At 51.2% G+C, this 46,568-nt stretch carries 51 protein-coding genes, 4 tRNA genes and 1 pseudogene; 20 read left to right on the plus strand and 36 right to left on the minus strand.

The window, feature by feature from the left end; genetic code table 11:
* The 5 genes and pseudogenes from P304_RS15350 to P304_RS0111125 form a co-directional block, all read right to left on the minus strand.
* Window positions 1–296, minus strand: a pseudogene (locus P304_RS15350) (hypothetical protein); the annotation flags it as partial.
* Window positions 274–615, minus strand: coding sequence for a LapA family protein (locus P304_RS0111110; RefSeq protein ID WP_027390584.1), 342 nt, complete (start codon window positions 613–615; stop codon window positions 274–276). The gene P304_RS0111110 and the pseudogene P304_RS15350, both read right to left, overlap by 23 nt.
* Window positions 615–2,327 (minus strand): proline--tRNA ligase, encoded by a 1,713-nt coding sequence (locus P304_RS0111115; RefSeq protein WP_027390585.1) that lies wholly within the window; start codon window positions 2,325–2,327, stop codon window positions 615–617. Before P304_RS0111115 ends, P304_RS0111110 begins: the two co-directional genes overlap by 1 nt.
* 7 nt (window positions 2,328–2,334) lie before the next feature.
* Window positions 2,335–3,354 (minus strand): uroporphyrinogen decarboxylase, encoded by a 1,020-nt coding sequence (hemE, locus tag P304_RS0111120; protein ID WP_027390586.1) that lies wholly within the window; start codon window positions 3,352–3,354, stop codon window positions 2,335–2,337.
* 24 nt (window positions 3,355–3,378) lie between these two features.
* Window positions 3,379–4,446 carry a radical SAM/SPASM domain-containing protein gene (locus P304_RS0111125; RefSeq protein ID WP_027390587.1) on the minus strand — a complete coding sequence of 356 codons (1,068 nt, stop codon included), beginning with the start codon at window positions 4,444–4,446 and terminating at the stop codon, window positions 3,379–3,381.
* A gap of 244 nt (window positions 4,447–4,690) precedes the next feature.
* On the opposite strand from P304_RS0111125, the gene panB reads away from it, so the two are divergent.
* The 5 genes from panB to P304_RS16340 all read left to right on the plus strand — a co-directional run bounded on the left by panB (window position 4,691) and on the right by P304_RS16340 (window position 8,613).
* Entirely contained in the window at window positions 4,691–5,512 is an 822-nt protein-coding gene (gene panB, locus P304_RS0111130; protein ID WP_027390588.1) for a 3-methyl-2-oxobutanoate hydroxymethyltransferase, read from the plus strand.
* Between the two features lie 6 nt (window positions 5,513–5,518).
* Entirely contained in the window at window positions 5,519–6,388 is an 870-nt protein-coding gene (gene panC / locus P304_RS0111135) for a pantoate--beta-alanine ligase (RefSeq protein ID WP_027390589.1), read from the plus strand.
* Between the two features lie 3 nt (window positions 6,389–6,391).
* Window positions 6,392–6,790 (plus strand): aspartate 1-decarboxylase, encoded by a 399-nt coding sequence (gene panD / locus P304_RS0111140; protein ID WP_027390590.1) that lies wholly within the window; start codon window positions 6,392–6,394, stop codon window positions 6,788–6,790.
* A gap of 208 nt (window positions 6,791–6,998) precedes the next feature.
* Window positions 6,999–7,925 carry a quinolinate synthase NadA gene (nadA, locus tag P304_RS0111145; RefSeq protein ID WP_027390591.1) on the plus strand — a complete coding sequence of 309 codons (927 nt, stop codon included), beginning with the start codon at window positions 6,999–7,001 and terminating at the stop codon, window positions 7,923–7,925.
* A gap of 1 nt (window position 7,926) precedes the next feature.
* Complete coding sequence (locus P304_RS16340) at window positions 7,927–8,613, plus strand: M48 family metallopeptidase (RefSeq protein WP_051321633.1); 687 nt, start codon at window positions 7,927–7,929, stop codon at window positions 8,611–8,613.
* A gap of 186 nt (window positions 8,614–8,799) precedes the next feature.
* Here P304_RS16340 and P304_RS0111155 read toward each other — a convergent pair whose 3' ends face one another.
* The 3 genes from P304_RS0111155 to P304_RS0111165 all read right to left on the minus strand — a co-directional run bounded on the left by P304_RS0111155 (window position 8,800) and on the right by P304_RS0111165 (window position 10,602).
* Complete coding sequence (locus tag P304_RS0111155) at window positions 8,800–9,330, minus strand: hypothetical protein (protein WP_027390592.1); 531 nt, start codon at window positions 9,328–9,330, stop codon at window positions 8,800–8,802.
* Between the two features lies 1 nt (window position 9,331).
* Entirely contained in the window at window positions 9,332–9,868 is a 537-nt protein-coding gene (locus P304_RS16345; protein ID WP_051321634.1) for an RNA polymerase sigma factor, read from the minus strand.
* A gap of 152 nt (window positions 9,869–10,020) precedes the next feature.
* A complete protein-coding gene (locus P304_RS0111165; RefSeq protein ID WP_201766965.1) occupies window positions 10,021–10,602 on the minus strand; it encodes a DUF6448 family protein in 582 nt (193 codons plus the stop codon).
* 342 nt (window positions 10,603–10,944) lie between these two features.
* Here P304_RS0111165 and P304_RS0111170 point away from each other — a divergent pair, with 342 nt between their 5' ends.
* The 4 genes from P304_RS0111170 (at window position 10,945) to P304_RS0111185 (ending at window position 13,146) form a co-directional block, all read left to right on the plus strand.
* Complete coding sequence (locus tag P304_RS0111170) at window positions 10,945–11,403, plus strand: hypothetical protein (protein ID WP_027390594.1); 459 nt, start codon at window positions 10,945–10,947, stop codon at window positions 11,401–11,403.
* Window positions 11,400–11,957: a peptide-methionine (S)-S-oxide reductase MsrA gene (gene msrA, locus P304_RS15365; protein ID WP_051321635.1), complete on the plus strand. Its 558-nt coding sequence runs from the start codon at window positions 11,400–11,402 to the stop codon at window positions 11,955–11,957. Before P304_RS0111170 ends, msrA begins: the two co-directional genes overlap by 4 nt.
* 28 nt (window positions 11,958–11,985) lie before the next feature.
* Complete coding sequence (locus tag P304_RS0111180; RefSeq protein ID WP_027390595.1) at window positions 11,986–12,732, plus strand: SAM-dependent methyltransferase; 747 nt, start codon at window positions 11,986–11,988, stop codon at window positions 12,730–12,732.
* 126 nt (window positions 12,733–12,858) lie between these two features.
* Window positions 12,859–13,146, plus strand: a complete 288-nt coding sequence (locus P304_RS0111185) for a DUF1801 domain-containing protein (protein ID WP_084417690.1) — start codon at window positions 12,859–12,861, stop codon at window positions 13,144–13,146.
* 258 nt (window positions 13,147–13,404) lie between these two features.
* On the opposite strand, the gene P304_RS0111190 is transcribed toward P304_RS0111185, so the two are convergent.
* Window positions 13,405–13,641 (minus strand): hypothetical protein, encoded by a 237-nt coding sequence (locus P304_RS0111190; RefSeq protein ID WP_027390597.1) that lies wholly within the window; start codon window positions 13,639–13,641, stop codon window positions 13,405–13,407.
* Window positions 13,642–13,707: 66 nt separating this feature from the next.
* Here P304_RS0111190 and P304_RS0111195 point away from each other — a divergent pair, with 66 nt between their 5' ends.
* The 8 genes from P304_RS0111195 (at window position 13,708) to P304_RS0111230 (ending at window position 21,028) form a co-directional block, all read left to right on the plus strand.
* A complete protein-coding gene (locus P304_RS0111195; RefSeq protein ID WP_027390598.1) occupies window positions 13,708–14,364 on the plus strand; it encodes a RipA family octameric membrane protein in 657 nt (218 codons plus the stop codon).
* Window positions 14,365–14,471: 107 nt separating this feature from the next.
* Complete coding sequence (locus P304_RS0111200) at window positions 14,472–15,005, plus strand: hypothetical protein (RefSeq protein WP_027390599.1); 534 nt, start codon at window positions 14,472–14,474, stop codon at window positions 15,003–15,005.
* A gap of 94 nt (window positions 15,006–15,099) precedes the next feature.
* Window positions 15,100–16,017, plus strand: coding sequence for a restriction endonuclease (locus P304_RS0111205; RefSeq protein WP_027390600.1), 918 nt, complete (start codon window positions 15,100–15,102; stop codon window positions 16,015–16,017).
* A gap of 247 nt (window positions 16,018–16,264) precedes the next feature.
* Window positions 16,265–16,750: a P-loop NTPase family protein gene (locus tag P304_RS0111210; RefSeq protein WP_027390601.1), complete on the plus strand. Its 486-nt coding sequence runs from the start codon at window positions 16,265–16,267 to the stop codon at window positions 16,748–16,750.
* 141 nt (window positions 16,751–16,891) lie between these two features.
* The gene (locus P304_RS0111215) at window positions 16,892–18,178 is read left to right on the plus strand and encodes an AAA family ATPase (protein WP_027390602.1); all 1,287 of its coding nucleotides are present in this window, start codon (window positions 16,892–16,894) and stop codon (window positions 18,176–18,178) included.
* Entirely contained in the window at window positions 18,178–18,936 is a 759-nt protein-coding gene (locus tag P304_RS16350; RefSeq protein ID WP_051321636.1) for an RloB family protein, read from the plus strand. Before P304_RS0111215 ends, P304_RS16350 begins: the two co-directional genes overlap by 1 nt.
* A gap of 136 nt (window positions 18,937–19,072) precedes the next feature.
* The gene (locus tag P304_RS15375; protein ID WP_051321637.1) at window positions 19,073–20,134 is read left to right on the plus strand and encodes an EAL domain-containing protein; all 1,062 of its coding nucleotides are present in this window, start codon (window positions 19,073–19,075) and stop codon (window positions 20,132–20,134) included.
* Between the two features lie 195 nt (window positions 20,135–20,329).
* A complete protein-coding gene (locus tag P304_RS0111230; protein WP_027390603.1) occupies window positions 20,330–21,028 on the plus strand; it encodes a helix-turn-helix domain-containing protein in 699 nt (232 codons plus the stop codon).
* Here the strand turns inward: P304_RS0111230 and P304_RS17290 are convergent.
* The 4 genes from P304_RS17290 to P304_RS0111250 form a co-directional block, all read right to left on the minus strand.
* The gene (locus tag P304_RS17290; protein ID WP_201766966.1) at window positions 21,018–21,416 is read right to left on the minus strand and encodes a VOC family protein; all 399 of its coding nucleotides are present in this window, start codon (window positions 21,414–21,416) and stop codon (window positions 21,018–21,020) included. The two genes, P304_RS0111230 and P304_RS17290, sit on opposite strands and share 11 nt — an antisense overlap.
* A gap of 73 nt (window positions 21,417–21,489) precedes the next feature.
* Window positions 21,490–22,182, minus strand: a complete 693-nt coding sequence (locus P304_RS16730; RefSeq protein WP_027390605.1) for a DUF2231 domain-containing protein — start codon at window positions 22,180–22,182, stop codon at window positions 21,490–21,492.
* Window positions 22,183–22,260: 78 nt separating this feature from the next.
* Window positions 22,261–24,003: a PAS domain-containing hybrid sensor histidine kinase/response regulator gene (locus tag P304_RS15380; RefSeq protein ID WP_051321638.1), complete on the minus strand. Its 1,743-nt coding sequence runs from the start codon at window positions 24,001–24,003 to the stop codon at window positions 22,261–22,263.
* Between the two features lie 14 nt (window positions 24,004–24,017).
* Window positions 24,018–27,068, minus strand: coding sequence for a chemotaxis protein CheB (locus P304_RS0111250; protein ID WP_027390606.1), 3,051 nt, complete (start codon window positions 27,066–27,068; stop codon window positions 24,018–24,020).
* Between the two features lie 247 nt (window positions 27,069–27,315).
* Here P304_RS0111250 and P304_RS0111260 point away from each other — a divergent pair, with 247 nt between their 5' ends.
* The 3 genes from P304_RS0111260 (at window position 27,316) to P304_RS0111270 (ending at window position 31,449) form a co-directional block, all read left to right on the plus strand.
* Entirely contained in the window at window positions 27,316–28,470 is a 1,155-nt protein-coding gene (locus tag P304_RS0111260) for an alpha/beta hydrolase (RefSeq protein ID WP_027390608.1), read from the plus strand.
* A gap of 76 nt (window positions 28,471–28,546) precedes the next feature.
* On the plus strand, window positions 28,547–29,380 hold the full coding sequence (locus P304_RS0111265) for a menaquinone biosynthetic enzyme MqnA/MqnD family protein (RefSeq protein ID WP_027390609.1): 834 nt from the start codon (window positions 28,547–28,549) through the stop codon (window positions 29,378–29,380).
* Window positions 29,377–31,449, plus strand: coding sequence for an ATP-dependent DNA helicase (locus P304_RS0111270; protein WP_027390610.1), 2,073 nt, complete (start codon window positions 29,377–29,379; stop codon window positions 31,447–31,449). The genes P304_RS0111265 and P304_RS0111270 overlap by 4 nt, the downstream gene beginning before the upstream one ends.
* Window positions 31,450–31,457: 8 nt before the next feature.
* Here P304_RS0111270 and plsY read toward each other — a convergent pair whose 3' ends face one another.
* From plsY to P304_RS0111385, 23 genes are all read right to left on the minus strand, one after another.
* Complete coding sequence (gene plsY / locus P304_RS0111275; protein WP_027390611.1) at window positions 31,458–32,060, minus strand: glycerol-3-phosphate 1-O-acyltransferase PlsY; 603 nt, start codon at window positions 32,058–32,060, stop codon at window positions 31,458–31,460.
* A gap of 69 nt (window positions 32,061–32,129) precedes the next feature.
* Window positions 32,130–32,495 (minus strand): 50S ribosomal protein L19, encoded by a 366-nt coding sequence (gene rplS / locus P304_RS0111280; protein WP_027390612.1) that lies wholly within the window; start codon window positions 32,493–32,495, stop codon window positions 32,130–32,132.
* A 30-nt stretch (window positions 32,496–32,525) separates the two neighbouring features.
* Window positions 32,526–33,110 (minus strand): RNA methyltransferase, encoded by a 585-nt coding sequence (locus tag P304_RS0111285; protein WP_027390613.1) that lies wholly within the window; start codon window positions 33,108–33,110, stop codon window positions 32,526–32,528.
* Window positions 33,107–33,835, minus strand: coding sequence for a tRNA (guanosine(37)-N1)-methyltransferase TrmD (gene trmD, locus P304_RS0111290; protein ID WP_027390614.1), 729 nt, complete (start codon window positions 33,833–33,835; stop codon window positions 33,107–33,109). Before trmD ends, P304_RS0111285 begins: the two co-directional genes overlap by 4 nt.
* Entirely contained in the window at window positions 33,832–34,353 is a 522-nt protein-coding gene (gene rimM, locus P304_RS0111295) for a ribosome maturation factor RimM (RefSeq protein WP_027390615.1), read from the minus strand. The genes trmD and rimM overlap by 4 nt, the downstream gene beginning before the upstream one ends.
* Complete coding sequence (locus P304_RS0111300) at window positions 34,337–34,567, minus strand: KH domain-containing protein (RefSeq protein WP_027390616.1); 231 nt, start codon at window positions 34,565–34,567, stop codon at window positions 34,337–34,339. Before P304_RS0111300 ends, rimM begins: the two co-directional genes overlap by 17 nt.
* 20 nt (window positions 34,568–34,587) lie before the next feature.
* Window positions 34,588–34,866 (minus strand): 30S ribosomal protein S16, encoded by a 279-nt coding sequence (gene rpsP, locus P304_RS0111305; RefSeq protein WP_027390617.1) that lies wholly within the window; start codon window positions 34,864–34,866, stop codon window positions 34,588–34,590.
* A gap of 47 nt (window positions 34,867–34,913) precedes the next feature.
* Window positions 34,914–36,281, minus strand: coding sequence for a signal recognition particle protein (gene ffh / locus P304_RS0111310; protein WP_027390618.1), 1,368 nt, complete (start codon window positions 36,279–36,281; stop codon window positions 34,914–34,916).
* A 122-nt stretch (window positions 36,282–36,403) separates the two neighbouring features.
* Window positions 36,404–37,843: a protein adenylyltransferase SelO gene (locus P304_RS0111315; protein WP_027390619.1), complete on the minus strand. Its 1,440-nt coding sequence runs from the start codon at window positions 37,841–37,843 to the stop codon at window positions 36,404–36,406.
* A gap of 12 nt (window positions 37,844–37,855) precedes the next feature.
* Entirely contained in the window at window positions 37,856–38,284 is a 429-nt protein-coding gene (locus tag P304_RS17295; protein ID WP_034765409.1) for a universal stress protein, read from the minus strand.
* Window positions 38,285–38,296: 12 nt separating this feature from the next.
* Complete coding sequence (locus P304_RS0111325; RefSeq protein ID WP_027390621.1) at window positions 38,297–39,595, minus strand: TRAP transporter large permease; 1,299 nt, start codon at window positions 39,593–39,595, stop codon at window positions 38,297–38,299.
* A 3-nt stretch (window positions 39,596–39,598) separates the two neighbouring features.
* The gene (locus P304_RS0111330; RefSeq protein WP_027390622.1) at window positions 39,599–40,126 is read right to left on the minus strand and encodes a TRAP transporter small permease; all 528 of its coding nucleotides are present in this window, start codon (window positions 40,124–40,126) and stop codon (window positions 39,599–39,601) included.
* Between the two features lie 78 nt (window positions 40,127–40,204).
* Window positions 40,205–41,254, minus strand: coding sequence for a TRAP transporter substrate-binding protein (locus P304_RS0111335; protein WP_027390623.1), 1,050 nt, complete (start codon window positions 41,252–41,254; stop codon window positions 40,205–40,207).
* A gap of 61 nt (window positions 41,255–41,315) precedes the next feature.
* Window positions 41,316–42,254 (minus strand): thiamine-phosphate kinase, encoded by a 939-nt coding sequence (gene thiL, locus P304_RS0111340; protein ID WP_027390624.1) that lies wholly within the window; start codon window positions 42,252–42,254, stop codon window positions 41,316–41,318.
* Between the two features lie 102 nt (window positions 42,255–42,356).
* Window positions 42,357–42,432: transfer RNA gene (locus P304_RS0111345), tRNA-Lys, on the minus strand.
* 24 nt (window positions 42,433–42,456) lie between these two features.
* Window positions 42,457–42,533: transfer RNA gene (locus P304_RS0111350), tRNA-Asp, on the minus strand.
* A 12-nt stretch (window positions 42,534–42,545) separates the two neighbouring features.
* Window positions 42,546–42,621, minus strand: a tRNA-Val gene (locus tag P304_RS0111355).
* Window positions 42,622–42,626: 5 nt separating this feature from the next.
* A tRNA-Glu gene (locus P304_RS0111360) sits at window positions 42,627–42,703 on the minus strand.
* 104 nt (window positions 42,704–42,807) lie between these two features.
* Window positions 42,808–43,179, minus strand: a complete 372-nt coding sequence (locus P304_RS15385; RefSeq protein ID WP_160165069.1) for a PTS sugar transporter subunit IIA — start codon at window positions 43,177–43,179, stop codon at window positions 42,808–42,810.
* A gap of 76 nt (window positions 43,180–43,255) precedes the next feature.
* A complete protein-coding gene (gene hpf, locus P304_RS0111370) occupies window positions 43,256–43,822 on the minus strand; it encodes a ribosome hibernation-promoting factor, HPF/YfiA family (RefSeq protein WP_027390625.1) in 567 nt (188 codons plus the stop codon).
* A 61-nt stretch (window positions 43,823–43,883) separates the two neighbouring features.
* Window positions 43,884–45,320: an RNA polymerase factor sigma-54 gene (gene rpoN, locus P304_RS0111375; RefSeq protein WP_051321640.1), complete on the minus strand. Its 1,437-nt coding sequence runs from the start codon at window positions 45,318–45,320 to the stop codon at window positions 43,884–43,886.
* On the minus strand, window positions 45,317–46,042 hold the full coding sequence (gene lptB / locus P304_RS0111380) for an LPS export ABC transporter ATP-binding protein (protein ID WP_027390627.1): 726 nt from the start codon (window positions 46,040–46,042) through the stop codon (window positions 45,317–45,319). The genes rpoN and lptB overlap by 4 nt, the downstream gene beginning before the upstream one ends.
* 4 nt (window positions 46,043–46,046) lie before the next feature.
* On the minus strand, window positions 46,047–46,523 hold the full coding sequence (locus tag P304_RS0111385; RefSeq protein ID WP_027390628.1) for an LptA/OstA family protein: 477 nt from the start codon (window positions 46,521–46,523) through the stop codon (window positions 46,047–46,049).
* Window positions 46,524–46,568 lie beyond the last annotated feature (45 nt).

Genomic DNA, 46,568 nt, shown 5'->3' on the forward strand with positions numbered 1-46,568 from the left:
CCAAGGTATTCCTGCAGTGATTCTTTGGCACGATCATACAAACCAGCCGCCTTGTAATCACGCGCCAGTTCCAGCAGTGAGCGGGCAAACACATCGCGATCCGTCCCGATTTGCAAAGTTTTGTGTATTTTGATGGCCTGCTCCAGCTCACCCCGTTCGCGCAGCAGTTGCCCGAGCGCGAGATAGGCGTACTTATCCTCGCTGTCCATCGACAGCGCTTTGCGGATCCCTTCAAAAACGTAGTCTTTGCGGTGCCGCTCGCGCGTTACCGTCTTACCCCTGAATAGATTCAGCATGCGGGAGGTGCTCCTTCGGAATCGTTACGGGGAGTTGTTCCACCGTCACTTCCTTCAGCTTTTGGTTCTCGTCTTCGAGTTTTTTAATCTGCTTCGCCTGTTTTTTGATTTCGCTTTTCAGGCGAAATTTATCGAGTAACATTGTCAAGTAGACAACAATACCCCCAATCAAGATCGAGAATACCACCACCAGCAAAAGCGGCATCTGCTGTTCCAAGCCTGGGAAATAGTGGATAACCACTTCGCCCCGGTTAAAATAGGCAAAGTAAATCAGGGCGATCAGAACGGCAAAGCGGAGAATATTCTTGAATGTGTCCATTACACCTCCATGCCAGCGGCGATCAACCGCGCAATGGTTTCGGGAACTTCGGCAAGTGGGCAGAGGATTTTTTCCCCCGTCCGGCGGACAACGATTTCAGCACTCTGTTCTTCGAGGGTATTTTTGCTCATGGTCACGCGCAGCGGAATACCGATCAACTCGCTATCTTTGAATTTCACCCCAGGACGTTCGTCGCGGTCGTCGTAGAGCACATCGTAGCGCACGCCGAGTTCCGCGTATAACTGGTCACACACCTCACGCACCGCTTCATCTTTTTTCGGATTCACGGAACAGATGACAAGTTGATACGGCGCAATCGCCATCGGCCAGATGATCCCGTTTTCATCGTGATTCTGCTCAATCGCGGCCGCTGCCGTCCGCCCGACACCGATGCCGTAACATCCCATAATGATCAGTTGCGCTTTGCCGTTTTGATCAAGATACGTGGCTTTGAGTTTTTCCGAATAGACCGTGCCAAGCTTAAAGACATGGCCGACTTCGATACCGCGTACTACTTCCATTGTCCCTTGGCAGCGCGGGCAGGTGTCTCCGGCCTGCGCGACGGAAATATCAATAAACGGCACAGTAGGCAATTCGCCAAGGGAAATGCCCCGCAGGTGCCAGTCCGCTTCGTTCCCGCCGGTAATAATTTCACCCAGACTTTGCACACTGCTATCCATGTAAAGCGTTACTGATGCGGGAAGATCAAGCGGCGCAATGCTACCGGCTACCAGTCCTGCCTGCTGCAATGCCGCCGCGTCCGCCGGATGGAGTGTTTTGCCCGCAACCTTTTCCAGTTTGATCTGATTGATTTCACGATCACCACGGATGCACGCCAGCACGACCTTCCCCTCTTCGTCCATAAACACCACGCTTTTCAGCAGTGCACTGGCGGGAACACTCAAGAAGGCAGCAAGCTCTTCCATCGTGCGAACATTGGGGGTATGAATCCGCTCATGAGCACGCGCTTGTACGGCTGGAGCTGTATAGCGATTGCCTATTTCGGCTTTTTCCACATTGGCGGCATACTCGCAGGTCGTGCAGCTCGCAATCGCGTCTTCACCCGATTGCGCCAGCACCATAAATTCGTGCGAATAGTTGCCACCAATCTGGCCGCTGTCAGCTTCAACGGCTTTAAACTGCAAGCCGCACCGCTTGAATATCTGTTGATACGCTTTGTACATCGCCTGATAGTTGGCATTTGCGCCAGCATCGTCAACGTCAAAACTGTAGGCATCTTTCATAATGAACTCGCGTCCGCGCATCAAGCCAAAACGGGGGCGGATTTCATCACGAAATTTTGTTTGAATTTGGTAGAGATTTTTCGGCAAATGGCGATACGAACGGACTTCAGAGCGGACAATATCGGTGATGATCTCCTCATGTGTCGGCCCAATGCAGAAATCGCGCTTGTGACGATCCTGAAAACGGAGCAGCTCCGGCCCATATTTCTGCCATCTACCGGTTTCCTGCCACAACTCAGCCGGAAGCACCGCCGGCATCAGCAGCTCTTCTGCGCCAGCACGGTTCATCTCTTCGCGAATAATATTTTCTACCTTGCGGATCACACGCCAAGCGAGTGGCAGGTAACTGTACACCCCGGCAGCCAGCTTTTTGACATAACCACCGCGCAGCATCAGCTTATGGCTCATGACTTCGGCTTCGGCAGGAACTTCGCGAGCGGTAAAGATGAAACTCTGTGAATAGCGCATACAATACTTACCCTCTGAATTCGTGAACGGTTTCGACTGCCAAGCGGACATTATCCACTGGCGTTTCCGGTGTAATCCCGTGACCGAGGTTGAAGATATGGCCAGGACGACCCGCGTTGGCGCGGAGGATTTCCAGAATCCGCTCTTTCAGGAGCGCTGGACTGGCGTACAGGAACGTCGGGTCAAGGTTGCCCTGAACCGCGCGGTTCCCCATAAGGGTGCGCGCGGCAGCGAAATCGACACGCCAATCAAGTCCCATAACATCAGCGCCAGTAGAGAGTTGCGCTTCAAGCAAATGCGCGTTGTTGCCAATAAAGAAAATCACCGGAACCGTGCGATTGATTTGCATCATCAGCGCTTTCATATGCGGCAGCACGAATGTTTCGTAATCTTGCTTACTCAGAATGCCGCCCCAAGAATCGAAGATCTGAATAGCATCGGCACCCGCTGCTATCTGGCGGTTCAAGTAATCGGCGGTGACGATCACAAACTTATGCATCAATTCATTAAATAGCGGCGTATCGGCGTACATCATCCGCTTCAGTTGGGTGTAGCTTTTGGAGCCGCCACCTTCTACCGCGTAGCTCGCAAGGGTAAACGGAGCACCACTAAAACCGATAAGCGGCACTTTGCGGCTAACGAGTTCGCTTTTAATCAGTTTAATGGCATCGTACACATACGTGGTTTCCTGCGCCGCGTCGGTGCGGAGCGCTTCAACCGCCGCGCGGGTGCGAACGGGATTCGATATAACTGGCGCTGGGTTAAAGTCAATATCAAGACCCATTGGCGAAAACGGTACGAGAATGTCAGAGAAAAGAATCGCCGCATCAAAACCAAGCAGGTCGATTGGTTGCAGCGTTACTTCGCACGCTACTTCCGGCTTCTGACACATTTCGAGGAAGGTATAATTCTTGCGCACCGCGCGGTATTCCGGCAGATAGCGACCGGCTTGACGCATGAACCACACGGGAGTGCGGGTTGTTTCTTCGCCACGGCAAGCCTTGATGAAATCGTACGATACTGTCATTGAAACTCCTTAGTATTTTCTATTTTAGCTCTTTTGCTTTTGCATGCTCAGCGGAATATAATCGCAAAACGGTTCTTCTTCCATATAGTCGCCCGTCACGGAATACGCACGAGCGCGGCAGCCACCGCACACATTGACGTATTCGCACGCGCCACACCGCCCTTTATAGGCTTTAAAGTCGCGCATATCTTGGAATAATTTCGAATTTTCCCACACATCGGCAAAGGTTTGTTCTATTAAATTGCCAGCGGAAAGTGGCAGATAGCTGCACGGCTTGGCATTGCCACGGGCGTCGATAAAGCAAATAGACTGCGCCGCGATGCACCCTTTTCCACCGCCCGTGGAAAACGTCAGCGAACGGCGCTTGAGTTTCTCTTCGTGCTTTTGGTTCAGCTGTGGCACAAGACGGTAGTAGTGCGGCGCACAGGTTGGACGCATCAGGATTTCGCTCTCTTCTTTTTCCTGATGGTAGTGCCATTCCAGAATTTCGTCGTAATCCTCTTTTTTGATAAGCTCCGCCATTACATCTTCGCCTCGTCCGGTCGGCACAATCATAAACATGTACCACGCGCTCGCACCCAGACTTTTGGCCATGCGGAACGTTGCGGCAATATCGTGTTGATTGCGTTGAGTGAACGACGAGTTGATCAGGAATTTAATCCCGTGACGGCGGAAAAATTCTGTGGCGCGCACCACCCCTTCGAACGAGCCGTTGACTTTCCGGAAGTCGTCGTGAATTTCTGCGGTTGAGCCATCAAGGCTGAGAGAAACCATGCGGATATTCGTCCGTTTCATCTCTTCGCAAACGGCATCATTGACGAGCATCCCGTTGGTGGCCATGCAGACACGGAACCCTTTACCATCCGCATATTCGGCAATCTCAAAAATATCCTCGCGCATCAGCGGTTCGCCGCCGCTCAGTACAAACACCGGGGTGCAGTAGGAGGCAATCGTATCTACGAGTTTTTTCGCTTGAATCGTGTCGAGGTGAAAGCACTTGTCCATATCGGCCGACGCACGGCAATGGACACAGGCAAGATTGCACTTCTCCGTTGATTCCCAGGCGATCCATTTAGGGACGAATTCTGTCATAAAAAACCTTTACTGCTAAAGTGGTTTCGGGCAGGAGTTGCAAAAACACACAACCCCAGACTGAAGGAACCGTAAGCATATCATGCGAGAAAGCTTGCCCCAAGTTAAAATTTCTGTGCTTTTTCTTAAAACTCATTGACAACGCTCACCCCCTTCCCGTATTTCAAGCGGAGTTCTTTACCGTTTTTGCGAACACATGGCTGGCACTGCTCACGCAGGTCAGACCAGAAAGGTTGTTTGTTGTATGAGTAAGTTTGCTGAAATCAGCAAGATCACCTCTACCACGCTCACACAAATGAAGCGGGAGGGGGAACGGATCGCCATGCTGACGGCGTATGATTCCTGCTTTGCGCGCCTTGCCGACCAGGCGGGTGCCGAAATGCTCCTCGTGGGCGATAGCGTAGGTATGGTGTTTTCGGGTCACGAAAACACGCTTTCTGTCACACTTGACCAAATGATTTACCACACGCAAGCGGTAGCCCGAGCGGCGCGGCGCGCCTTTGTCGTGACCGACATGCCATTTATGAGCTACCAAGTCACACCGGAGGAAGCCCTGCGCAATGCTGGACGACTCGTGCAAGAAGGGCGTGCCGAAGCGGTCAAACTCGAAGGTGGTGCCAGCATGGCGACAACCATCAGTCGCATCGTTACCGCAGGCATCCCAGTTGTCGGCCACGTTGGCTTAACCCCTCAATCAGTGCATATTTTTGGTGGATTTAAAGTGCAGGGTAAAGGAGAAATGGCCAGTCGCCGCGTCCTTGCCGATGCGCTTGCCGTCCAAGAAGCCGGCGCCTTCGCCGTGGTGCTGGAAGGAATTCCGGCAACGCTGGCCGCCGAAATCACCCGTACGCTCACCATTCCAACCATTGGCATTGGCGCTGGTGGCGATTGTGACGGTCAAGTGCTCGTGATGCACGACTTACTCGGCCTGTTCGATGGCTTTACTCCCAAATTTGTCAAGCAATATGCCCAGCTCGGACGGGATGCTGAAGCAGCCTTTGGCGCCTATGTGCGCGAAGTCAAGCAACAGGATTTCCCCACCCTAGCCCATTCGTTCCAAGGATGATATTTGATGGAACTGATTAGTACCACCCGCCGTCTGATCGAAAAAGTCAGTGCGTTGCGCTACGACCAGAAAACAGTCGGCCTTGTCCCAACGATGGGGTACCTGCACGAAGGGCACCGCAGCCTTTTGCTGCGCAGTGTTGCCGAAAACGACATCACCATAATGACCCTTTTTGTTAACCCGACCCAGTTTGGCGCGAACGAAGATTTATCGACCTATCCACGTGACCTCGAGCGCGACTTGGAACTCGCGCGCCACGCCGGAGTCGATATTGTTTTCGCACCCGACAATGACCAAATGTACCCCGATGGCAGCGCCACGTGGGTTGAGGTGGATTCACCCATCACCACGGTACTCTGCGGAGCCAGTCGTCCCGGCCATTTCCGCGGTGTGACCACCATCGTGACTAAACTCTTTGGCTTAGTCATGCCACGCCGCGCCTATTTCGGCGAAAAAGATTTTCAACAATTGGCCATTATCCGCCGCATGACCGCCGATCTCTTTCTGCCGATTGAAATTATCGGCTGCCCAATCGTCCGCGAAAGTGATGGGCTGGCCATGAGTTCGCGCAACAGCTACTTGAACCCCATTCAGCGCCGCAAAGGACTGTATCTTTCACGGGCGATTGCCCACGCGCAGGAATTGGTACGCCAAGGCGAGCGAAACGCGCACGCACTGCGCACAGCACTCGTCGATATACTTCCCGATGACCCTGAAATGCGAATCGACTACATCGAATGCGTCGACACACTCACGCTCCAACCACTTGAAACCCTAACCTGCTCGTGCCGCCTGATTCTGGCGGTCTATGTCGACACAACCCGTCTCATCGATAACGCTCCACTGACCATCCCTACCACCGAAACCAAGGAGTAAGCTATGTCCTTCAATCGCACTCTCTGCAAATCAAAAATTCATCGCGCCACCATTACCCAGGCTGATCTTCACTATGTTGGCAGCATTACCATTGACAAAGACCTGATGGAAGCCGCCGATCTGCTCGAATATGAAAAGGTGGCCGTTGTTGACATAAACAATGGCGCACGACTGGAAACCTATGTTATTGAAGGCGAACCCGGCAGTGGCGTTATTTGCATGAATGGTGCGGCCGCACGATTAGTGCAGCCTGGCGACTTGATTATCATCATTTCCTATGCCAGTATGCCCGACGCAATGGCGCGCACCTTTACACCCCGCGTGGTGCATGTCGATGAACATAACCGTATCAATTGGTCGCTGACGCAGCTGCCACAGGAATTGACGGCAGCGGCGTTGTAAGCGAGACACCTAGATCTCTCACATCCGTTCGAGATGACAAGTGTTGAGCCTACGGAGGCAGTGTCATTTCGAGCGAAGCGAGAAATCTCAGGTTTTTCACCTGCGTTTCAGGCAGCGGACACCGTTACCTTACCAACTTCACAACATTCGGCAGGCGACCGCACCACCGTTTCGTGCGCCTTTTTCGTCCGCCTGCAAGGAGATATACATGCTCACAACCGTTCAAGAAAAACAACAGCGAGTTCGCGAATTACTCGCCGAGCGCAAAGCAATTTTGCTGGCGCACAACTATCAACGTGCCGAAATACAGGAAATTGCGGATATTGTAGGCGACAGCCTTGGACTTTCGATAGAAGCCGCGAACAGTGACGCCGAAGTCATCGTTTTTGCTGGCGTCCATTTTATGGCAGAAAGCGTCTACATTCTTGCCCCACACAAAACCGTTATTCTCCCAGCACTCCAAGCCGGATGCCCGATGGCAAACATGATCAACCCCGAAAAGCTCCAAGCATTACGCGACGAATACCCCGACTACACTGTCGTGTGCTATGTCAACAGTTCCGCCGCCGTCAAAGCGCTATCGGATATCTGCTGCACGTCGGGGAACGTTCTGAGCGTTGTCAAAGGGATTGAAAACGACAAAATCCTGATGGTGCCGGACAAAAACCTCGCCAAATTCGCCGCCGCCCACGTGCCAGAAAAAGATATCAAATGGTTTGACGGCTTCTGCCCGACCCACCACCGCCTGACCGCCGCCGACATCCGTCAGTCCAAAATCGACCATCCCGAAGCCATCGTCGTCGTGCACCCCGAATGCGACCCCGAAGTCACCGCACTGGCCGACCACGTCTGTTCCACCAGCGGCATGTATAGCTACGTCGAGCAGCACTCTGCCAAACAATTTATCATCGGCACCGAAAGCGGCATCCTCTTCCGCATGCGGCGCGAAAACCCCGACAAAGAGTTTTTCCTCGCGTCGCGCAAACTGCTCTGCCCCAATATGAAACTGACCACACTTGATGACATTATCGACAGCCTTGAAACCATGTCGAATATCGTGACCGTTCCCGAGTCGGTTCGCCTGAAAGCCATCCAATCACTCGAAAAAATGATTGCGGCACCACGGAACGAGTAGCGTGAGCGCCGCACCTTCCGTCAGCTTTCCCCTTACGCTGGTGCGCCGCCCGCAATCGCGCCGTATCCGGGCGACCGTCAACCACGAAGGGGTGCGGATCAGTGCTCCTTCATCCTGTTCCGATCGCGAAATAGACGCCTTCTGCCGCCGCTACCAAAGTGAACTGGAAGCGGCGTGGGCGCGCGCCAGCAGCGCATCACAAACCATCGACTACACCCTCGGCGCTGCCATCCCCTACCTTGATCAAACACTCACCATCCATCTCTCGCAAGCCGCCACCTTGCGCGGCTGCATTGCCGCACAGGGCGACACGCTCTGCGTTGTCACCCCACTGAAATATCGCGGCGACCTGCGCTCACTGATCCTGGACTGGTATCACAGCGAAGCACAACACCACCTCCATCAACGCGTGCTCCACTATGCCGCGCAGATGGGGCTGACCTTTGGTCATGTCAGAATCAAAGAACAACGCACCCGCTGGGGAAGCTGTTCCTCGCAGGGGAATCTCAATTTTAACTGGAAGCTGATCACCATGCCACGTCATGTAGTAGACTACGTCGTGGTGCATGAACTCGCCCACCTTGTCCACCTGGATCATAGCGCCCGCTTTTGGAAACTCGTGCAACAATTTGCTCCGCAATGGCAGCAAGCCGAGCGTTATTTGAAGCAGTTTCGGGTGGTGTTTTAGGTTAAAGGGAGAGATCAGAAAAGCTCCATTTGAGCTGACAATTCGCAAGTCTTGCCATGCCGAACGAGCGCAGTGAGAACGATGCACACTTTGGTGGGTTTTTCTTTGCTTGGAGCTGTCAGTGAGCGACTATGTCAAATCTGCGATCACTATAGAAGGCTTTCGCGCTGGGGATTTGTAGTGCTCTCACGAAGCAAAAGCATGCCTTAAACGTAGTCCAAGGGAAAACCCACCCATGTGCCCTACAAAAGCGCCAAGGAGCCAGAAAAACGAGGCCGCAAAATATGTTTCCGCCCCGAATACCATAAAAGCGCCATAGGCCAAAACGCTATACCCAGTAAAATAGAGATACTTGTAACTCCCTAAACGCTTCACATCACGCACTCCCGCTATGGCACCACTCAGCAATGCGCCGAAAAGGACAAAAAACACTCCGCATGAAAGATAGTAGAGTGATGGTAGTTCAAAGGTGTGCAGCGCATGCAAAACGCCTCCGCCATACGATTCCACGCCGATACCGAACTGGGGACATACCAGAAGTGTCGCAACCCCGCTGGCTATTTGTATCAGCAAAAATCGCGCAAGTATTTTCCTCGGCTCATGTCGTATGTTCTTTTCTACATGGTTCAAAATCGCCGCATCGACTTCCGCACGTGGCAACAGAGGAGTCGCGGCAAGAAACGCCTGCATATCGTCATTTTGTTGTTTCAAGCTCATCTTACACCCCACTTTCTGTGATGCTCTTGCGCAAACGGCGAATGGCTCGACTCGCCAACTGCCGCGCATTTACCGCTGTCGTGTGCAGTTGATTGGCAATCTCGTCAAAAGAAAAATCGTGTTCAAACCGCAAATTGAGCACTTTTCGCTGGAGCGCATTCAGTGTCGACATGTTGGGCAGCTTCCCTTTTTCACGTTCCACTTGAGCCTGTGTATCAGGAAAAAGGTCGTATCCATCATCACCAAGGGCAACGTGTCGACGGTAATAGGTATGATTTTTGCGAACATGATCGATCATAGCATGCTTTGTGATGGTGAACATCCACGGCAAAAATGGAATTTCGGTGCAATACTTATCCCTTCTCGCATGTAATTTGGCAAACACGCCCTGAAACACCTCTTCCGCCTCATCGCGATCACCCAGCTTTCCGTATAAATATCCGAATATGCGTCCTTTATGGCGCGCATAGAGAATTTGGAATGCTTGCATATCACCATCCGTATAGGCCGCCATCAGCTCCTCATCGCTTCTTTGCACGTAACCTCCTTCTGCGAATTGCAATCACTCTCCCGTAAAGAAAAGAATCGGACAAAGGATGTATTTCCCCTTGTCCGACGTAGCGTATCTCTCGTGCGAGCGAAAAACCTTAACGTACCTCAAGTTTCGCCAGAGATTATTGAGGCAACCTGTCAGTGCGCATGATCGCCACGAACAATCCCGACGATCCCTTCAACAAAATGTACATACGCAACATACGCCGCAACATATTCGCGACCAGCGGCAACGCTCGTATGGGCTTGTTTCTGCTTGGCAAGGGCGCGCTCGAATCGGCTCTTCATCTCTTTAGCAACATGATCGGCAACGGCTTTTGAAAAAGCATCAACGTCCCCGTCAACCAAGGCTTGATCCGCTTTCGCCACTGGCCCAGAAATTTGCCCAGACGGTTTAATGCCCGTGTACGCGGCGCCTTCACCAGCACGATGAATCCGCACAAGCGTTTCAAAGAATGATCGGTCAGCCAAATCACGAGCCTCTTCACCAAGTCCACGAACCGCAACAGTTTGCTTAAAAGCGCTGGTAATAGCCGCTTCTTCCTCTGCTGGTACCCACTTGAGTATTGAGCTGACATCTTTTTTCGCCAAAGCCTGCTGCGCTTCCTTCAGCACCGGCCCATCAAGCGCATCACAATGGGCAAATGCCATCTGTGGAACACTCAATGCCGCAACCAATACAACCAATACCATTTTCTTAACCGACATCCATTGCATCATACTCAACTCCGCTCTACATACATCAAACGCTTCACATCATTGGTGCGCGGAGCAACCGCACAGAGCGTACTCGCAGCACTTTTGACAAACGCTTCACTGTGAATAACGTATGGAAATTGGAAAGTGTGACACGAGGGGAAAAATTAACTGAGAAAAACGGATACAAAATCAATCTTGTGTCACGCGTCTGGCAGAGCCATCAACCCAGCCTGCTCCTGACTTGCCGAATGGTTTGTACATAATCCCGTTGGCAGGCCATTCCAAGGTATGATATGGGTACGGTTCTGGCAACCAAGCAGCGCAGAGGGGTTTCGCTCTTGTGCAGGAAATAGGGGGAAGAGGATGCGAGAGCCAGTCATTCAGGAAGAGGCAACAGGTTGCGGAATCGCATCTGTCGCCAACATTTTGGGAAAGACTTACTCGGAAATGAAAACCATAGCAAATGCGATGGGCATTTACGCTGAAGACAAATCCCTTTGGTCTGACACCCAATACGTCAGGAAGTTGTTGTCCAATGCGGGCGTAGAGACATTAGCCCATGAAGTTCCTTTTGAATCATGGAGCGGGTTGCCCGACCTCGCACTGCTGTCTATCAAACACCATCAGGAAGAGGGCAAAAATTTCTGGCATTGGGTTGTTTTCAAGCGAGTAGGAGGCCAAGAAGTGGTGCTGGATTCCGCAAGTTACCTGCCGTCCAATATCCGAACGGACTTCGATGCAATGCAGCCAAAATGGTTTATCGAGATCAAGTTGAACTCGACTTACTCCCAACATTGGGACTCCGACAGGAGCACACCATGACCACACATCAGCAAATAAACGAAGTCATCGTCTGCGGCATGGGCTGCTTTTGGGGCGCAGAAAAGCGGCTGGCCGCGCGTGCCGGAGTGCGACACACCGAATGTGGCTACGCTGGGGGCGACTACGTGGCTACTGACGGATATGAACAGGTGCTCACCCACGAAAAAGCGCTTCACTACCGCCAGACTTCTGTCAGAAATCACGCTGAGGTCGTGCTGGTAACATTCGATCCCACCGTGCTTTCCCTGTTCGATCTGCTCAAAGTGTTCTGGGAAAATCACAACCCAACGCAGGGCGACCGGCAGGGCAACGACATTGGCAGTAACTACCGCAGCGCACTTTACTTTACCCACCCAGACCAATGCGCCGTGATCAACGAATCAAAGGCACTGTACCAACGCGCTTTACATCAAGCCGGTTATGGCGATATCACCACCGAAATTGCCCCGCTAAAAAACTACATGACCGCCGAAGAATATCACCAGCGCTACCTTCAGAAAAACCCCAACGGATACTGCGGGCTTGGCGGCACGGGCGTACGCTTTTTGCCATGAAAATACGAATATAAGGAGGATTTCCACCTTGGACATTCCACGGATATTTACCATTACCGAAAGCGCTCACCGCATCCATAACCCTTTCACACCCGAAAAACTTGCCACCCTTGGTGCCGTGCTGCGCCTTGAACCGGGAACTCGCATACTTGATCTTGGCAGCGGCTCAGGCGAAATGTTGTGCACATGGGCGCGCGATTACGGCATTACTGGCATTGGAGTTGACATGAGCCAACTCTTCAGCCAGCAAGCGCAACACCGCGCCGCAGAACTCGGCGTTGCCGATAAAGTCACATTCATTCATGGCGACGCGGCGGGCTATAGTGCCGATGAAAAATGCGGCGTGGCCGCGTGTGTCGGCGCAACATGGATTGGCGGCGGCGTGGCTGGCACCATTGAGCTTTTGGCACAAAGCCTTTGCGCCAACGGCATCATCCTGATTGGTGAACCCTACTGGCGCCAAGAGCCGCCGACAGAAGAAGTTGCCAAAAAGTGCTTTGCTAATTCGATTGCAAACCTCTGCTCACTTCCTGAACTGGTCGCCTCTTTTGGCGAACTCGGCTACGACGTTGTGGAAATGGTTCTGGCCGATCAGGAAGGCTGGGATCGCTACGAAGCCGCGAAATGGCTTACCATGCGCCGGTGGCTTGAAGCAAACCCCGAAGATGACTTTGCCAAAGAGATCCGAACCCAACTGAACGAAGCACCACAACGCCACGTAGCGTACACGCGCGAATACCTTGGATGGGGCGTATTTGCCCTGATGGCACGGTGAAAGAAGCAGGTTTTTGCAAAAACGCATCGCGAACGAAACACCACATTACGAAAGGGAACCATGGCAAAATCAGTTTAAAACCTGCTGGAAGAGATTCAGCAATTCGGTGAACCGCAATTTTCCATCATGCAGGCCGTTCGTACGCTGATCAAAAGTCAGTTCCCGACCGCAGAGGAAGAAGTCAAGTACGGCGGCATACTGTTTTGCGCAGATGTGCAGTTTTGCGGCGTTTTCGCCTACAAAGCACACGTTTCTGTAGAGTTTAGCCACGGCGCAAAAATCAATGACAGCGCAGGGCACCTGGAAGGTGCGGGAAAAGGTCGCCGCCACATCAAACTGCGGACAGTAGCAGATATCGAAGCCAAGCAACTTGCCACATACCTGAGGTTGGCGCACGAGGCGGTTAGCGGCTGATAAGTAAACAATTTTTCACTTCCCACAGGCAAAAGACCGTCATTCCGAACGAGCGCAGCGAGGAGGATGCAGCTCACTTCAAAGTTGCCGTAAGGCATTGCCGCTCTCACCTGTCATCTCGAACAGAGTGAGAGATCTGGATTTCTCCTCGCTGCGCTCGTCGAAATGGCAGGAGTTCGTGCCTATTTTTACCGCCTCAGGTGTCAGAGCGCTTATGTAGGTCTAAAAACAGTTACAGCAATTGCACTGCAAGGACGTTTACCAGCTATTGACCCAAAAACGTAATGACAGAATGTATGCAATGTGTGATAAATGCTGAGTGGCAGGCGGGAAACGCAGGGAAAAGAGATGAAGAAAGCTGGCGCGGGTTTCGGTGTTTTCATCTGTAATATCAGAATACACGGAAAATGCAGCATCTTTGCAAGCCGGAAAAATAGGTTCGCGGATTTTCTGTGTTTTGCCCTTTAATATCAGGATAGGCGGAAAATTTTCCATATATAGGGGTGTGATATGCAGAAAAAATTCCATTTATTGTACTGTTAGAACTCACAGGAGGCTTCGGTGACTTCGGAAGAGCAATACAAAGAATCGTTCGGTCTCGGCACGAAGCCAGATCCGAAGAAAACCGATAGCGCACTTCAGCACGCTCTCGATATCAGAAAATTTGAAATCACCCTGTACTGGCAACGCGCCACGTATTTCTGGACGCTCATAGCAGCCACGTTCGCAGGGTACTTCGCTGTGCTATCTGCCGAGCACATGAAAGACAAGGAATTTAATGCCTACGTACTCGCCTGCGTGGGCTTAATCTTCTCTCTTGCTTGGTTTCTTACCAACAGAGGAAGCAAGTACTGGCAAGAGAACTGGGAAAACCACGTTGACATGCTTGAGGACGGAACTACCGGCCCTCTGTATAAGACCGTTCTTCACAGGCCAAAAGCTAATGGCATCCTCTCAGTAATTGAAGGGCCAGCACCATTCTCTGTTTCCCAAATCAATCAATGGGTGAGCCTGTTCACTGTTGCCGTATGGCTTCCGCTGATAGTGACTGTTTTGCCCGAGTTTGACTTGAAGTCCTGTGTCTCCGCGAAACATGCTGTCATCGGCACCATCACATTGGTAGCAGTTGCCATGATGCTATTCCGAACAAGATCAAACATCGTCGAAGGGCACAAGCATTCAATGTCTGTGAAACGCACTGCGGTCATCGACGAATGAGTTCTAACATGGCGCTCAACCTCGCTCCCTTCGGTCGCTGGACGCTGCGCGATAAAGCCGCGCAGCGCCGGTTAGCTCTACGTTAAGAGTATAAGGAGTTCTTTACTTTGATCTGGGAATCTTGCTACTGGAAAGAACCTCTTTTAGAGAGTGCGTTAAGATTATCTGAATACTCAGGATCAGAATCTCTTGATGAATCTCAATTAGTTCAAATCGAAAAGGATATATTTGTTGGTTTTTATACTATAAGAAAACTAATGGATACTGTGAAGATTACGGATTCTACTAGGGATTTAAAAGTTCAGATAGACTGGAGTCCCAATATAAAGCAAGTCGATCTGTTAAATAACCATAGGATCGATGAACTTTATGATCTTAATAAAGTAGGAAAAGAAGAACGCAAGCTGAAATTCATATGTGATCAAATTGTACATAGTTACATATTTATGCCTGAAGAAAATGAATATGGTGGGCTTGCAGGATTTTACTTTACATCAGATAAGGATCGACAAAAGAAAATATTCTATATTGCTGTACAAGGTGTGATAGATATTTTTAACGTTGTGGGCAATGATTATCCATCAGGATCTGAATATATAAGAAATCCTGAAACAGGTGAGTTCTATACTAGGGTATGGTAAGAGCTCTTAACAATCGTAAGCACTTGACCCAAAAAAGCTACGCTTTTCCGGTCAAGTGTTACAGGCGTTATAGGTAAAAAAAAGGGAGTAAGCCTTGGCTGTACCTGACTTTCAATCATTGATGTTGCCATTGCTCAAGTTTTCCGCTGATGGAGAAGAGCATACGATGCAAGAAGCTCGTGACAGGCTCGCCGAGATAATGGGACTTTCCGAAGAGGATCTACGGGAAAGGCTGCCAAGTGGTCGGCAAACAACATTTGCAAATCGCGTGGCATGGTCAAAGGTCTATCTCGCACAGGCAGGAGTCCTAGAGTCACCAAAGCGGGGGCGCTTCCATATTTCTGAGCGAGGCCGAAAAATTCTCGCTGAAGCACCCGAAAAAATTGACATCAAGTATCTGGAGCGGTTCAAAGAGTTTCAGGAATTTCGGCAGGCGAGCAGCACGAACAGAACCGAGAAGGTTACCCACACTACTGAGAGCGAGCCGTCATCCACGACCCCTGAAGAAACATTAGAGCAAGCCTATCAGCAATTAAGAGATGAAGTGGCGAATGAGTTACTTCATCTGATCAAAGGCAACACGCCGGAATTCTTCGAGAAATTGGTCGTCCATCTCATTGTTGCAATGGGGTATGGCGGGTCTGTTAAAGAGGCTGGTAAAGCCACCAGAAAAACCGCAGATGAAGGTATTGATGGCGTCATCAAAGAAGATCGCCTGGGCTTGGATGCAATCTATTTACAGGCCAAACGATGGGAGGCCGTTGTCGGCAGACCAGAGATCCAAAAGTTCGTCGGTGCACTTCACGGGCAGCGTGCCAAAAAAGGAGTTTTCATTACTACCAGCCGGTTTTCAAAAGAAGCTTTAGACTATGTTGGGCAGATTGACCCCAAAGTGGTTTTGATCGACGGCACCGATTTAGTCCAGCTAATGATTGATCATGGTGTCGGCGTGAGTTCTGCGGCTGTGTACGAAGTCAAAAAAGTGGATACGGATTTCTTCATTGAAGATTGACCGGGAAACCTATAACAATCGGCTGCGAAGCGACCGATTCTCCGCCGCTTCGCGGCTCCAAACCGGCGCGTGAGCAGGGCGTTAACTTTAAGGAGGGCGCCTGTGGTGAAACTGCTAAGCCAGCAACTGACGCGCTATAAAGCAAGCAGACACACCTCTAAACCCGACTCACAAACGAGTATGAGAAGTCTTGCATGGCAATTGCCCGAATGAAGTACACGCAAGAGTTCAAGGAGATTGCAACGCAATGAAAACAATACTGCTCGGCAATGCTGGTTCCGGCAAAAGCACACTTTCCAGAAAACTAATCGCTCGGCAACCCGCTGCGCGTTTGTCGTTGGATGAAGTAGCGTTTCAGGATGGTTCGGAACGGCGTTGCCTTCAAGAGAGCATTGCGGATGTAAAGCGTTTCATCGCGGAACATGAGAGCTGGATAATCGAGGGTTGTTACGCGGATATTATCGAACCGATTCTGGCGGATTGCGAAGAGCTTATCTTCCTGAATCCTGGTGTTGACGTGTGTGTTGCAAATTGCCGCGCACGGCCATGGGAGCCAGAAAAGTTCAGTTCGCAAGAGGAACAGGATGAAAACCTAAGCAATCTGATCGAGTGGGTGACGGCGTATGAAAGCCGTTCCGACGAGTATGGGCTTCGTTGGCATCGGGAGCTTTACGACTCTTTCACCAAGGAAAAGCGCGAGCTCAATCATTTGCACGACTATGAATCAGTGTGACGTAGGCGCGGCAGCACGGCATGGCTTGCGGAGCGTTATAATCTAATCTCGGGCATTTTCCACTATAATAAAGTCGTTTTTTGTGTATTTTTAGCAATTAAGCTGTATATTGCCTGGAAATTAGTCAAGAATGAGGCTGTTATGCTAATTCAATTTACTGTCGACAATTTCCGTTCCATAAAAGATTCTGTCACCTTCAGTATGATTTCTGGCTCTAACAACACGAAAAATGTTTTCCCCGCCCGTAACTATTCTTTACTCTCGAGCGCTGTGCTCTATGGGGCAAATGCGAGTGGTAAATCCAACATAATAAAGGCATTCGGATTTATGAGAGCAATGGTTCTCAATACGAAAAGAGTCCTCCAGTCCACGGATACATTATTTCATGAGCCTTTTCGGCTTTCAGTAGAAACGGAATCAGCTTCAAGTTCTTTTGAGGCAGTGTTTTTAGTGTCGTCCTCCGACAAAGTGATCAAATACCGATATGGATTCGAAGCGGACAATGCGACCATATTTTCCGAATGGCTTTTTGCTGATGAAAAGGGCAAAGAGGCTCGATTGTTTTATCGGGATGTCGAAGGCAAAGAATTTTACGTGAACCCGGAAAAATTCAAAGAGGGTCATGGGCTGAAAGATAAAGTATTACCAAATAGTCTCTTTCTTTGGAAGTGCGACCAGGATGGTGGTGCTGTATCAAAAACCATTCTGACTTGGTTTAAAAATACCAATACGATAGATGGGGCAAAGTCTTCAGAATATGCAACGTACACATTGGATCAAATGAGTAGGGGTGACCATAAATCAGAAATAGTCAAAATGGTTTGCGTCGCTGATCTTGGGGTCAGCGATATTTTATTGGAGGAAAATGAAGTTTCTCAGGCTGAGTTGGAAAAGCTGAACATTCCAGAAAAAATGTTATCTCAATTGCGAGCAGCAAAATCCCCTTTGATCGAGATTGGCATTAAAACGGTGCATAACAAATACGATGAAAGCGACCAGTGCATCGGCATCGAAACATTTGACCTAGATAGCGACGAGTCAGAAGGTACGAAAAAATATTTCAGCCTTTCCGCTCCGTTCTTGGATACCTTAAAAAACGGAAAAATTCTTTTTGTTGACGAACTCGACAGCAGTCTCCACCCAATGCTCACTATCTCTTTGATTTCGATGTTTAACAACCCGAAAATCAATACAAAAAATGCCCAATTGATTTTTACAACGCACGATACAAATCTGCTCAACCAACAACTTTTTCACAAGTCACAGATTTGGTTCACTGAAAAAGATAGCTATGGGGTTACACACCTTCATTCACTGGCGGAATATAAAAAGGTTCGCCCCACAGACAATATAGAAAAACATTACGTTCAAGGGAAATATGGGGCTATCCCCTATCTTGGCACCTTTACTTTTGCGGAGAAGTCGTAATGGCGCGGAGAAAATCGAATCGAGAAAAACATTCCTCGCGCAACACTCCTGCAAAGTACACGAAACGGCGTGAAAACAAATTGGAACAGCGCCATCTTGTCATTCTCGCTTGTGAGGACAAAAAAAGTGCACGCCTTTACTTTGAGCGCTATTTTGAAATTCTGAGAAATGCCAGAAGGCTTTCTGGTTTGTCGTGCGTTGTTGCCAATCATCAGCACACTGACCCGACAGGAGTGCTTCAAGATCTGCTTGCCTACGAAGGTGTCTATGGCAACACATACAAAGATTACGAACACCGCTGGATTGTCATCGATCGTGACGAGGAGCGTTGTGGTGGAGGCGGACATACTCGTCAGAACTTTGATCAGGCTTTAGAAAAAGCGTCAAAAAACCGCCCGGAGATTAAAGTTGCTTGGTCTAACCCATGTTTTGAAATTTGGTATTTGTTGCATTTTCATTATCACAACACGGCTATTGACCGGGATCAGGTAATCGTAAAATTGGCACAGGCCATGCGTGCGCCATACGAAAAAAATGACCCGGATATGTTTTCTCAATTGTCAAACGTAGAGAAGCCACAAGGACGGGAATCTGCTATCCGAAACGCAAGACGGCTTCATGATGACGCAAAGCAAGCTGGGTTTCAGCCAGCAGATACTAATCCCGGAACGTCGGTATATGAATTGGTGGAAGTTCTTCTGCAATTACAGTTTTCCACTCAAGATACCGCATCACTTCAATCTGCCATATCAGAGTGAATCATAAATGTTTAATGGCAAGGTTCACACTTCTGGAATCGACATCAATCCAACCCGCACGGCTTTGTCCCTTTACTTTTAACGGGACTTTTATACACTCGCAAACAAAAACCGTCCTTAAAAAGGAGTCAAATTCGTGACCTGTCAACTGTGCCAATCACTCCCAACGGTTGCCGCCACTCCCTGCACGTTAGTGCTGCATATTCGCATTGCACCAATTAAAGCAGCCGCACTCACATGGCTTCGCGAGCAATGTATCGAATTCGCCGAACACGGTAATGTGCTGGTGCTGAACAATCAATGTGTTGCCGCATTTATCCGCCGTTTTGTCGATGAGCTGCAACTCATCCGCATGCCCGAAATGCACTCCGTCACTGTTCAAATTATCGCAGCCAGAGCTTCGATAACGTATGCGACGCTGGAGCATGTTTACACACTGCATAAGCTCTACTACCTCATTCAAAGCAACGAAATCACGAGCCTACTCAGCGAAGGGCGCTTGACAACCCACTTCCAGCCGATAGTTTCGCTCCAAAGCCACAACACCCAAATTTACGCCTACGAATGCCTTGCCCGTGGCAACGACAGCAGCGGCGCGCCACTGCGCCCCGACCGCATGTTTGATATTGCTAGGCATTCTGACCTTATATTCTACCTCGATCGCGAAGCGCGGGCTTCCGCCCTGCGTCATGCCGCGCACCATGCCATTGGCGAAAAACTTTTTATCAACTTCATCCCCACCACCATTTACAACCCGGAACACTGCCTGCGCGACACCTTCCGCTGGGTGCAGGAACTCGGCCTGAAGCCGCAGGACATCGTGTTTGAAGTGGTGGAAACCGAGCAAGTGCAAGATGTGGAACACCTGAAAAACGTGCTGGCACATTATAAGGAACACGGCTATTCCGTCGCGCTGGACGACTTTGGCAGCGGGTATTCGTCGCTCCGACTGCTGGCCGCACTGCAACCTGATTATGTGAAAATCGATATGGATATCGTGCGCGATATTCATTGCAACTCACTAAAGCAAGCCATCCTCAAAGCTGTCATGCAAATGACCACCGACCAAGGCATTACCGTACTTGCCGAAGGGATAGAAACCGAAGAAGAACACGCCTACTGCGTGGCGCAGGGCGTTGATCTGGCGCAGGGGTATTTCTACGCCAAACCTTCTGCCGTGCCGCTGAAGCGGGTGTAAGGGGAGCCAGAGATAGTGACAAGAGCTGATTGACGATGCGCTGCGCGTTGCGTCAGCTTTATAAACGGGAGATTATCGACAAAGAAGGCGACCGCTGGTTTATCCCAGACAGAACGTTAGAGTTGTGGGCGAAAAGGGTAGCGATTTGATAGCAATTTTTTCACGGCTTTCACGGCAACACCTACAGGAGTCCCCATGCCCGACCACATCATTGATACATGGCAGATGACTTCAACCGTCTCGACGCTGACGGTATGGCCGGATGGTTGCCGCGACATCATTGTGTGCTTTACCCCGGATGGCAGGCAGCAGATTGTTTGCACTGGCATAGATGCCGGTGTCAGGCCGGTGCAATGCCTGCCAGGGACGCGTTATTATGGCATCCGGCTGGCTCCGGGAACTAATCTGCGACACGAGCTTTCCGCGAGTCATGGCAGATGGCGTGATATCACTATCAACCAGCACGATGCGCAATACGGAGCCTGGGCGCGTGAAATCGCCCGCACTCCCGAGCGCGCTTCGGTATTGCTGCAGGAGTTTGCTTGGCGCTGGACGCGCAAACCCGCGCTATGGGTGGATGAATATTTGCAACAGGTTAGCACAAATAATATTCCCGCCACATCCCGCGAGCGCACGAGGCGGCGACAGATATTGATGGAAACCGGAGCAAACACGACCTACTGGCGCACGCTGGCACGGGCGCGGCGCTGTGCGTGTACCCTTGCTGGGCAACGCGTTTTGCTGGCGGATGTTGCGCTGGAATGCGGGTACAGCGATCAGGCACATATGAGCCGTGCTATGCGGCGCTGGTTCGGCTGCACTCCAAGCGAATTGCAGCGCGAACCTCTCCTTGCACAGCGTCATCTTACTGCGCCGGATGCGTTTATCCGGTAAAATACTGCTGAAACTCCGGCGCAGGCGGGATGGGTTCGTAGCAGTACACCACAACCTGACTCGGGTCAATAATTCCAAAACCGCGATCTCCCCACGGGTGATCTTCCAGCGGAATCACGGGGGTCAACCCGGCGGCACAACACTTTTGATGCCAAGCATCCACCCCATCCACACGGATATTCAAAAACACACCACCACTACACACGGCCATTCCGTCGCGCGGTGCCATCAGGCAGATTTCGGGCGCTGGTTCGCTGCTACCAAGGCGCAAGACGGCATACCACCCACAATCAAAGTGGATGTGGGCGTCAAAATGGTTCAGGTAAAAAGCGCGGGCGGCCTCAATGTCGGCAGTAACAATGGTAGGACTGGCAGAAAGAATATTCATCGTGATCCTCCGAAAGAGTTTTGCACGATGCTACCGCAGGAATGTCCGGCTTGTATTGAACGTTTTGGCCATATTACGGCCAGCTTAATTTGCCACCATAATACGCCACGACAAACACCACGGGAACTTGCAGGAAAAAGAGGAAGTGATAAACCCACGCCAAAGTATCCGCATTGTAAGCCACTTCCGGCACAAAAACCCGAATGGCCACCGTTGCGATTCCGCTCGCAAGCAAAATCATTGAACCCCAGAACTTGATGATAAAAATAACGGTCCAACGCAGGTCATAGTTAATCCACCAGCTCAGAAGCCCAGCAGCCACGGCCGGAATAGAAAAAAACGTTCCGCCCATAATGGCGTAATATGACGAAGCCTCATAGTGTGGGTTGCGCTCAACAAGGAACATGAACAACATGAAAGCCGCAAAGAACTTCAAGGCAATAGGGAAATGGACGAGTGCCGGATGGGGGTGAAAGCGGCTATATAAACTTGCCAGAAATTCCTTGGTGGTCGATTCCCCTTTTTCTTCAAGAATCTTCGGCGCTGACTGCAAAGTGTCAATCTTTTGCAGCCGTTCCAGCACTTCAGCGCCATGTGGTGCCGCTTGCATGGCTGCGGTCAGGTCTTCTCCGGCGTAATGAATTTTCGCGTGGACACCATTGCGCCACATGCGGCTTGGGGTAGCATCGTACACTTGCCCTTTATAGCTGAAATACGCTGGCTGACCATCTTTTCCGCTGAACCGTTTGAGCTGTTCCGGCTTCATGACCCCTCCTTTTTCCAAAGTTTACGCAGAGCAAAATTGAGCGGTTTGGTGAAATAATCATCAAGCCCCTGAAGTTGATCATTCTGGAATTTTTTCCATGGTTTCACCTGATAACCCCATCACCCGTTTCATCTCAGCAACAAGCACCCTGGTAATAAGCGGCTTCGATACATACCCATCAAACCCTTCTTCCAGAAAACGCTCTCTATCACCACGCATTGAGTGAGCCGTCACCGCAATAATCGGCAGGCGCAGGCCACTACTCTGCTCTTTTCTGCGGATTTCTTTCAGGGTTTCTTCACCGTTCATAACCGGCATCTGGATATCCATCAAGACCAAGTCGAATGTGCCTTGCTCCAGAGCGGTAAGGCACTCTCTGCCATTCTCGACGACAACAATGTCAATCCCCAGTATTTCAAACAGTGAAGCCCCGAACTTTATGCTGATTTGATCATCTTCTGCATACAGTACCCGCAGCGCAGGCCCATCCCAGCCGGTTGCTGTTTGTGGTGTGGCAGCCTGAATGGTGACGATTTCTTTGGCAACAAAAAAAGGAAGCGTGACGCTGAAGCAACTACCGACACCCTGGGTACTTTCGACGGTTATCGTGCCACCCATAAGTTCCGCCAGCGACCGGCTGATGGTCAGGCCGAGTCCTGTGCCGCCGTAATTGCGGGTCATCGAACCATCTTGCTGGGTAAAGGCTTTGAATATCTGCTCAATGGATTCTGCTGCGATACCGATGCCAGTGTCACGCACATCGATACGGATCAACACCGTGGCATCGTGCTTTTCCAGTAGGTGCACGGAGACGGTAATGCTCCCCGTAGCCGTAAACTTGACAGCATTTCCCAGCAGGTTGAGGAGGATCTGTTTGATGCGGAGCTGGTCGCCCACCAGCAGATGAGGGATCTTTTCCGCGATTTCAACTTGAAGTTTGAGCCCTTTTTTGTGCGCGACGGCTTCCTGCAACAGGATGCTGTCATACATACACTGATTCAGGCTGAAAATGGCTGGCTCAACAATAATCTTCCCAGCTTCTATCTTGGATAGGTCAAGGATATCACTGAGGAGTGACAACAGGTTTTTACCGGAAAGCCTGAGGAGCTCGACATACTCGCGCTGTTTTGCGGTCAGTTCGGTCATCTCCAGAAGTTGGGCCATACCAAGTACGCTGTTCATCGGGGTGCGGATCTCATGGCTCATATTGGCCAGAAACTGGCTTTTGGCTATATTAGCCGATTCGGCGGCGACTTTGGCTTGGAGTAAATCGGCTTCCGCTCGTTTACGTTCTGTAATATCGTTAATAATAAGCCAGTATTCTCCGTTCTGCCCCAGTGTAACCTGCAGATGCGCCCAGAAGAGTTCGCCACCGACACGCATCAGACGCATCTCCCACTCCTGCGCAGTGCTTGTTTCCATGCACTGTCTGAGATGTTGAGAGAAGGTGAGTTGGCTCTCTCTGAGCATTATCCGGCTGATCCCCTCATTGACAAGCAGGCTCCGGACGACGCCAAACATGGTAGCTGCCGCAAGATTGACGTCTTGAATAATATTTTTCGCCGTGATGGTCACATAACATGCAGGAGCCAGATCATACAGGTCGAAGTAGCGTGCCTGTGAGGCATCCAGTTCCGCCTGCGCACGCCGCAGTTCCTCATTCTGCATCTCCAGCTCAATCTGATGCACCTGCAGTTCGTGGAATAATTGTTTCATTTCCTCCGGTGAAGTCGATGCAGGAATGAGGTTTTCGCTTGACCGGAATAACTCCTCGGCACGCTGTCGGAGATCCTGGGCGGTTACGGGTGGTATGGCTGCCATGGTTGTGCTCCTTTTTATTCCTCGATAATGCTTGCCCGCTCAGTCGTTGCAATCGCATAGACTTCACCAACTTCATTCAACAGAGCGGTGGCGGTCAGCCACACGTCCAGTATCTTGCCATCTTTAGCGATCCGTTGGGTGCGATACGGCTCCAGAATATCTTTGCGGCTCAACTGCTTCAGCCGTTTTATCTCTTCCGTGCGGAGCTCTTCCGGGATCAGTTCGCGGATATGTCGCTTCAGCGCCTCTGCCTCGCTCCAACCGTACATCCTGACCGCCGCCGGATTCCATGACATGATGTTCCCACCCATGTCCTGCATCACAACGGCATCGTGTGAATCGCGCACAACCACCGCCATACGGATCAGGTCGTTGGCTGTTTTGAGACGTTCCCTCGTTTGCACAATCTCGGTGATATTGACAAACGTGATGACCGCCCCTTCGATCACATTGTCTACGGTGCGGTAGGGGAGAATGCGCATCATGTAACTGACGCCATCCGCTGTTTGTACCTCCACCTCTTTGGGAATCAGGGTACTCAGCACCGTCTGTATATCTGCCATAAAGCTGTTGTATCCAATCAGGTTAGAGGCGAAGTGCGCAATTGAGCGCCCGATATCGCTCAATATCAGATTGACGATCTGGGTTGCGCTGGGGGTAAAGCGGAGAATACGCAACTGGAAATCCACAAACACGGTACCGATACCGGTTCCTGCCAGCAGGTTGTTCATGTCATCATTGACTCGTGACAGATCCACCACCTTTGTCTGCAGTTCGGCGTTGATTGTCGCCAGTTCTTCGTTTACCGACTGTAGCTCTTCCTTAGAGGTTTCCAGCTCTTCATTGGTCGACTGCATCTCCTCGTTAATCGACTGCAGCTCCTCGTTGGCGGATTTAAGTTCCTCTTTGGAGGCGTCCATCTCCTCATTGGCGCTCCGGATGTATTCTTCCTTGGCTTGCAATTCCAATTGCAGAGCTGCCAGGCGGGAATCCGTAGTCGATGAGAGAACTCCCGTGCTGTCTGCCTCGACTGGGTTTTGCGCTAGGCCAGAACCACTACCAACCAGTTCGGGAAGCTGGGTAAGTGCCTCTTCCAATACCACCAGAAACAAAGCCGGTTCCGAGACGGCCGGAATGCCCGGTCGCTTAACAGGGTCAGGGCGTGCAGCAACCGGACTGACGCTCAGGTTGACCGTGGTGAAATGACCGTTGGTTTTAACGCGCAGCCCCGAACGGCAGACGACCTCATTGCGTGTGGCAGCTTTGTGCAGGGCAATGGTTAAATCGCTCTGCAGTCCTTCTCGTGCCATCTTCAGGATGTTGTAGTTGTTCGCCCAGCCGGTTGCCGCTTCCAGATACATGCCGGTGCGACCATGCAGATAGAGAATATCGCCACTTCTGTTGACAAGGATACCAGCCTGGATTACCTGTTGCAGCAGCGCCTGTTCTGCCAGTTCCTGCAGCGGAACTTTTGCCGGGAAAGTCCTTCCGACGGCGGGCTGCCGGAGTTCCGCATCCGGATTTGTCATGGGGGGCAAAAACGTTGTTACCGGGATTCGCTTCTCTGAATACCCATTTTCTTTGCGCTGATACAGTTTCTGTTTGCGCTCCAGCGTGGTAAACAGAGTGCTGAATTCACCCACAGTCTCGGACGTGCCCAAAAAGAGAAAACCGCCCGGATTCAACGCATAATGAAATAGTGGAATCACCTTCTTCTGCAACTCACCTCCCATATAGATAAGGAGATTGCGGCAACTGATCAAGTCGAGTTTGGAAAAAGGCGGATCTTTGATCACGTCCTGTTCAGAAAAAATCAGCATGTCGCGAATCCCTTTCTGGATACGATAGGTTTTACCATCAGCTTCCAGAGTGAAAAAGCGCGCCAGCCGTTCCGGTGTGATATCACTGGCAATACCAGCGGCGAAGTAACCTTTGCGCGCCTGGTCAATAGCCTGATTGTCGATGTCGGTCGCAAAGAGTTGTATCGTATACTGTTGCTTCAAGGTTTCCAGATGTTCCTGCAGTAAAATAGCGATGGAGTAGGCTTCTTCGCCGGTAGAACAGCCGCAGATCCAGACCCTGATGATACTGCCGAACGGCTTGTCGGCAAATATGCGCGGGATGATCTTTTCTTTAAGCTCAGCAAAGGCGAGCGGGTCGCGGAAAAAGTTGGTGACGCCAATCAACAGATCACGAAAAAGCGCTTCCACCTCTAGCGGTGTCTGCTGAATATATTTGACATAGCCGTCCAACCTTGTGATCTGATGGACTGCCATACGCCGCTCGATGCGGCGGTTAATGGTGCTTGGCTTGTACAGGGAAAAATCATGTCCTGTCTGTGCACGCAGAATAACAAACACTTTTTTTAGTTCACTCTCAGTCTTGGGTTCCGCGACGGTTGCTGGTCGTGGCGGTTTGCCAAAGGCATGAGCGGCGTATGCTATAAGCTGTGCAGGCATTTCAGCCGCGGGCAGGATATAATCGACTAATCCTGTGTTAATGGCACTACGAGGCATACCGTCATACTCTGTGGATTCAGGAACCTGAACCATCGCCATGCCACCTTCGCCTTTGATCGAACGAAGACCCATCGTGCCATCACTGCCGGTGCCAGAAAGTACGATGCAGATAGCTAACTCGTGCTGATCCTGCGCTAGGGAACGAAAGAAGAAGTCAATCGGCAGCCGATGCCCACGCGGCGCTGACGGTTCTAGCAGTTGCAACGTGCCGTTTAAAAAAGCCATGTCGCAGTTGGGCGGAATGATATAGGTACAATTCGGCTGCACCTCAACCCCATCTACGACTTCAAAGACCTCCATACGGGTATAGCGCCGGATCAAATCTGTCAGGATGCTCTTGTGATCGGGTGCCAGATGCTGCACCAGTACAAAAGCCATGCCGGGGTCTTTATCAGCAGGCATGCCGGAAAAGAAGGCTTCAAAAGCAGCGAGGCCACCGGCAGAAGCACCGATACCGACGATGGGGAAGTGTGGCCTGGATGGTGTTGTGACCATTTCGAGGGCTGTCTGCTCCGGTTCCGTTGCGACGGTTTTTTTTCTGGCCATGAGCTACTCCATTATTGAGAATTCATTTGTATACTTGCCCTTCGTAACTGAAATACGCTGGCTGACCATCTTTTCCGCTGAACCGTTTTCTATTCGCAGGATGAGCGTATGCAATGTGCTACTCTCCATTACCATACACTGTCTGTTGCGGGGGAAAAAAATTGCATACCCTTGCTTGCCGATATCCATTCCATCGCGTAGCATACAGACAAAACAACCTTTAACACGCTTAAACTCTGGATATCCTATGCTCCGATACATCTGGCTCCCGGCTTTACTGCTGGTTATCGTCGCTCTCTGGTTTGCCTTCGGGCGGAATTCCAACGCTTTGCGCTTGCAATCCAGTGGCGTCAACCGCAACTTTTCTTTTGAAGCGACCGTCCCTTTTGCAGACTATATCGCCGCTTCGGTCGCCATGATTCGTCACGTGCGCGAGCAGCAGCCGCATATTCCCGCCGAGTGGCGCGAGTTTTCAATTCAGGCCAATGCCCCGTTTGAACTGCGCCCGGCACAGGGCTGCCCCACTGGCGCGAACGGGCGCTATGCCAAAGGAATCCTGCTGTTACACGGCCTAAGCGATTCACCCTACAGCATGCGCGCACTCGGAGAGCATCTGGCACAGCGCTGTTTTCTGGTGCGAGCACTTTTACTGCCGGGGCATGGCACAGTACCTGGCGATTTGCGCGAGGCAGACATGACGCAATGGCTGGCCGCGCTGACATACGGCGTTACACAGATGGATGATGTCGACGAACTGTATCTCGGCGGCTTTTCCACCGGCGGCGCGCTGGCGGTACATCACGCCCTGCAAGGAACAACGAAAGTGCGCGGTTTGGTTTTAGTCGCTCCGGCACTGGCAATTAACACCCCATTCACGACGCTGCTGCCGCTGATCGCGCGCGTCTACCCGTGGCTGACTCGTGGCGCTGACCGTGATTTGGTCAAATATGAATCCTTCGCGCTGCGCGGTGCGGCAGAAGTGCAGCGATTGATAGAAACGAACGACGCCCTCATGCTCACACCAGGAAACTTGCGCCATCTTCCGGTATTCATTGCCGTTTCGCAAGACGATCCAGTGGTCAGCACCGCTCGGACTTCGCGCTTTTTCACCGAACAGGCACAGCACCCTGCCAGCCGTATGGTAATATTCGAACCAAGGGACAACGACGATTTCGACCCATCAAAACGCACCTATTTTCTGAACAGTTCCTTGCCGGAAAAAGGGATCACCTCCTTTTCGCACGTCAGTTTACCCTATCGCCCGGACGACCTCCACTACGGTGAGCAGGGCATTTACCGCGAGTGGCAGCAAGGGAAAAGGTTGACCTACAACCCGCGATTTGACGATATGGTCACGTTGCTGGATGAGTGGCTGGCCAGCATCGACGCGCCGCTTCCGTGATTCTTAATTTGCAGTCCCTACCCCCTTTCGCGTAACATGGGATCAAAAACTTTCGTACCGAAGGGTCATGTATCCGATGCAACCGAATCCGCGCGCTGGCATTGTCAGCTATATCAATACCGCTCCGATGGTGAGCGCCATTCTCCAACAGATGCTTGACGTCACGCCGTGGAGTTTTCACGCGGCCACTCCGGCGGCCATTTTCAAGGGACTCACCACAAATTCCTATCAGGCAGGGCTGGTTTCCAGTTTTGCCTTCACGCAGGGCGGCGCGGAGCGCTTTGTGCTTCTGCCCGATATTTCCATTTCCAGCATCGGTCGCGTTCAGAGCGTGCTCCTCTTCCACAATAAGCCGTTACCCAAACTGCGCACCATTCACCTTTCGAACTCCAGCTTAACGAGTAGCAACCTCATGCGTCTGCTGATGGCGCTCGAAGGGGTCACCTGCGAGTTTATTGATATTGCTGGCGAAGAGTCGCCCCATGAACCGCAGGCGCTCGAAGGGCTAATGCTGATTGGCGACCAAGCACTGCGCGAAGTTCGCCTTGGCCGTTTCGCCTACGTTTCCGATCTGGCGGCGCTCTGGTACGACCGCTTTGGTCTGCCATTCGTTTTTGCCCTGTGGGTCATCAACCGTTCTTTGGCGGAGCACTCGCCGCAAGCGGTCAGCACACTGCACGATGTACTCCTGCAGTCCGTTGCCTATGGCCGCCAACATTTGGAGGCGATTGCCGCGCAATGCGCCACCACTATCGGCTACTCCGCCGCTGAAGCGGCCGCGTACCTTGCGCTCCTTTCCTACGATCTGGGTATTGAGCACCGCCAAGGATTGGAACTCTTTTTTAGCTTACTGGAACGCTACCACATCATTGACCACGCACCGCCGCTGCACTTTTTTACGCCAGCATGACACTTTCACTCACCCCATTAGCAATTAACGATATTTTTGGCGACGAAGGGATGCTCTCGTTCGTGCTGCCGGGTTTTCAGCCGCGCGTTCCACAAGTGGAGATGGCACAAACGGTAGCACACGCCCTGCTGGCAGAAGAAAATGGGATTATCGAAGCGGGCACGGGCACAGGAAAATCACTGGCCTACCTCATTCCGGGAATTATCCACGCGCTGACCACCAAAACACGCCTGCTGATTTCCACCAACACCATCAATCTACAAGAGCAAATTCTCGATAAAGATCTTCCGGTTGTCAAAGCGCTGGGGATCGAATTTCGCGCCATCTTGATCAAAGGGCGTGGCAACTACATTTGCTTACGCAAGCTTTCGATGCAGAATATTTCGCACGATTCGGCGTTGCTTACCGACGATCAGCGCGCCTTTGCTCGTCTCGCGCAGTGGATCGGCTTTACCAAAACCGGCTCGCGCAGCGACGTAGAGTTTCGCGTCGCGCCGGAAATGTGGGAAGAAGTGCAATCGGAAAGCGATACCTGCCAGAACCGCAAGTGTTCGTATTACCGCGACTGTTTTTTCTTTAAAAGCCGTAAAGATGCCAACGAGGCCGATGTGCTGGTGGTCAATCATGCGCTGCTCTGCACCGACCTCGCGATCCGCAGCATCAACGACGAAAGCAATGGATTGATTCCCGAATACGCGGTTGCCACCATCGATGAGGCGCACAATTTGGAAACCGCCGCGACCAATCATATCGGCTTTAAATTTGCTCACCGCCAGTTTGTGAAAAACCTACAACGAATCTACACTTACACGAATAATCGGGAATACGGCAAACTCCCCATGCTGGCGCAGCGGGTGCAATTGATGCCGACGATCGGCAACTTGGCACAGCAGGATATTTTGAATCGGCTCGAAGGGGTACGGCTGGAATTGATGAGCTTTACGGCGGAATATGCGGAGCTTGCCAATAAAGTGTTCCACGCGTTGGAATATCAAGAACGCAAGCGGATTCAGCACGGCGATCAATGCCCTGTTGCTTTGCAGGAAATTATCCACTTCCTCCTGCAGCGTGGGCGTCAGATGCAGCAAATGACCGCCAGCGCCCTCAGTTTTACGGCCATGTCACTGGAGGATGATGAGTACCTGAGTGAACTGCAAGCCTACGTGAATCGTTTTGCTGGCTACATCGATGCTATCGACCAATTCACCCTCTGGGAAAATTCTACCCTCGTGCAGTGGTACGTGCTGGATCGCGAAAATTTCCAACTCGTGACGTCGCCGCTTGATGTGGCACCTATCCTGCGCGAAACACTCTTTAACCGCGTGAAAAGTGCGTTTCTGGTCAGCGCCACCCTCGCGGTTGGTGATTCCATGAAGTATGTGGAAAAACAACTTGGCTTCGTCCCGCAGCACGAACGGATTCTTCCGAGTCCATTTGACTACGCGCGCAATGCCAACATCATCTTACCGCGCTTGCCGGAATTTGACGCGCGTCTGCCAAGTAATGATCAAAAAAACATTTCACGCCTGATTGCGCAGGTCGCACATGCCCTTGGCGGTGGCGTCTTTGTCTTGTTTACGTCGCAACTGCGACTCCGCAAAGTGGCTGAAGAGCTGCGCCCGAACAAACTCCCCTGCGAACTGTACGTGCAGGGTGAGCTGCCACGCCATGAACTGCTGCGCCGCTTTCGCGAAGGGACTCCGGCGGTGCTCCTCGGGCTGGCGTCATTTTGGGAAGGGGTCGACGTGAAGGGGGAAAACCTCCGCTGCGTGATGATTGAAAAACTCCCTTTTCCCGTGCCGGACGAACCACTGTTTGCGGCGCGTTGCGAAGCGGCCACGCGCGATGGAAAAAGCCCGTTTATGGAGCTCTCCATTCCGCAAGCGGTGATCCGCTTCAAGCAAGGGTTCGGACGTTTGATTCGCGATGAGAATGATCGCGGGAGCTGTATTGTGTGCGATAGCCGCATCCTGAATCGGCGCTACGGCAAGATATTTCTCCGCTCGCTGCCGATACAGCAACCGATCGCCTGTGAGCCGGACGAGGTCGTGCAGCATTTACTCCGTTAAGCGTCAGCTTATTTTTTCGCCCCGCGCCATACCATTTTATTTTCTGTCCCCGCCCGTAAGCGACCGATATTTGCGCGATGCTTCGCGATCACTAACACCGCCGCCACCAGCGCAAAGCCAGCATACCAGAGCGGCGCAGGCATGATCAGTGTCGCCAGTGGAAGGGTAATGGCGGCCAGCACCGATCCCAAACTCACATACCCACTTACGAAGAGCGCGACGGCAAACACAACCGCCGCAATACCGATGTGCAGCGGGAGCAACGCCAGAAAAACACCCAGAGCCGTTGCCACCCCTTTGCCACCTTTGAATTTCAAAAACAGACTCAGCGTATGGCCAAGCAGCGCAATAAAGGCCACCGCCACATGAAGCCATTCGGTTTGCGGATACCACTGCTGCGCGATAAATACCGGCAAAAATCCTTTGGCCGCGTCAAGTAGAAGGGTAACGATACCCGCAAAAGCGCCACCTACGCGAAACACATTGGTCGCGCCAATATTGCCGCTCCCATGCTGCCGCACATCAACCCCTTTGACCAGTTGCACCACCAATAATCCGAATGGGATCGACGCGACTACATACGTTCCCAGGCACAAAAGAACGATCATCATCTTTCACACTCCCCCAATAAAAAAAGGAGCATAACGCTCCTTTTTTCTCATTACCAGTATAACGGGCAATTAAATTTGCTGATGCGGTTTCATGTTCCAGCTTTCCAAGCGTTTTACGCGGGCAGCTTTTCCACGAAGGTCGCGCAGATAGTAAAGACGTGCACGGCGGACACGGCCTACAGAGACAACTTCCAGCTTGGCAATTTTTGGTGAATCAAGCGGGAATATCCGCTCTACGCCAACACCAAAAGAGACTTTACGAACCGTAAAGGTCGGTACGCCACCCTCTTTTTTGCGGATGACAACCCCTTCAAAAATCTGAATCCGCTCTTTCGTTCCTTCAATAACCTTGTAGTGCACCTTTACCGTATCGCCAGCTTTAAACGCGGCGCGCTCTTGGTGCTGCTCTTTTTCGATAAACTCAACTGCATTCATGTAAGGCCTCCACATAGTATCGTAAAATTGTTAAATGGTTTCTGTCGTAAAAATCCGGTCCAGTATAATGGCTACCGCGCTCCGTACCGAAAGGTGGTTGTAATCACCGTTCCCAAGAATCGGCGGGAGTACCACATCCGCACTTTGCATCACTTCCTCGGTTAATCCCCAGCCGGTTCCAAAAAGGATCAGGTAGTGGTCATCCGAATGTGTGGCTATTTCCCGTGCAAAATCACGATAGGGCACGGTGGCTCGTTTCGGATTGGCACTGGTGACGACGGTAATAACTTTGCCACAAGTTTCTTCGGCACACTTTTCTTGCACTTCGGCAAGCGTATGTACCATCTCGGTGCGTCCAAATGCCTCACGGCGATTGGGATTATACGTCGATCCCCACCCTTCTTTCCAGTGCTTCATGATTCTTCCGGCAAGCTCGTGTTGACTGAGCACCGGCGTTACCACAAAGTAACGAGAAAGATTAAAGGTTCGCGCAGTGCGAGAAATGTCGTGCAAGTCAAGATTCGTTACCGAAGTTGTTATAATTTCACCCTGTTTGTTGTACACCGGAAAGTGTACCAAGGCGATACTTACATTGGTTCCTGGTTGATGATTCACGTTTGCCCCTGTAGTCGCTTCAGTACTTGCTCTTGTTCGGGTGTCAGGGTGGCGTGCTCCAGTAAATCCGGCCGCCGTTCGAATGTCCGCTTGAGCATCTGTTCCTCGCGCCAAGACTCGATAGCCAGATGATTTCCACCCAAGAGTACCGCAGGAACATCATGTCCACGAAACGTTCGGGGGCGTGTGTAATGCGGTGCATCCAGCAAACCCGCGAAGAACGAATCTTCAGCCACACTTTCTACTTGCCCAACCACACCGGGTACGAGGCGCGAAACGGCGTCAATCACGACCGCTGCGGCTAATTCACCGCCACTGATCACGTAGTCGCCAAGCGAAATTTCGCGGTCAACGCAGAGGTCGATGACTCGCTGATCAATCCCTTCGTAGCGACCACAAATCAGCACCAGCTGATCGTTCATGGCTAATTCGCGCACCAATGCTTGGTTGAGCCTTTCGCCTTGCGGAGAAAGGTAGACCACGCAGCGGCGCGGGTGTTGTGGAATCGATTCCAAAGCGGCACACAAAGGTTCCGCTTTCAGTAACATCCCACTGCCACCACCGTAGAGCGTGTCGTCAACAGTGCGATGAACGTCGTGCGTAAAGTCGCGCGGGTTGGTACACGCCAGGGAGAGAATCCCTTTTTCGACCGCTCGCCCGACAACCCCTTCACGGAAGCACGTGTGCACCATATCGGGGAAGAGCGTGACAACATCAAACCTCATTCGGCATCATCAATATTGATCATACCGGGTAGTGGTGCCACCACCACAATCCCCCGCTCAAGATCGATCACCGGCACAAAGTCATGCGTCGCCGGAATCATCCAGTTATGACCATCTTCGCCTGTTATTTCGTACACATCTTTCGCACCGGTATGCACTACCTGCGTAATGCGGCCAAGCTTCTGCCCAGCAGTATCCTGTACTTCCAAGCGCGTCAACTCAAAATCAAAGTATTCATCTTCGTAGCGCGGCAATTCGTCAAGCGGCAAAGAGACTTCTTTGCCAACCAGCAATTGCGCCGCGTCTATTGAATCAACACCCCGAAACTTTACGCGGAGGCGGTCAGCATCTGCCAGACGACACAGAGTGAGCGGAAACCGTTCACCTTCAATGATAAAGAACTTACTGCCTTCAAATCGCTCAGGAGCGTCAAAGAGAGAGTAGATTTGCAACTCTCCCTTGAGCCCTTTCGTTTTAGTGATTTTGCCTATTTCAATGAATTCATTCGACGATTTCAAGGATGATCCGCTTCCCTTCTTTCGTCCCTACGGCAGCCAGAACTGTCCGCAATGCTTTGGCCATTTTCCCTTGCTTGCCGATAACTTTCCCCAAATCGCTCTGGGCAACGCCGAGCTCGATGACGGTTGTCCGTTCGGCTTCGACCATCGTTACGGTTACTTGCTCAGGAAACTCGACAAGCCCTTTTACAATATACTCAATCATCTCTTTCATGCGCGGTTAGCCTTTTTTAATTACTCAGATTTCGCGAGCTTTTGTTCGTGGAATTTTTTCATTATCCCGTGCTTAGAAAGAAGATTACGCGCGGTGTCGCTCGGTTCAGCGCCAACGCCCAACCAGTAAAGTGCCCGCTCTTCGTTAATTTCTAGTTCGGCCGGGTCTTTAATTGGGTTGTAAGTACCAATAATCTGCAAAGATTCTCCATCACGCGGAGTGCGTGCATCCATCGCAACGATACGGAAAAACGGACGCTTCTTTGAACCAAGTTTCTTGAGTCGAATTTTAACTGCCACTGTTAATGCCTCCAAAAATGTATTTTATTAAAAAATTCATGCCAATGTTAACGGCGGAACGGCAATTTCGCCTGTCGCGCCTGCTGCATCAAACGACGCTGCATCTCTTTCCCTTTTTTCGCACCACCGGCGCCGGTGAACTGTTTCATCATCTTGCGCATTTGGTCGAACTGCTTCAGAAGCTTATTGATATCCTGAACGGTCGTTCCCGATCCTTTGGCAATGCGGCGGCGACGATTGGCGTCGATCATGTCAGGTTTATTCCGTTCGGCGGGAGTCATCGAATCGATGATCGCCATCACCGGCTTAAACTGATCGTCGCTCACCTGCATGTCGCCCATTTTGCTCCCCATGCCGGGGATCATTTTGAGCAAAGAATCGAGAGGACCAAGTTTTTTTATCTGTAAAATTTGTTCGCGGAAGTCAACCAAGGTGAATTCATTCTTGCGAATCTTTTTTTCGAGCTCGCGCGCCGACTTTTCGTCGTACACACCCTCAGCCTTTTCAATCAGGCTCAGGACATCGCCCATCCCCAGGATACGCGAGGCGATACGGTCGGGATGGAACGGCTCAAGCGCCTCAAGCTTCTCCCCCATACCAACATATTTGATCGGTTTCCCCATCGTTGCGCGAATGGAAAGTGCCGCACCGCCGCGCGCATCAGAATCCATTTTCGTCAGAATAATCCCAGTTAATCCAAGTTGCTCGTCAAAGGAAGCCGCCACATTAACTGCTTCTTGACCCGTCATGGCATCGGCAACGAAGAGGATTTCGTGCGGTTTAGAGCTCTCGCGGATATTGGCAAGTTCAGCCATCAGTTCGGTATCAATATGCAGACGACCAGCGGTGTCAAGAATGACCACGTCGATCTGGCGCGCATTGGCCTGTGCTACCCCATCACGGCAAATCGTGACGGGCGATTGATTCGTTCCGGGAGCGTAGACGTCAACACCCGCTTGTTCCGCAACCGTTATCAGCTGTTGTACGGCCGCGGGACGGTAGATATCAGCACCCACCAGCAAAACCTTGCGACCCTGTTTTTTGAGCGTGACGGCCAGTTTACCACACGTGGTGGTTTTCCCGCTCCCTTGCAAACCACACATCATAATGACGGTGGGTTCATTAGGAACGAGGCGCAGCTTGGTGTGGGTCTCGCCCATCAGCGTGGTGAGTTCACTATTGACAATTTTTATAAATTGTTGCCCTGGCGTTAAACTTCCCAGAACATCCTGCCCCAACGCCTTGACTTTCACATCAGCGATGAACTGCTTAACAACCTTCAAATTAACGTCAGCATCCAAAAGCGCCACGCGCACTTCGCGCAGAGCATCCTGAATATTGGTCTCAGTTACTTTGCCCTGACCACGCAGATCTTTAAAGATATGCTGAAATTTTTCCTGAAGATTTCCAAACATTACGGCTATCCAATCATGCAAAAAATTGACAGTGCACTATACTGATGCGGTTTTCGGGTGTCAAGGAGAGAAAAGCACCCGTTTCATAGCAACCTTTGGTATTCCCTTGCGCAACAAACCACCTATGTTCCACAGAATGTCTGGCGCACCCGTTCCGTTTCGCACGGCGGGCGGGAATACTCATCATTCTCAGCCAGCAATTGGTAGGGTTGCGCAAGGACGGTGATCAGGCGTTCCATCACGGAATAGTCGCCGCGATACGCGGATTGAATTGCTCTTTCTAACTGGTGGTTGCGCGGAATGACTCGCGGATTTGCCGCTCGCATCAGCTGGCGTGCCGCCCGCGCTCCACTTGGTTGCCTTGCCACACGTGCCCGCCACTGCGCCTCCCACAGCGAATCACTCGCAGCAAAAAGCGAAGCACCGTCCAGAGATGACTCCAACGCGGCAAACGTATTCGTGTAGTCCAACTGCTGTTGATGCATGTTTTTCAGAAATGCACGGCCAAGCTCATCATCGCCACTTTCGACGTTCCCGAAACCCAACTTCCGTTGCATGCCGGCACTCCAATGAGCCGCATAGCGACGGTCGAACGCTTCAAGCATCGCCCGTGCTTTCTCTCGTGCCTGTTTCGTTTCAGCATCTATCAGGGGTAATAGCGACTCTGCCAATACGGAAAGATTCCATTTCGCTATTGTCGGTTGATTGCAGTACGCGTAACGGCCAGAGTGATCAATGGAGCTAAAGACCGCGTCTGGATCATAGGTATCTATAAAAGCGCATGGTCCGTAGTCGATGGTCTCGCCTGAAATTGCCATATTATCGGTATTCATGACGCCATGAATAAAACCAACCAGCATCCACTGCGCAAGCAGGCGAGCTTGCCTTTCAATTGTTTTATCCAGCAACGCCAAAGCAGCGTTTCCCGCAAACTCTTCAGCGGGATAATGGCGTTTGAGGGTATAATCAACCAACAAACGCAACGCTTCGGTGTCGTTACGGGCGGCAAAATATTCGAATGTCCCCACGCGGATATGACTTGCTGCCACGCGTGCTAGCACTGCACCAGCAAGGGGTTGCTCCCGAAAAACCTTTTCGCCAGTAGTCACAGCAGCTAACGAACGTGTCGTTGGAATACCAAGGGCAAACATTGCCTCGCTGACGATATATTCGCGTATCACCGCCCCCAGAGGAGCAAGGCCATCGCCACGACGCGAAAACGGTGTCATGCCGGAACCTTTGAGCTGAATATCCCGGCGAAGACCATTGCGGTCGATGATTTCACCCAACAAAACCGCCCGACCATCGCCCAGCTGTGGCACAAAATGACCAAACTGGTGTCCTGCGTAGGCCTGCGCAAGCATACAAGCACCGTCTGGAACAATATTTCCCGAAAAAACCTGCAACCCTTCGTGGGACTGCAAGGCTGGCACGTCAAGACCCAGCTCACGCGCAAGTCCGCTATTGAAGTGTATCCACTGGGGATTACTTGCCCGCGCCGGCCGAACAATGCAAGCAAAACGCTTAGGCAGACCAGCATAAGTATTGTCAAAATCAAACATGCGCGTCTCTTTCTAGAACAACATAACCGGGCATTTCACATGATGAAAGACATAATTGGCGACTGAGCCAAACAAGACATCGCCCACCTCGCTGCCGCCATGACGGCCAATAATAACCATCTGAAACCCTTCTTCGTTGGCAATCTGGCAGATTTTTTCGCGCGGCGAGCCGAACTCGAGGCGCATCTCGGCAGTAATCCCGCTGCGGCTGAGGATATCAGCATAGCTTTTCAGCAGGATCTCGCCTGATTTGCGCGCATGTTCGCGAATCATATCGACCTGAAAGTCGGGAATCATCCGATACGTGAGTTTTTCCATATTAATGACGTAAACAAGGGTGAGCGTGTCGGGAAAGTGGTGCTTTTGCGCCAGAATCATACTGATAGTGCGCCGTGCGGTATCTGAATTATCCACCGGAACCAATATTTTGACATCTTTCATCATACGCTCCTTTTATCCGCCGTAATCTGCCAGCCAACGTGGTAGCCAAAGAACAAGATCTGGCCAAAACGTGAGCAGCGCAAGGACGCCAACCTGAATCAGCAAAAACGGCATAACGGCTCGCGTCACATATAGAATATTGCGATTGGCCACCGCACCGGCAATATACAAACTCACCCCGAGCGGGGGTGTCGCGTAGCCTATTCCAAGGTTGACGGTCATGAGCAGACCAAAGTGCATGGGGTCGATGCCAAAGCGGTGTAGCATCGGGTAAAGAATCGGCGTCAGAATAATCGTAGCCGAAATAATATCCATAAACATGCCAATGACCAGCAGCAAGATGCCGGTTGCCAGCAAAAAGAGCCACTGCGCCTGAATATGGTCAACCACGGCATTGGTAATTTTTCCGGGAATCTGCTCAAAGGTAAGATATTCACCAAACACCGACGCACCGGCGACAATAATCAGCAGTGTGGCCGACGTCACGGCGGAAGAAACAATGACTTTTTTCACTTCGGCGAGCCGCATATCACGGTGAATCACAATTTCGACAAAAAAGGCGTAGAAACAGGCGACCACGGCTGCTTCATTTGCGGTAAACGTTCCCGAATAAATACCACCGAAAATCAACACGGGGAGCATCAGCGCCCAGAAACTCTCGCGAAATGTTGCCAACACTTGCGGCAGCGTCGGCTTAGGCATCGTGATAATTTCCGGCTGCTGGCGACAGTACCACCACGCGTACAGTGACATCGCGGCCATAATCAAAATGCCGGGAATGAATCCAGTCAAAAAGAATGTTTCCAGCGGTACATTCGTCACCATCGCATAGAGAATCATGGAAATTGATGGGGGAATAACGACGCCAAGGATGGGGGCAGTGGTCATAATGCCCACCGTAAAGCGTTCTGGATAGCGATGTTCAAGTAAAGCGGGAATCATAAATCCGCCGATAGCCACAACCGTTGCAACCGTGGAGCCGGAAATGGCACCAAAAAACCCACACGCCAGCACACCCGCCATCGCAAGGCCACCCGGCAGAAAACCAACCAGAACATTGGCGGTTTTAATTAATTTTTCGACAATTGTGCCCGTCGTCATAATGTTGCCACACAGGACAAAGAACAACACTACGATCAGCGAGAAGCGATCCATGCTGCGATACAGCACTTCGACAGTAATCATCGGATCAATACCGGTAAAAAATACCAATCCAATCAGGCCAATCGCAAACAGCACAATAAAAACCGGCACGGTTGCTGCGAGTCCGCCAAGAAGGAGCGCAATAATCATCAGATAAGAGGTTTCCATGCGTTAGCGCCCCTCTTCCGTCTGTTTGTCGTCACCATCAGTTTGTGGTGACGCATTATTCCATTCTTCGATCAGCTGCATGGTTGTCCGCACAAACATCATGACGCCAACAAGCGGCAATACCGCATAAAAATACCATTCTGGAATTTGCAAAGTGGACGTCTTGGCAAAAGCATCACGGTAGGTAATTTGCGCCATACCATAGCCCAGCCATGTCATAACTGCGGCGAACACCATAACGCTCACATGACTCAGAATAGTGAGTGGCTTTTCAAAGAGTGGAAAGAGCTGCGGAAATGCGTCGATACGGATTAACGAGCGGCGACGGATAGCGGCACTGGCTCCCATGAAAGTCGTGAAAAAGATCACCTTGCGTACAACTTCGTCTGACCAATACAGACTGTAACTGGTCGTTTTACGCAACACAATATTGACCATTGCGGCTACTAGTGCCAGCACAACCGCCGTGAAGAGTGACCAATCTTCTATATGCCCTAACCATCGATCAACCCGCCGGAAAATCCTTTTCATATCGCCGCACTCCATCATAAAAACGGCTGGAGAGTGTTACCCTCCAGCCGAACGATCAATACCCGAAATCGGGATTTTTTACCGTAATGTTGCTCTCACTTTTTGCAGGTATTCCGCGCCGATTTTCTCGCCCCATGCCTGATAGACAGGCGCAGCGAGATCAATCAAAGTCTGACGGTCGGCATCGCTCAGCGAGATAAACTCAACCCCTTTCGCTTTGGCGTCCTCAATTTGCTTTTCATGCTGAACCCGAGCGAGTTCGCGCGAGAGAGCACTTTCTTCCGCGATAACATCTAACAGCGCTTGACGGATCTCTTCCGGCAAACTATTGAGCCAGCGCTGATTGATCAAATGGACAAACAACCCTTGCGCATAATTCACTTCGGTAAAGTATTTCGCAACTTCGAACTTTCCTGTGATATTGGAAACAGTTGGCGTGTGATCAAGCCCATCAATGACACCCGTTTGCAGCGCTTGCGGAACATCTGGCCATGGCATAACAGTAAACTTCATGCCCCAGCTTTTATAGATATCAATATTGACAGGTGCTTCAGCAATACGGAAGTTTACTTTTTTCGCATCTTCAAGGGTACGCACTGGCGTTTTAGTCGCCCAGCCATACGTGCCGTAACTGGTAATATCTACCGCTATTACCCCTTGCGGGCGTGGACTTTCGCGAAATTCATTAAAAAGTTGTTCGTCAGCGCGGAACTGTTCGAGCTTTTGAAAGGTATCAACGACATACGGGAGGTTCACAATCCCGAGTTTTTCCGCAACGTTGGCCGCAGCAACCGAGGAAGAGAGCATGCCATGGACAGCACCCATACGCAACTTACTGATAACATCGCGCTCGCCGCCAAGTTGCGCAAGCGGGCGGAAATCTACGAATAATTGGCCGTTCGTCCGCTCCCACACTTTGTCGCGAATGCGATAACCAACGCCAACCCCTTCAATGGCAGGGTGCGAAATGTTTGAAAGGATGTACGTGTACTTGGCTCCGCTTGGGTCAAATGATGGCTTCCATGCTGCGGTAGGATCGCTCTTCGCCGTAGCGGCGAGTGGGAAAAAAATTGTCCCTATCAACACAATACATGTTACCAGAAGGCTCAAACTCCAGCGTCGTGACATAGCTCCCCCTTGGAAAAAAGATGACGGACTATAGCACAGGAAAACGCAAAAAGACAAATAGCTATGCGCGATGATCAAAGGAATTGCCCCGCACACCAGTCACAGGAGTCGTACCTTGCGCAACGACGTTTCCAACAACCAACACCAGATCAAGCTCTTTGCGTAACGCGTGAAGCACATCAGGTGCACACGTGAAAAGTAACTCATACTCTTCCCCGCCACGACACATAAACTCGAAAGGATCTAAATTCCATTGCGCACAATATGCGCCCAACTCAGGGTGGATATGCGTACCGTCAAGCGACGCCGCAATCGTAACCCGCGAAGCTACCGCAATCTTCGCCGCGTCTCCCGCTAACCCATCGCTCACATCCATTAGCGCGCCGACAGCGTGACGAGCGAGTACACGCGCTGCGTCAAAGCGGGCATGCGGTCGCAGGAAAGCCGTCCGAAGCGCCCCCGGCTCACTACGATTGTTTTGCAATGCATCAAGCCCAGCAGCGGCCAACCCCGGAAATCCTGTCATGCAAACGATATCGCCAACACGAGCATATCCGCGCTGCGGCATCGCCCCATTCCCTTCGCCAATCGCAAAAAGATCAATCCCAAGACCGCCCAGAGAGCGCGTTACATTCCCGCCGGCCAATACCGCTGGCGTTTCGCGCAACGCTTCGCCTATGCCAGCATACAGCTCAAGGAGAAATTCATCGGGAAAAGTTGCTGGGATGGAAAGATTCACAAACAACGCGCGCGGCTCGCTCAAAGAAGCCGCCAAATCACTCAAACACGCCTGAACCGCTTTAAAGCCTACCTGAACACCGCTTTGCCAGTCGCGACGAAAATGGACATTCTCGTAGTGCGCGTCGGTGGATATGATGGGATTTTGGAGCGCCGATAGCCACGCCGCATCATCGCCAATGCCGCAGCGCACAAATGGCGACTGTGTCGATGGGGCGACAGCCTGAGCCAGAGCCTCGATCAAGGCAAATTCTCCACGCATCTCGCATCTCCCAGAAGAGCGGTAAGCTCTTCGCCTTTTTATTCTTTGACGGAAAATGCTAAAAAGCCACCAGAGTAACTGGTGGCTCAATGGCTGCATGAGTGGTGATCCCTGATGGGCTCGAACCATCGACCCTCTGATTAAAAGTCAGATGCTCTACCAACTGAGCTAAGGGATCCCTTCAGATTTTAGACAAAAAAAATGGCGGGAGCGACGGGACTCGAACCCGCGGCCTCCGGCGTGACAGGCCGGCGTTATAACCGACTTAACTACGCCCCCGCATTTTTTCAATGGTGGGTGGTGCAGGGATCGAACCTGCGACCCTCGGCTTGTAAGGCCGATGCTCTCCCAGCTGAGCTAACCACCCATATTTGGCATCCCGTAGGGGATTCGAACCCCTGTCGCCGCCGTGAAAGGGCGGTGTCCTAGGCCGTCTAGACGAACGGGACCAAGTGGCGTCTAGAGTTACACCCCAGAGGGCTCTCTCTTCAACGAGGCGGGATACTAACAAAGCGAACCCGACGTGTCAACCATATTTTTCAAAAAAAGCAAATTATTGATGTTTTCCTAAAAGCGACTGCAACTCAGCCACACTTGTAACCGACAAAGCTCCAGCGACAAAGGGAGTCGCTTTGAGGAGCCGCGATATCTTGGCGAGTATTTGTAAATGTTCACTGACACCATTTTCTGGGCTGATGATAACAAAGAAGAGATGCGTGCGCTTCCCTTCGGCAGCACCGAAGTCAACCCCCTCGGGCACAAGGAAGAGCGCCAGAGATGCCGATTGCAGCCCAGGAATTTTGCAGTGCGGGATAGCAACATCAGGAGCGATGGCAGTGCTGCCTAATCGCTCCCGTTCGGTGAGGTGGGCAAAAATCGTATCGGCAGATATTTCACCAGCCAAATGATCCGCTACCAGCCGCAAAAANCGCAGTTGCAGGCGCCGGCGTTAGAATAGCTATGTTGTCTGTACGAAGATAATCTGTTATCTGCATGATTCCTTAGACGTTTTCTGGCTCAACCAGCCCGTAGTTTCCATCTTTACGAACATAAATAACGTTTACCTGATTTGTTTCCGCGTTACGGAACACCAAGAAATCGTTATTGATCAAATTCATCTGCATCGCCGCCTCATCAATATTCATCGGCTTGATTTTAAAACTCCCGCTCTTGATGATTTCCGGCTTTTTATCGGCAGCTTCAGACGCAGCAACGTCATCAAAGGCATCCGCATCGATGACGTTCATGCTGTAGCTTGCTTCCTGCTGAGACTGGCGCGGCTGATGGCTTTTGATTTTCTCTTTGTAGCGACGAACCTGACGCTCAACCTTGTCCAAAACGGTGTCGATGGAAGCATACAGATCATGCGTAACGCTGTCGGCGCTGATATTCAATCCATTCACAAGGATATTCACATCGGCTCTGTGGCGATGTTTTTCTACCGACAAAACAATATGAGCATCAATTGCGGTGTCGAAATACTTGCCAAGCTTTCCAATTTTGCTTTCGGCATACTGCTTCAAAGGCTCAGTCAGTTCTACGTGTCTTCCAGTTACTTGAATGTTCATGAGAGTACCTCCAATAAGATATCGCTATGCGCGAGAACCCTTTTTTCGAAAAGGGCATTCGTTATAAGCGGTTTTTGCGAGCTGACGCTGTCGGGATATTCATATCGGCTCGGTATTTCGTCGCTGTACGGCGAGCGATTTCGTAACCTTCTGCCCTAAGCTTTTCCACCAGATCATCATCTGTCAGTGGTTTTTTCGGGTCTTCTCCGTCAATGAGCTCCTTAAACCGAGCTTTCAGCACTTCGACTGAAAGCGAACCACCTTTGATACCACTGCCAAAGAAAAACTTCAACTCGTAAATTCCAAATGGAGTGTGTGCGTATTTATTGCTGGTTACCCGACTTACCGTCGACTCGTGCACACCGATATCGTCCGCCACGTCGCGCAGATTGAGCCCCTGCAAATGCCCCACTCCATATTCAAAGAACTTGTGTTGAAATTTCAGAATGCTTTCTCCAACACGAAAAATCGTCCGTTGCCGCTGCTCAATACTCCTGACAAACCACTTCGCCGCCTGATATTTTTTTTCTACGTAGTTATAGGTATCCCGATTGCCATTTTTGGCCAGCTTTACGTATTCCTGATTAATACCAAGACGCGGAATTCCGTCATCATTGAGAATAACTTCAAATTTTCCCTTTTGATTTTTCACGTAGTAAATATCAGGAATCACCGTCGGGTTGTATTCTGGCTCATCACCACCCGCTGGCGATGGCTCAAGTTCCTTGAGAAACAGAATTGCCTGCAAAACCTGTTCTTCCGAATACCGCAAGATGCGCGCAATTTTCTTAATCCCTTTTTTATCCAATTCGCCCAGATAGCGATCAATGATCCCTTTGACAAGGGGATAGGGAACCGTCAGTTCTGAGCGCTTCATCGTATTGATTTGCACGAGCAGAAACTCACCCAGCGTGCGACTACCAATCCCAAGTGGATCGAGATCTTGCACAATATCGACCAGCACCTCTTCTAAAAATGCTTCCGAAAAGTCTTCATTGGTGAGTTCCGCTAACGGCGTGCGCAAATACCCGTCATCATCAAGGTTCTGCACGAGCATTTCCGCGGCGACTTGTTCTTCACGAGAAATGCACAATTCGCCAATTTGGCCCAGCAACGACTGCACCAGCGAACCGCGCTGCCGGATGGGCGCTTCGTACTCTTCGCCAAGATCAAACATACCCGGCTCATACGATTCTGGCTCATATTTGTTGAGATAATTTTCAAAATCTTGCTGTTCTGCTTGCTGTTCCGCTTGCGCTTCGCTCACCGGAACCGGCACTTCATCAGGCTGTGATTGCCCTTCTTCGACCGACTGCGGTGCACTACCAGCTTCTTCAACTAACTCTAACACGGGATTCTCTTGAAGCTCCGCCTGAATTTGCTCCTCAAGCTCAATACGCGAAAGCTGCAACAGTTTTATCGCCTGCTGCAAGGCTGGCGTCATCACCAGTGATTGACTCATTTGCTGGGAAGTGCCCAGCACCATTCCGGTTCTCACTGTGCCCCCCGGTAGTTTTCCCCAAGGTAAGAAGAACGAACCTGTGGTGAACTTTCGATTTCAGCAGGATTTCCCTGCGCCAGAATCTTCCCTTCCGAAAGAATATACGCTCGATCACAAATACTCAGTGTCTCGCGAACATTATGATCGGTAATCAAGACCGACACGCCACGGGCTTTGAGTCGTCCGATAATCCCCTTGATTTCTTCGACCGCAATCGGATCAACTCCGGCAAACGGCTCGTCCAGCAAAATAATGCGAGGATTCTGCGCTAATGCTCGCGCAATCTCCGTGCGCCGTCGCTCGCCTCCACTCAAGACATACCCTGGCAAGGTACGGATATGGCGGATTTGAAATTCATCAAGCAAAGACTCTAACTCGCGCACTCGACCCACACGCCCCAGCTCTGGGCGTTGCTCTAAAATAGCCAGAATATTTTGCTCCACGGAAAGCTTACGGAAGATACTTGCTTCTTGCGGAAGGTACGCCAACCCCATTCGCCCACGGCGGTACATGGGATACTGGCTGATATCGACATCATCAAGCATAATAGTGCCACTGTCATGCGGGATCAGGCCGACGGTCATATAAAACGTCGTCGTTTTTCCGGCACCATTCGGGCCGAGCAACGCGACAATTTCAGATGCATTGACCGAAAAATCAACCGCATCGACCACTTTTCGTCCTCCATACTGCTTACAAAGAGCGGTAGCCTGTAACATAGTATCAGCGCTGCCCTTCGAATGTCAGACGTACACGCTGCGTGGGCGTGGATTCAATGTGTATCTCTTGCGTTTGCTGATTCACGCGGATCATCGGTGCAGCAATAGTTCCCTGCGCATCAACCAATCGTGCGTTGTTTTGCAGTACAAACGTTGCGGTGGCCGCGTTATATTCCAACCGCTCGCCAAATCCTTGTTTATCGCCATACGCGAGCCGAACATCACCGCTCGCTTCCATTTTCTGAATGGAGCGCTGCTTTCCGGCGGTAGCAAAACGAACCACGAGCTCGTGCGCATGAATCGTGTACTCCGGAGCCACAACGACCACGTTGCCGCGAAATACCGAATCACCACTTTCTAGGTGCGCGCGAACTTCATCCGCCTCTATCGTATGCGCCCCTTGCGCCATCAGGTGTGTCGGAAACACGAAAGCAAGGCATGACAACCCGACAAGAAGCGCTGCAAGAATATTTCGTTTCATTATTGACTCCATTCAGCCCGTACTCTGCCTTTTGAGTGAAGCTCA

It is taken from the genome of Chrysiogenes arsenatis DSM 11915 (assembly GCF_000469585.1).
Classification (GTDB): Bacteria; Chrysiogenota; Chrysiogenetes; order Chrysiogenales; family Chrysiogenaceae; genus Chrysiogenes; species Chrysiogenes arsenatis.

Excerpts from the sequence above, each read along its gene's own strand:
- P304_RS0111110 (WP_027390584.1), bottom strand. The coding sequence starts at position 615 with ATGGACACATTCAAGAATATTCTCCGCTTTGCCGTTCTGATCGCCCTG.
- P304_RS0111115 (WP_027390585.1), bottom strand. The coding sequence starts at position 2,327 with ATGCGCTATTCACAGAGTTTCATCTTTACCGCTCGCGAAGTTCCTGCC.
- hemE (WP_027390586.1), bottom strand. The coding sequence starts at position 3,354 with ATGACAGTATCGTACGATTTCATCAAGGCTTGCCGTGGCGAAGAAACA.
- P304_RS0111125 (WP_027390587.1), bottom strand. The coding sequence starts at position 4,446 with ATGACAGAATTCGTCCCTAAATGGATCGCCTGGGAATCAACGGAGAAG.
- panB (WP_027390588.1), top strand. The coding sequence starts at position 4,691 with ATGAGTAAGTTTGCTGAAATCAGCAAGATCACCTCTACCACGCTCACA.
- panC (WP_027390589.1), top strand. The coding sequence starts at position 5,519 with ATGGAACTGATTAGTACCACCCGCCGTCTGATCGAAAAAGTCAGTGCG.
- panD (WP_027390590.1), top strand. The coding sequence starts at position 6,392 with ATGTCCTTCAATCGCACTCTCTGCAAATCAAAAATTCATCGCGCCACC.
- nadA (WP_027390591.1), top strand. The coding sequence starts at position 6,999 with ATGCTCACAACCGTTCAAGAAAAACAACAGCGAGTTCGCGAATTACTC.
- P304_RS0111155 (WP_027390592.1), bottom strand. The coding sequence starts at position 9,330 with ATGAGCTTGAAACAACAAAATGACGATATGCAGGCGTTTCTTGCCGCG.
- P304_RS0111165 (WP_201766965.1), bottom strand. The coding sequence starts at position 10,602 with ATGATGCAATGGATGTCGGTTAAGAAAATGGTATTGGTTGTATTGGTT.
- P304_RS0111170 (WP_027390594.1), top strand. The coding sequence starts at position 10,945 with ATGCGAGAGCCAGTCATTCAGGAAGAGGCAACAGGTTGCGGAATCGCA.
- msrA (WP_051321635.1), top strand. The coding sequence starts at position 11,400 with ATGACCACACATCAGCAAATAAACGAAGTCATCGTCTGCGGCATGGGC.
- P304_RS0111185 (WP_084417690.1), top strand. The coding sequence starts at position 12,859 with ATGCAGGCCGTTCGTACGCTGATCAAAAGTCAGTTCCCGACCGCAGAG.
- P304_RS0111190 (WP_027390597.1), bottom strand. The coding sequence starts at position 13,641 with ATGGAAAATTTTCCGCCTATCCTGATATTAAAGGGCAAAACACAGAAA.
- P304_RS0111210 (WP_027390601.1), top strand. The coding sequence starts at position 16,265 with ATGAAAACAATACTGCTCGGCAATGCTGGTTCCGGCAAAAGCACACTT.
- P304_RS0111215 (WP_027390602.1), top strand. The coding sequence starts at position 16,892 with ATGCTAATTCAATTTACTGTCGACAATTTCCGTTCCATAAAAGATTCT.
- P304_RS16350 (WP_051321636.1), top strand. The coding sequence starts at position 18,178 with ATGGCGCGGAGAAAATCGAATCGAGAAAAACATTCCTCGCGCAACACT.
- P304_RS0111230 (WP_027390603.1), top strand. The coding sequence starts at position 20,330 with ATGCCCGACCACATCATTGATACATGGCAGATGACTTCAACCGTCTCG.
- P304_RS17290 (WP_201766966.1), bottom strand. The coding sequence starts at position 21,416 with ATGAATATTCTTTCTGCCAGTCCTACCATTGTTACTGCCGACATTGAG.
- P304_RS16730 (WP_027390605.1), bottom strand. The coding sequence starts at position 22,182 with ATGAAGCCGGAACAGCTCAAACGGTTCAGCGGAAAAGATGGTCAGCCA.
- P304_RS15380 (WP_051321638.1), bottom strand. The coding sequence starts at position 24,003 with ATGGCAGCCATACCACCCGTAACCGCCCAGGATCTCCGACAGCGTGCC.
- P304_RS0111250 (WP_027390606.1), bottom strand. The coding sequence starts at position 27,068 with ATGGCCAGAAAAAAAACCGTCGCAACGGAACCGGAGCAGACAGCCCTC.
- P304_RS0111260 (WP_027390608.1), top strand. The coding sequence starts at position 27,316 with ATGCTCCGATACATCTGGCTCCCGGCTTTACTGCTGGTTATCGTCGCT.
- P304_RS0111265 (WP_027390609.1), top strand. The coding sequence starts at position 28,547 with ATGCAACCGAATCCGCGCGCTGGCATTGTCAGCTATATCAATACCGCT.
- P304_RS0111270 (WP_027390610.1), top strand. The coding sequence starts at position 29,377 with ATGACACTTTCACTCACCCCATTAGCAATTAACGATATTTTTGGCGAC.
- plsY (WP_027390611.1), bottom strand. The coding sequence starts at position 32,060 with ATGATGATCGTTCTTTTGTGCCTGGGAACGTATGTAGTCGCGTCGATC.
- rplS (WP_027390612.1), bottom strand. The coding sequence starts at position 32,495 with ATGAATGCAGTTGAGTTTATCGAAAAAGAGCAGCACCAAGAGCGCGCC.
- trmD (WP_027390614.1), bottom strand. The coding sequence starts at position 33,835 with ATGAGGTTTGATGTTGTCACGCTCTTCCCCGATATGGTGCACACGTGC.
- P304_RS0111300 (WP_027390616.1), bottom strand. The coding sequence starts at position 34,567 with ATGAAAGAGATGATTGAGTATATTGTAAAAGGGCTTGTCGAGTTTCCT.
- ffh (WP_027390618.1), bottom strand. The coding sequence starts at position 36,281 with ATGTTTGGAAATCTTCAGGAAAAATTTCAGCATATCTTTAAAGATCTG.
- P304_RS0111315 (WP_027390619.1), bottom strand. The coding sequence starts at position 37,843 with ATGTTTGATTTTGACAATACTTATGCTGGTCTGCCTAAGCGTTTTGCT.
- P304_RS17295 (WP_034765409.1), bottom strand. The coding sequence starts at position 38,284 with ATGAAAGATGTCAAAATATTGGTTCCGGTGGATAATTCAGATACCGCA.
- P304_RS0111325 (WP_027390621.1), bottom strand. The coding sequence starts at position 39,595 with ATGGAAACCTCTTATCTGATGATTATTGCGCTCCTTCTTGGCGGACTC.
- P304_RS0111330 (WP_027390622.1), bottom strand. The coding sequence starts at position 40,126 with ATGAAAAGGATTTTCCGGCGGGTTGATCGATGGTTAGGGCATATAGAA.
- P304_RS0111335 (WP_027390623.1), bottom strand. The coding sequence starts at position 41,254 with ATGTCACGACGCTGGAGTTTGAGCCTTCTGGTAACATGTATTGTGTTG.
- thiL (WP_027390624.1), bottom strand. The coding sequence starts at position 42,254 with ATGCGTGGAGAATTTGCCTTGATCGAGGCTCTGGCTCAGGCTGTCGCC.
- hpf (WP_027390625.1), bottom strand. The coding sequence starts at position 43,822 with ATGAACATTCAAGTAACTGGAAGACACGTAGAACTGACTGAGCCTTTG.
- lptB (WP_027390627.1), bottom strand. The coding sequence starts at position 46,042 with ATGTTACAGGCTACCGCTCTTTGTAAGCAGTATGGAGGACGAAAAGTG.
- P304_RS0111385 (WP_027390628.1), bottom strand. The coding sequence starts at position 46,523 with ATGAAACGAAATATTCTTGCAGCGCTTCTTGTCGGGTTGTCATGCCTT.